The sequence below is a fragment of the Streptomyces sp. NPDC040622 genome (assembly GCF_055593965.1).
Genome location: NZ_JBVIXD010000003.1, coordinates 1 through 57671 on the forward strand (window position 1 = coordinate 1; position 57671 = coordinate 57671).

Annotated in this window: 46 protein-coding genes and 1 pseudogene; 18 read left to right on the top strand and 29 right to left on the bottom strand. The window is 72.4% G+C overall.

Annotation, left to right across the window (positions count from 1 at the left end):
- The first annotated feature begins 528 nt into the window (after positions 1-528).
- Positions 529-1539, top strand: coding sequence for a tryptophan--tRNA ligase (gene trpS, locus ACZ592_RS08405; protein ID WP_471580752.1), 1011 nt, complete (start codon positions 529-531; stop codon positions 1537-1539).
- 198 nt (positions 1540-1737) lie between these two features.
- Here trpS and proC read toward each other — a convergent pair whose 3' ends face one another.
- The 3 genes from proC to ACZ592_RS08420 form a co-directional block, all read right to left on the bottom strand.
- Complete coding sequence (proC, locus tag ACZ592_RS08410; RefSeq protein ID WP_471580753.1) at positions 1738-2562, bottom strand: pyrroline-5-carboxylate reductase; 825 nt, start codon at positions 2560-2562, stop codon at positions 1738-1740.
- Positions 2563-2639: 77 nt separating this feature from the next.
- The gene (locus ACZ592_RS08415) at positions 2640-3377 is read right to left on the bottom strand and encodes an ABC transporter permease (protein ID WP_471580754.1); all 738 of its coding nucleotides are present in this window, start codon (positions 3375-3377) and stop codon (positions 2640-2642) included.
- Positions 3374-4267, bottom strand: coding sequence for an ABC transporter ATP-binding protein (locus ACZ592_RS08420; RefSeq protein ID WP_471581390.1), 894 nt, complete (start codon positions 4265-4267; stop codon positions 3374-3376). Before ACZ592_RS08420 ends, ACZ592_RS08415 begins: the two co-directional genes overlap by 4 nt.
- A 385-nt stretch (positions 4268-4652) precedes the next feature.
- Here ACZ592_RS08420 and ACZ592_RS08425 point away from each other — a divergent pair, with 385 nt between their 5' ends.
- Entirely contained in the window at positions 4653-6164 is a 1512-nt protein-coding gene (locus ACZ592_RS08425; RefSeq protein ID WP_471581391.1) for a SulP family inorganic anion transporter, read from the top strand.
- On the opposite strand, the gene ACZ592_RS08430 is transcribed toward ACZ592_RS08425, so the two are convergent.
- The gene (locus ACZ592_RS08430; RefSeq protein ID WP_471580755.1) at positions 6101-6880 is read right to left on the bottom strand and encodes a class I SAM-dependent methyltransferase; all 780 of its coding nucleotides are present in this window, start codon (positions 6878-6880) and stop codon (positions 6101-6103) included. The two genes, ACZ592_RS08425 and ACZ592_RS08430, sit on opposite strands and share 64 nt — an antisense overlap.
- Before the next feature lie 176 nt (positions 6881-7056).
- Positions 7057-7578 carry an EamA/RhaT family transporter gene (locus ACZ592_RS08435; protein ID WP_471580756.1) on the bottom strand — a complete coding sequence of 174 codons (522 nt, stop codon included), beginning with the start codon at positions 7576-7578 and terminating at the stop codon, positions 7057-7059.
- Between the two features lie 214 nt (positions 7579-7792).
- Between ACZ592_RS08435 and ACZ592_RS08440 the strand changes: the two genes are divergently transcribed.
- Positions 7793-10084, top strand: a complete 2292-nt coding sequence (locus ACZ592_RS08440) for a protein kinase domain-containing protein (RefSeq protein WP_471580757.1) — start codon at positions 7793-7795, stop codon at positions 10082-10084.
- A gap of 195 nt (positions 10085-10279) precedes the next feature.
- Here the strand turns inward: ACZ592_RS08440 and ACZ592_RS08445 are convergent, their stop codons facing one another.
- From ACZ592_RS08445 to ACZ592_RS08465, 5 genes are all read right to left on the bottom strand, one after another.
- Positions 10280-10585, bottom strand: coding sequence for an SH3 domain-containing protein (locus tag ACZ592_RS08445; protein ID WP_471580758.1), 306 nt, complete (start codon positions 10583-10585; stop codon positions 10280-10282).
- Positions 10586-10687: 102 nt separating this feature from the next.
- Positions 10688-12541 (bottom strand): dihydroxy-acid dehydratase, encoded by a 1854-nt coding sequence (gene ilvD, locus ACZ592_RS08450; protein ID WP_471580759.1) that lies wholly within the window; start codon positions 12539-12541, stop codon positions 10688-10690.
- A 189-nt stretch (positions 12542-12730) separates the two neighbouring features.
- Positions 12731-13360, bottom strand: a complete 630-nt coding sequence (locus ACZ592_RS08455; protein ID WP_471580760.1) for a TetR/AcrR family transcriptional regulator — start codon at positions 13358-13360, stop codon at positions 12731-12733.
- Positions 13357-14181, bottom strand: a complete 825-nt coding sequence (locus tag ACZ592_RS08460; RefSeq protein WP_471580761.1) for a sugar phosphate isomerase/epimerase family protein — start codon at positions 14179-14181, stop codon at positions 13357-13359. The genes ACZ592_RS08455 and ACZ592_RS08460 overlap by 4 nt, the downstream gene beginning before the upstream one ends.
- A gap of 126 nt (positions 14182-14307) precedes the next feature.
- Entirely contained in the window at positions 14308-15240 is a 933-nt protein-coding gene (locus ACZ592_RS08465; protein ID WP_471580762.1) for a Ppx/GppA family phosphatase, read from the bottom strand.
- 71 nt (positions 15241-15311) lie between these two features.
- Between ACZ592_RS08465 and ACZ592_RS08470 the strand changes: the two genes are divergently transcribed.
- A complete protein-coding gene (locus ACZ592_RS08470) occupies positions 15312-16205 on the top strand; it encodes a DUF3109 family protein (RefSeq protein ID WP_471580763.1) in 894 nt (297 codons plus the stop codon).
- Between the two features lie 120 nt (positions 16206-16325).
- On the opposite strand, the gene ACZ592_RS08475 is transcribed toward ACZ592_RS08470, so the two are convergent.
- Positions 16326-18161 carry a BACON domain-containing protein gene (locus ACZ592_RS08475; protein WP_471580764.1) on the bottom strand — a complete coding sequence of 612 codons (1836 nt, stop codon included), beginning with the start codon at positions 18159-18161 and terminating at the stop codon, positions 16326-16328.
- 252 nt (positions 18162-18413) lie between these two features.
- On the opposite strand from ACZ592_RS08475, the gene radA reads away from it, so the two are divergent.
- Entirely contained in the window at positions 18414-19823 is a 1410-nt protein-coding gene (radA, locus tag ACZ592_RS08480; protein WP_471580765.1) for a DNA repair protein RadA, read from the top strand.
- A 77-nt stretch (positions 19824-19900) separates the two neighbouring features.
- Positions 19901-21025, top strand: a complete 1125-nt coding sequence (gene disA, locus ACZ592_RS08485) for a DNA integrity scanning diadenylate cyclase DisA (protein WP_384550087.1) — start codon at positions 19901-19903, stop codon at positions 21023-21025.
- A 300-nt stretch (positions 21026-21325) separates the two neighbouring features.
- Here disA and ACZ592_RS08490 read toward each other — a convergent pair whose 3' ends face one another.
- Complete coding sequence (locus ACZ592_RS08490) at positions 21326-22150, bottom strand: hypothetical protein (protein ID WP_471580766.1); 825 nt, start codon at positions 22148-22150, stop codon at positions 21326-21328.
- A 195-nt stretch (positions 22151-22345) separates the two neighbouring features.
- Here ACZ592_RS08490 and ACZ592_RS08495 point away from each other — a divergent pair.
- Positions 22346-22963 (top strand): annotated as a pseudogene (locus ACZ592_RS08495) (phosphatase PAP2 family protein); the annotation flags it as partial.
- 265 nt (positions 22964-23228) lie between these two features.
- On the opposite strand, the gene ACZ592_RS08500 reads toward ACZ592_RS08495, so the two are convergent.
- Complete coding sequence (locus ACZ592_RS08500) at positions 23229-23855, bottom strand: response regulator (protein WP_471581392.1); 627 nt, start codon at positions 23853-23855, stop codon at positions 23229-23231.
- A 300-nt stretch (positions 23856-24155) separates the two neighbouring features.
- The gene (locus ACZ592_RS08505; RefSeq protein ID WP_471580767.1) at positions 24156-25823 is read right to left on the bottom strand and encodes a sensor histidine kinase; all 1668 of its coding nucleotides are present in this window, start codon (positions 25821-25823) and stop codon (positions 24156-24158) included.
- An 899-nt stretch (positions 25824-26722) separates the two neighbouring features.
- Between ACZ592_RS08505 and ACZ592_RS08510 the strand changes: the two genes are divergently transcribed.
- The 5 genes from ACZ592_RS08510 to cseC all read left to right on the top strand — a co-directional run bounded on the left by ACZ592_RS08510 (position 26723) and on the right by cseC (position 31524).
- Positions 26723-27658, top strand: a complete 936-nt coding sequence (locus ACZ592_RS08510) for an HhH-GPD family protein (protein ID WP_471580768.1) — start codon at positions 26723-26725, stop codon at positions 27656-27658.
- 336 nt (positions 27659-27994) lie between these two features.
- A complete protein-coding gene (locus ACZ592_RS08515) occupies positions 27995-28534 on the top strand; it encodes a SigE family RNA polymerase sigma factor (RefSeq protein ID WP_055567865.1) in 540 nt (179 codons plus the stop codon).
- Positions 28535-28575: 41 nt separating this feature from the next.
- Positions 28576-29166, top strand: coding sequence for a hypothetical protein (locus ACZ592_RS08520; RefSeq protein ID WP_471581393.1), 591 nt, complete (start codon positions 28576-28578; stop codon positions 29164-29166).
- A gap of 133 nt (positions 29167-29299) precedes the next feature.
- Positions 29300-30013, top strand: a complete 714-nt coding sequence (gene cseB, locus ACZ592_RS08525) for a two-component system response regulator CseB (protein ID WP_471580769.1) — start codon at positions 29300-29302, stop codon at positions 30011-30013.
- A gap of 137 nt (positions 30014-30150) precedes the next feature.
- Positions 30151-31524, top strand: a complete 1374-nt coding sequence (gene cseC, locus ACZ592_RS08530; RefSeq protein WP_471580770.1) for a two-component system sensor histidine kinase CseC — start codon at positions 30151-30153, stop codon at positions 31522-31524.
- A 133-nt stretch (positions 31525-31657) separates the two neighbouring features.
- On the opposite strand, the gene ACZ592_RS08535 is transcribed toward cseC, so the two are convergent.
- Positions 31658-33349: an MDR family MFS transporter gene (locus ACZ592_RS08535; protein WP_471581394.1), complete on the bottom strand. Its 1692-nt coding sequence runs from the start codon at positions 33347-33349 to the stop codon at positions 31658-31660.
- A 178-nt stretch (positions 33350-33527) separates the two neighbouring features.
- Between ACZ592_RS08535 and ACZ592_RS08540 the strand changes: the two genes are divergently transcribed.
- A complete protein-coding gene (locus ACZ592_RS08540; RefSeq protein ID WP_471580771.1) occupies positions 33528-34121 on the top strand; it encodes a TetR/AcrR family transcriptional regulator in 594 nt (197 codons plus the stop codon).
- Between the two features lie 13 nt (positions 34122-34134).
- Here the strand turns inward: ACZ592_RS08540 and ACZ592_RS08545 are convergent, their stop codons facing one another.
- The gene (locus ACZ592_RS08545; protein WP_471580772.1) at positions 34135-34791 is read right to left on the bottom strand and encodes a M23 family metallopeptidase; all 657 of its coding nucleotides are present in this window, start codon (positions 34789-34791) and stop codon (positions 34135-34137) included.
- A 471-nt stretch (positions 34792-35262) separates the two neighbouring features.
- On the opposite strand from ACZ592_RS08545, the gene ACZ592_RS08550 reads away from it, so the two are divergent.
- From ACZ592_RS08550 to ACZ592_RS08560, 3 genes are all read left to right on the top strand, one after another.
- Positions 35263-38460, top strand: a complete 3198-nt coding sequence (locus ACZ592_RS08550; protein ID WP_471580773.1) for an NACHT domain-containing protein — start codon at positions 35263-35265, stop codon at positions 38458-38460.
- A gap of 70 nt (positions 38461-38530) precedes the next feature.
- On the top strand, positions 38531-41098 hold the full coding sequence (locus tag ACZ592_RS08555) for an NACHT domain-containing protein (protein ID WP_471580774.1): 2568 nt from the start codon (positions 38531-38533) through the stop codon (positions 41096-41098).
- A gap of 51 nt (positions 41099-41149) precedes the next feature.
- The gene (locus ACZ592_RS08560; protein ID WP_471580775.1) at positions 41150-43720 is read left to right on the top strand and encodes an NACHT domain-containing protein; all 2571 of its coding nucleotides are present in this window, start codon (positions 41150-41152) and stop codon (positions 43718-43720) included.
- 200 nt (positions 43721-43920) lie between these two features.
- On the opposite strand, the gene ACZ592_RS08565 is transcribed toward ACZ592_RS08560, so the two are convergent.
- Positions 43921-46449, bottom strand: coding sequence for an ATP-dependent Clp protease ATP-binding subunit (locus ACZ592_RS08565; RefSeq protein WP_471580776.1), 2529 nt, complete (start codon positions 46447-46449; stop codon positions 43921-43923).
- 439 nt (positions 46450-46888) lie between these two features.
- On the opposite strand from ACZ592_RS08565, the gene ACZ592_RS08570 reads away from it, so the two are divergent.
- Positions 46889-47479: an SCO3374 family protein gene (locus ACZ592_RS08570; protein ID WP_471580777.1), complete on the top strand. Its 591-nt coding sequence runs from the start codon at positions 46889-46891 to the stop codon at positions 47477-47479.
- On the opposite strand, the gene ACZ592_RS08575 is transcribed toward ACZ592_RS08570, so the two are convergent.
- The 11 genes from ACZ592_RS08575 to ACZ592_RS08625 all read right to left on the bottom strand — a co-directional run bounded on the left by ACZ592_RS08575 (position 47458) and on the right by ACZ592_RS08625 (position 56018).
- Complete coding sequence (locus ACZ592_RS08575; protein ID WP_471580778.1) at positions 47458-47796, bottom strand: histone-like nucleoid-structuring protein Lsr2; 339 nt, start codon at positions 47794-47796, stop codon at positions 47458-47460. The two genes, ACZ592_RS08570 and ACZ592_RS08575, sit on opposite strands and share 22 nt — an antisense overlap.
- A 225-nt stretch (positions 47797-48021) precedes the next feature.
- A complete protein-coding gene (locus ACZ592_RS08580; RefSeq protein ID WP_471580779.1) occupies positions 48022-48573 on the bottom strand; it encodes an amino-acid N-acetyltransferase in 552 nt (183 codons plus the stop codon).
- A 10-nt stretch (positions 48574-48583) separates the two neighbouring features.
- A complete protein-coding gene (locus ACZ592_RS08585; protein ID WP_471580780.1) occupies positions 48584-48982 on the bottom strand; it encodes a BlaI/MecI/CopY family transcriptional regulator in 399 nt (132 codons plus the stop codon).
- A 179-nt stretch (positions 48983-49161) separates the two neighbouring features.
- Positions 49162-49341, bottom strand: a complete 180-nt coding sequence (locus ACZ592_RS08590) for a hypothetical protein (protein WP_471580781.1) — start codon at positions 49339-49341, stop codon at positions 49162-49164.
- Positions 49342-49355: 14 nt separating this feature from the next.
- Positions 49356-49982, bottom strand: coding sequence for a hypothetical protein (locus tag ACZ592_RS08595; RefSeq protein WP_471581395.1), 627 nt, complete (start codon positions 49980-49982; stop codon positions 49356-49358).
- 147 nt (positions 49983-50129) lie between these two features.
- Positions 50130-50345, bottom strand: a complete 216-nt coding sequence (locus ACZ592_RS08600) for a hypothetical protein (RefSeq protein ID WP_471580782.1) — start codon at positions 50343-50345, stop codon at positions 50130-50132.
- 95 nt (positions 50346-50440) lie between these two features.
- Entirely contained in the window at positions 50441-51247 is an 807-nt protein-coding gene (locus ACZ592_RS08605; RefSeq protein ID WP_361178270.1) for a type III pantothenate kinase, read from the bottom strand.
- The gene (gene nadC / locus ACZ592_RS08610; RefSeq protein WP_471580783.1) at positions 51247-52242 is read right to left on the bottom strand and encodes a carboxylating nicotinate-nucleotide diphosphorylase; all 996 of its coding nucleotides are present in this window, start codon (positions 52240-52242) and stop codon (positions 51247-51249) included. Before nadC ends, ACZ592_RS08605 begins: the two co-directional genes overlap by 1 nt.
- A 2-nt stretch (positions 52243-52244) precedes the next feature.
- Positions 52245-53960 (bottom strand): L-aspartate oxidase, encoded by a 1716-nt coding sequence (locus ACZ592_RS08615; RefSeq protein WP_471580784.1) that lies wholly within the window; start codon positions 53958-53960, stop codon positions 52245-52247.
- A 55-nt stretch (positions 53961-54015) separates the two neighbouring features.
- Positions 54016-55020 carry a pantoate--beta-alanine ligase gene (panC, locus tag ACZ592_RS08620; protein ID WP_471580785.1) on the bottom strand — a complete coding sequence of 335 codons (1005 nt, stop codon included), beginning with the start codon at positions 55018-55020 and terminating at the stop codon, positions 54016-54018.
- On the bottom strand, positions 55017-56018 hold the full coding sequence (locus ACZ592_RS08625) for a Rossmann-like and DUF2520 domain-containing protein (RefSeq protein WP_471580786.1): 1002 nt from the start codon (positions 56016-56018) through the stop codon (positions 55017-55019). The genes panC and ACZ592_RS08625 overlap by 4 nt, the downstream gene beginning before the upstream one ends.
- Positions 56019-56110: 92 nt before the next feature.
- On the opposite strand from ACZ592_RS08625, the gene ACZ592_RS08630 reads away from it, so the two are divergent.
- A complete protein-coding gene (locus tag ACZ592_RS08630; RefSeq protein ID WP_471580787.1) occupies positions 56111-57340 on the top strand; it encodes a threonine aldolase family protein in 1230 nt (409 codons plus the stop codon).
- Here ACZ592_RS08630 and ACZ592_RS08635 read toward each other — a convergent pair.
- A complete protein-coding gene (locus ACZ592_RS08635; RefSeq protein WP_471580788.1) occupies positions 57297-57542 on the bottom strand; it encodes a hypothetical protein in 246 nt (81 codons plus the stop codon). The genes ACZ592_RS08630 and ACZ592_RS08635 overlap by 44 nt on opposite strands.
- Positions 57543-57671 lie beyond the last annotated feature (129 nt).

The following is a 57671-nucleotide window of genomic DNA, read 5'->3' on the forward strand; positions in this document are numbered from 1 at the left end:
TTTCCCTTTCCGGCGAGTCCGACTCTATCAGATCCTTTCGGGCCTGACTCCCAGTCAGCGGGCGTTGTCTTCGCGGCTGTTGGGCCGTTCCGACGAGTGAGACTTTAGCGGAATCCTGGCTCCCGACCTAATCGGGGGCGTCCTTTCGAACGCGGATTCCTCATTTCGCAAATACGCATGAAAACAAACCGAAGGCGAGTGCCTGAGGGCGCACGACGTCGATCGTTTGAATGGTTGTTGCGGAATGGCTGCCCGGGGACCGACCGTGGTCGGCGCTCACGTCGGGCAACTCGGAGAACACTACGGAGCGGGTCCAGGCGTGTCAACTCCAGACGACGAGGCCCTGTCGGGGCTACTCTGGAGGACGTGACTACACGTGCGTACGCCCAGCTGTGGTGGGCCGCCTGACGGCGGCCGTACATACGCATGTACTCAATGGCCGCCGCCTCGGCGGCCGTTCTTGTTTCTCCCCCTGGAGGACCTGGAGCCCGGACGCCGGGCCGGCGGTCCTGACCAGAAGGCGGAGAGATGACGAGGATCTTCAGCGGGGTCAAGCCGACGGGGCATCTGACCCTGGGCAACTACCTGGGGGCCGTCCGGCAGTGGGCCGAGGTCGACCAGTACCGCGCCGACGCCCTGTTCAGCATCGTCGACCTGCACGCCCTGACCGTGGAGCACGATCCCGGGCGGGTGCGCAGGCTCAGTCGGCAGGCGGCGACGCTGCTGCTCGCCTCCGGGATCGATCCCGAGCGGGCCACCGTCTTCGTCCAGAGTCATGTGGACGAGCACGCCCGGCTCTCGTACCTCCTCGAGTGCCTCGCGACGGACGGCGAGATGCGGCGGATGATCCAGTACAAGGAGAAGTCCGTGCTGGAGCGGGCGCGGGGCGGGAGCGTGCGGCTCTCGCTCCTCACCTATCCCGTGCTGATGGCGGCGGACATCCTGGCGTACGACGCCGACGAGGTGCCGGTGGGCGAGGACCAGACCCAGCACGTCGAGCTGACGCGGGACCTGGCAGTGCGGTTCAACCAGCGCTACGGCCAGACGTTCGTGGTGCCGCGGGCCACCCCGCCCAAGGTGGCGGCGCGGGTCATGGACCTGCAGGACCCGACCTCCAAGATGGGCAAGTCCCACGAGGCCGGGGCCGGGATCATCTATCTGCTCGACGAGCCCGACGTGGTGCGCAAGAAGATCATGCGTGCCGTCACGGACAGCGCGGACGAGGTCACCTTCGACCGGGAGTCCAAGCCGGGGGTCTCGAACCTGCTGGAGATCCTCGCGGCTTGCCAAGGTGGGAACCCAGAAGCCTTGAGCGGTGTATACGAGTCGTACGGCGCACTGAAGAAGGACACCGCCGAGGCCGTGGTGGAACTGCTCAGGCCCGTACAAGCACGGCACAAGGAGTTGGTGGCGGACCCCACCTATCTGGAGGAGGTGTTGCGGCGGGGTGCGGAGCAGGCGCGGGGCATGGCCAAACCGACGGTGGACGGTGCGTATCGGGCGATCGGGCTGCTGCCGCCGGTGAACGCGGTGCGATAGGCGCGGGGGCGCGCTGCGTGGGTGGGTGCGGGCCTGCTGTGGCCGTTCGCGCAGTTCCCCGCGCCCCTGAAGAACCACCCGCCGCTGGGGGCCCGGACAGATTGCGGGTGCGGGCCCGCTGCGGCTTGTCGCGCAGTTCCCCGCGCGCCTGGAAGTGGCAGCCGGGCCCGCCCCACAAGACGGACCCGAGGCGGGGTGTCAGGTGTTGTTGCCGGAGGCCAGTTCGCGGCTGCGGTCGCGGGCCGCTTCCAGGGCCGCGATCAGGGCCGCGCGCACTCCGTGGTTCTCCAGTTCGCGGATCGCGTTGATCGTCGTGCCCGCGGGGGACGTGACGTTCTCGCGGAGTTTCACCGGGTGCTCGCCGCTGTCCCTGAGCATCACCGACGCCCCGATCGCCGCCTGGACGATCAGGTCGTGGGCCTTGTCGCGCGGCAGGCCGAGCAGGATGCCCGCGTCGGTCATGGCCTCGACGAGGAAGTAGAAGTACGCGGGGCCCGAGCCGGACAGCGCCGTGCAGGCGTCCTGCTGCGTCTCGGGGACGCGCAGCGTCTTGCCGACCGCGCCGAAGATCGCCTCCGCGTGGGCGAGCGCGTCGGCCGAGGCGTGGCTGCCGGCCGAGATGACGGACATGCCCTCGTCCACGAGGACGGGGGTGTTCGGCATGACGCGGACGACGGGAGTTCTCTCCGCGAGGCGTTCCTCGATGTAGGCCGTCGTGATGCCCGCGGCGGCGCTGATGACCAGGCGGTCGGGCGTGACGTGCGGGGCGAGTTCGTCGAGCAGCTTGGCCATGTCCTGCGGCTTGCAGGCGAGGATCAGGGTGTCGGCCTGCTCGGCGGCGTCGGCGTTGCTGACGGGGGCGACGCCGTAGCGGGTGCGGAGTTCGTCCGCGCGGTCCTGGCGGCGGGTGGTGACCAGCAGGTCGGCCGGCGCCCAGCCACCGCGGATCATGCCGCTGAGCAGCGCTTCACCGATCTTTCCGGTGCCGAGGACTGCGACTTTCTGGCGCGTGTTGCTGCTCATGAACGGTGGCCTCCGGGGTTGCGTCGTCCGGGGACCATCCTCGCATCGGCGCGGGTCGGGCCGTGCGGGGGCGCGGGTCAGGCCGTGCGGCGGCGCAGCGTCGCCGTGCCCAGGCCGAGGACGAGCAGCGCGCAGCCCGCGACGATGACGACGTCGCGTACGAAGTCGCCGGTGACTTCGGGGTGGTGGAGGACTTGGTTCATGCCGTCGACGGCGTACGACATGGGGAGTACGTCGGAGATCCGCTCCAGGACCGGCTGCATGCCGGAGCGCGGCGCGAACAGACCGCAGAGCAGCAGCTGGGGGAAGATCACCACCGGCATGAACTGGACGGCCTGGAACTCGGAGGCCGCGAAGGCCGAGACGAAGAGGCCGAGCGCGGTGCCGAGGAGCGCGTCCAGCAGGGCGATCAGGAGCAGCAGCCAGGCGGATCCGGTGACGTCCAGGCCGAGGGCCCAGAGGGCGAGTCCCGTGGCGAGGGTCGACTGGACGACGGCCAGGGCGCCGAAGGCGAGGGCGTAACCGGCGATGAGGTCGCCCTTGCCGAGGGGCATGGCGAGGAGGCGTTCGAGGGTTCCCGAGGTGCGTTCGCGCAGGGTGGCGATCGACGTCACCAGGAACATCGTGATGAGCGGGAAGATCCCGAGGAGCGAGGCGCCGATGGAGTCGAAGGTCTGCGGGCTGCCGTCGAAGACGTAGCGCAGGAGGAGCAGCATCACGCAGGGGACCAGGATCATCAGCGCGATGGAGCGCACGTCGTGACGGAGCTGGCGCAGGACGCGGGCGGCGCCGGCGAAGGTACGGAAGGTGTTCATCGGCGGGTCCTGGTCGGGGCGGTGTGGTGGGCAGGGGAAGGGGCAAGGGCGGGGGCAGTTGTGTGGGGGGTGTCGGCTCCGGTGCGGGAGCCCGCGTCCGCCTCGTCCACGAGGTGGAGGAACGCCGCTTCGACCGTGTCGGAGCCGGTGCGGACGCGCAGGGCGTCGGGGGTGTCGTCGGCGAGGAGTTCGCCCTCGCGCATGAGGAGCAGACGGTGGCAGCGTTCGGCCTCGTCCATGACGTGGGAGGAGACGAGGATCGTGGCGCCGCGTTCGGCGGCGATGGCGTGGAAGAGGTTCCACAGGTCGCGGCGGAGTACGGGGTCGAGGCCGACGGTCGGCTCGTCGAGCACGAGGAGTTCGGGGGCGCCGAGGAGCGCGACGCCGAGGGAGACGCGGCTGCGCTGGCCGCCGGAGAGGTTGCCGGCGAGGGAGTCGGCGTGCGAGGTGAGGGCGACGTCGTCGAGGGCGCGGGTGACGTCGTGCCGACGGCGTTCGGCGGCGGGGCCGCGGCCCGGGTCGAGGACGGCCGCGAAGTAGTCGAGGTTCTGGCGGACGGTGAGGTCGTCGTAGACGGAAGGGCTCTGGGTGACGTAGCCGATGCGGGAGCGGAGTGCGGGGGCGCCCGCCGGGTGGTCGAGGACCGTGAGGGTGCCGGTGACCTTGGCCTGGGTGCCGACGATCGACCGCATGAGCGTGGACTTGCCGCAGCCGGAAGGGCCGAGGAGACCGGTGATCTGACCTCGGGGGACGGTGAAGCCGATGCCGCGCAGGACGGTGCGGGGGCCTCGGACGACGGTCAGCCCGTCGGCCAGGACGGCCGGGCTCGCGCCGGGAGAAGACGGCCCTTGTGTCGGATGTGTCGGGTGCGTCGGATGTGTCGAGTGCATCGGCTGTGCCTGGTGCATCGGGTGCGTCGGGCTCCTTTTATTCATCATGCGATGAATAATCCTTCCGCCACCGGGCCCCGTCAAGGCGCGGCGCGACGACCACGCAGAGACCGCGCAACGACGCGCGACCGAGGGGAGCGCGGAAGCGGGGGCGGGCAGGGCCGCACGCCCCCGCGCTTCCGGGTTCACGCGGCGGTAACACGGGACCGTCGCGCGGCCAACCCCCTTAAGTGACAATGGAATTCAGCGTCACGGGCCTCCCCCACCCCGACGCGCACCCGCGCATCTCCCGCACGTCATCACCGTCGGAGGTGCCTCCTTGTCCCCCTCACCGGCCCTGTCCCGCAAGAGCCGCAAGAGCCGCACGAGCCGTAAAGACCACGACATCCGCGCCACCCGTACCCGCCGTACCCGCCTCGTCCGTCTCCCCTCCCGCGCCGACCTCGTCGCCTCCCTCGTCGTGTTCCTCGTCGCCCTCCCCCTCTGTCTCGGTGTCGCCGTCGCGTCCGGCGTGCCGGCCGAGCTCGGTCTCGTGACCGGCATCGTCGGCGGGCTGGTCGTCGGTGTGCTGCCGGGGAGCAGCCTGCAGGTCAGCGGGCCCGCCGCCGGTCTGACCGTGCTCGTGTTCGAGGCGGTGCGGGCGTACGGGCCCGCCGCGCTCGGCGTACTCGTGCTCGCCGCGGGGCTGGTGCAGATCGTGGTGGGGGTGCTGCGGCTCGGGCGCTGGTTCCGGGCGGTCTCCGTCTCCGTGGTGCACGGCATGCTCGCGGGCATCGGGCTCGTCCTGATCGCCGGGCAGCTGTACGCGATGGGCGATGTCACCGCACCGGCCGACGCCGCGGGGAAGCTCACCGGCTTCGTGGGGTTCGTGGGTGCCGCCGAGCCCGCCGCGCTCGCCGTCGGCGGGGGCACGGTCCTGGTCCTCGTGGTGTGGCCCCGCCTGCGCGGTGCCGCGCGGATCGTGCCCGCGCCGCTGGTCGCGGTCGGGCTGGCCACCGCCGCGACGGCGCTGCTGCGGCTGCCCGTGCGCAGGATCGAGGTGCGGGGCCTGCTGGACGCCGTACGGCCGCCGGGCGCCGGTGAGTTCGCGCGCCTCACGGAAGTGGGCGTGCTCGGCACGGTGGTCGCGTTCGCGCTGATCGCGTCCGCCGAGTCGCTGTTCAGCGCCGCGGCGGTGGACCGGCTGCACCGGGGACGGCCTACGGACTACGACAAGGAGCTCATCGCGCAGGGCGCGGGCAACGCCGTCTGCGGAGCCCTCGGCGCGCTGCCGATGACCGCGGTGATCGTGCGCAGCGCCGCGAACGTGCGGGCCGGGGCCCGGACCAAGGCCTCCCGGGTCCTGCACGGGGTGTGGCTGCTGCTCTTCGCGGCCGCGCTGCCGGCCGTGCTCGGGCTGATTCCGGTGGCGGCGCTGGCCGGGCTGCTCGTGTACGCGGGGTGCGGGCTCGTGCCCGTACGGGAGGTGCTGCCGTTGTGGCGCGAGCATCGCGGCGAGGTGGTGGTGCTCGGGGTGACGGCCGTGGCGATCGTGGCGACGAACCTCTTCGAGGGGGTGCTCGTCGGGCTCGCGCTGGCCGTCGGCAAGACCGCGTGGGACATCAGCCACGTCCATGTGGAGACGACGGATCTGGGCGCCGGGGGTGTGGTCGTCCACGTCCTCGGAAACGCCACGTTCCTGCGGCTGCCGAAGCTGCTCGACGCGCTGGAGGCGCTGCCGGTGGACCGGCCGGTGCGGCTCGACCTCGCGAGGCTGCGGCACGTCGACCACGCGTGCGCCGCGGCCCTGGAGGGGTGGGCGGAGCGGCGGCGCCCGGGGCCGTCCGGCGGGGATCAGCCGGTGGAGTCCGGGCCTGCGGACGACGGCCGGATCGCGACCAGTAGCTCGACGAAGTAGCTCTCCTCCACGATCCCGTCGGGGAAGGCCTTCAGGAGCTCCGTGCGCTCCTCGGCGAGGAAGGCCGCCGCGCGTTCCTCGCCGAGGACCAGGAACGCGGAGTGTGTGCCGAGGTTGGCGAGGTGCGTGTCGAGCGGGACCCGGCGGCTCCAGCGCAGGCGGTCGTGGCGGAAGTCGAGGTCGGTCGTCAGGTCGTCGGTGCGGGCGGACGCGCTGCGGGTCTCGTCGTCCCGGCCGAGGAAGCGGGCGACGCGCGCGGACTGCTCGTCGAACCACGGGTCCTCGTGGTCCTGGACGTTCCACCACAGGGCGAGGGCGCCGCCGGGCCGCAGCACGCGCAGCACCTCGGGCACGGAGCGTTCCTGGTCCGTCCAGTGCCAGGCCTGGGCGTACGTGATGAGGTCGGCGGAGCCGTCGGCGACCGGCAGGGCGTTGCCGTCGCCGCGTACGAGAGGGACGTCCGGCAGCGTGCGGCGGAACTGGTCCGCCATGCCGTCCCCCGGCTCGACCGCGAGGACCCGCGCGCCCCGCTCGACGAGCAGGGCGGTGGCGATGCCGGTGCCCGCGCCGACGTCCACGACGCGTGCGCCGTCGAGGGGGCGGCCCGCCAGGTGCTCGACGGCGTCGAGGAGGGCGGGCGGGTAGGAGGGGCGGTAGGCCGCGTACCGGGCGGCGGCCGCGTTGAAGGAGTGGGCGCGCGAGGGGGCTGAAGTCATGGGGGCATGGTCGCTCGCGTGGGGCGCGCGATCCAGACCCGCGGCCCGGCCCTGCGCCTGCGCCCCCTGCATGCCACTGCGCCACCAGCCGCCACTCCTCTACGCCTCCGCGCAGCTGCGCCTCTACGCCTCCGCGCGGCTGCGCCACTGCACCTCCGTGCGCGCAGCCGCGCCTCTCAGCGCTTGCGCTTCTTCCTCGACGGGTTGCCCGTCCGGCGCGACGTGCGCTTCTCGTACTGTTCGAGCGCCGTCTCGTACTCCTTGCGGCGCAGCCCCTCGCCCGGGGCCTCCTTCAGGGCACGGAAGAAGTAGGCGAGGAGGCTGCCGACGAAGCCGATCGTCATCAGGCCGCGCGTCGAGGACTGCGACGCCGCGTCGTGGCGGCGGCCGAACCCTTCCCACGAGCGACGGAAGGCGATGGCGCTGCAGATCGCGAACATGACGACGACCAGGAGGTTCACGAACTTCCCGACGTCCGCGATGGCCAGGCCCTCGTAGGCGAAGCGCAGCACGAAGCAGCCGGCCGCCGCCGCGGCCAGCGAGCCGACGGCGACACCCGCGCGGCGCGCGCCGTACCCGCCGTCGTGGGCGACCCAGGTCGTCCCGAAGAAGCGGAGGGGCTCGGGCTGCGGGCCGGGGGCCGTACCGGTGGGCTCTTGGGTGCCGGTGGGCTCTTGGGTGCCGGATTCTTCGCTCACCGTTTGATTATCGCCTGCCGCCGCGGGCGGCCCGCCGGTCGGCAGGGGCGGGCGTGCCGGTCGTCGAGGGCAGCCACGCCCTATTCGTCCCCCGCCTTGCCAGGCCGCACGGTCCGGCAGCTAGTTTGGGCGGCATACGTCGCAGCAGTGAATCGACCGGTGCGGCACACCAGGAAGCACGGGCAGTCGGGAAGCGCGGGGGAGGTCGGTGGGAATGTCGCTCCGTGGAGGAGACCCGGAGGAGATCGGCGGTTATCCGCTGGAGGCGCGCCTCGGTTCGGGCGGCATGGGCACGGTCTTCCTGGCGCGTACGGCGTCGGGGCGCCCCGTCGCGATCAAACTGATCCACCAGCAGTTCGCGGACGACGAGGAGTTCCGGATCCGCTTCCGGCAGGAGGTGGCCGCGGCCCGCCGGGTCAGCGGCGCCTTCACCGCGGCGGTGATCGACGCCGACCCCGAGGCCGGGCATCCCTGGATGGCGACGACGTTCATCGAGGGGCACACGCTCGCACAGCGCATCGCGAAGACGGGGCCCATCGGCGGCACCGAGCTGCGCACCCTGGCCATCGGTCTGACGGAGGCGCTGCGCGACATCCACCGCGCGGGCGTCGTGCACCGGGACCTCAAGCCGTCGAACGTGGTCCTCTCCCCCGAGGGCCCGCGCGTCATCGACTTCGGCATCTCGCGCGCGACGGACCAGCAGACGCTGACGATGACGGGACGGGTGATCGGCACGCCCCCGTTCATGTCGCCGGAGCAGTTGCAGGCGCCGCGCGGCGTCGGGCCGCGCTCGGACGTCTTCTCGCTGGCCACGCTGCTGGTGTACGCGGCGACGGGGCAGGGGCCCTTCGACGCGGACAGCCCGTACATGACGGCGTATCAAGTGGTGCACGAGCCCCCTTCGTTGGGCGAGGTGCCCGGCGAGCTGCGGCAGGTGGTCGAGCCCTGCCTGGCGAAGGACCCCGAGGACCGGCCCTCCGCCGACGAACTTCTCGTACGGCTGCGGGATCTGCCCTGCGACCTGGGCGGCGCGGCGGGCCCCGCGGACGGTCCGCGCAGCACGCGCGAGACGGACACGCAGCACCACCTCTCCCGGGACGACGACACCCCGGCGCCGGTCGCGCCGTCCCCCTCGCCCACCGGCCCGGACGCGAAGTCCGGTGCGCCCGCGCATCAGGGCGCACCGTCCGGTGCCGGACCGGACACGAGGACGTTCATCGGGCGCGGTCTGCGGCGCCGCTGGCGTCCGGTGCTCGCGGCCGCCGTGGCCGTGGCGGCGATCGGCGGCGGGGTCGCCGTGCTGCGGGCCGGCGACTCGGGCGGTCACGGCGGCGCGGACGACAGCCGTGACATCGCGGCGGCCGGGGCGCGACTGCCGGGCGGTTTCCAGCCGTGGCGAAAGACCGCGCCGGGCGGCCGCGAGGACATCCCGGACGAGCTGCGCTGTCTGGCGCGCGGCGACGCGCTGTTCTGCGGGGGCGGCGGGGTCGTCGCGACGCGGCTGCGGCTCTCCGACGGCTCCCGGGTCTGGACGGAGAAGAGCCCTGGCGTACCGGTGCAGGGCATGCACCTGGTGGGCGTCACCGGCGACACGGTGCTCGGCTACCGGTTCGCGGCCGAGGACGCGCCGGGCGGCCCGGCGAGCGAGGTCGTCGCCGTCGACGCGGACAAGGGCAAGGAACTGTGGTCGGTGCCCTCGGGCGCCCAGTCGACGGCTGTGACCGGCCGTACGCAGGACGCCGTGGTGGTCGGTTCGACGGTCGTGACGGTCGACGCGTCGAACACGCGCTTGGAGGCCCGGCGGGCGCACAGCGGGGACGTGGCATGGAAGCGGCCGTTCCCCTCGGGCACGCAGTGCTCCCCCGTCCCCTCGGGCACCCGGCTGTACGCGATGTGCGCGCCGACCGCCGAGGTGGCGGCGAGCGAGGTGCGCCACTCCACGCTGCACGTCGTCGACCTCGGCTCCGGGACGCTCGGCAAGGCCATCGCCCTCAGGGGCCCCGCCCAGCCGGTCGGTACCGCCGACGACCACCTCGTCCTCCTGCACCGGAACGAGAACCGGCTGGCGTCCGTCGGCTACGACGGGGTGACGCGGGTGGACCGGGACTCGGACAAGGTCTCGTACGCGCGGCTCGACAAGACGTACGCGGGGACGCCGGGGATGGCGGCCGGCGCCGTCTCCATCAGCGGGCAGACCGGTCTGGTCACGGCCTTCGACCCGGCCACCGGCCGACGGAAGTGGTCCCGGCAGACGGGCGTGGAGGGCGTCTCCGGCCCGGCGGGCGGGGACGGGGTGCTGTACTTCAGCTCGGCAAGCGGCCGGGTCGTCGCGCTCGACGCGCGCGGGGGCAAGCCGCTGTGGACGACGGATCCACGGGCCGACGGCCTGGCGGGCGAGACGAACGCCAGCTCGCGCGTGACGGTCGCGGGGAGCGTGGTGGCCGTGGCGGCCGCCAAGAACACGGTGTTCGCCTTCGACGCGACGAAGCCCCCGAAGTCGGGCTGACACCGCCGGAGTCGGACTGACGCCCCCGAAGTCGGACTGACGCCCCCGAAGTCGGACCGACGCCCCCGAAGCGGAGCTGACGCCGCCGGAGTCGGGCTGACCTCCCCGGCTCCGACGGCTTCCCTTGACGGCTTGCCTCGACGGCTTGCCTCGACAGCTTTCGCCGGGGGCTCCCCTCCCCCTGAGCGGAAGGCGTCAGCAGCGCGGTGCCACGTACCCGTTGCTGCCCGTGCGGACGTACGTGTCCGAGACGTACCGGCCGCTGCCGATCCGGTCCCATATCTTCGAGGTGCCCGTCGGTCCCGTGACCCGCTCGCCGGGCCTCTGGCAGGAAATGGTGACGCGGGTTCCGGCGCGGAGGCGCCCGACCGTGCCGTACGACGTGCCGGGGCCCGAGCGGACGTTGACGTCCGCGACGATCGGGTAGGACGCGGCGGCCGCCGCCTCGACTGCTTCGCCGGGCTCGTCGGTGGCCTCCGGCACCAGGACGTTCTCGCTCACTGTGCTCTCCCCCCGTAACGGGCGGCGCGGGCCGCCCTCGGCGTGTTTCTCACACCAGGGACGCGCCCGCGCCGCACATAGGTTCCCGGGGCCGGGAGACGCTCAGCCGAGCTTCGAGACGTCCCGGACCGCGCCCTTGTCGGCGCTCGTCGCCATCGCCGCGTAGGCGCGCAGGGCCTGGGAGACCTTGCGCTCGCGCGCCTTCGGCTCGTAGACGCCGCCCAGCGCCTCGCGGCGGGCGGCCAGCTCGGCCTCGGGCACGAGGAGTTCGATCGAGCGGCCGGGGATGTCGATGCGGATGCGGTCGCCGTCCTCGACGAGCGCGATCGTGCCGCCGGACGCCGCCTCGGGCGAGGCGTGGCCGATGGACAGGCCCGACGTGCCGCCGGAGAAGCGGCCGTCGGTGACCAGGGCGCAGGTCTTGCCCAGGCCCCGGCCCTTGAGGAACGAGGTCGGGTAGAGCATCTCCTGCATGCCGGGGCCGCCCTTGGGGCCCTCGTAGCGGATGACGACCACGTCGCCGGCCTTCACACCCTTGTTGAGGATCTTCTCGACGGCCTCTTCCTGCGAGTCGCAGACGACCGCGGGGCCCTCGAAGGTCCAGATCGACTCGTCCACGCCCGCGGTCTTCACCACGCAGCCGTCCACGGCGATGTTGCCCTTGAGGACGCCGAGACCGCCGTCCTTGGAGTAGGCGTGGGCGACGTCGCGGATGCAGCCGTTGGCGGCGTCCGTGTCGAGGGTGGCCCAGCGCTCGGACTGCGAGAAGGCCTCGGCGGAGCGGCGGCAGCCGGGGGCCGCGTGCCACAGGTCGAGGGCTTCCTCGGAGGCGGATCCCGAACGGATGTCCCAGGTGTCCAGCCACTCCTTGATGGAGGGCGAGTGGACGGTGTGCACGTCCTCGTTGAGGAGGCCGCCCCGGTAGAGCTCGCCGAGGAGTGCGGGGATGCCGCCGGCGCGGTGCACGTCCTCCATGTAGTACGTGGTGGTGGGCGCCGCGTTCGGGGCGACCTTGGCCAGGCAGGGGACACGGCGCGAGACGGCGTCGATGTCGGCGAGGTCGTAGTCGACCTCGGCCTCCCTGGCCGCGGCGAGCAGGTGCAGGATCGTGTTGGTGGAGCCGCCCATGGCGATGTCGAGGGCCATGGCGTTCTCGAAGGCGGCGTGGGTGGCGACGTTGCGCGGCAGGACCGAGGCGTCGTCGCCGTCGTAGTACCGCCGGGTGATGTCGACGACCGTCTGGCCCGCCTTCTCGTACAGCGCCTTGCGGGCGGTGTGCGTGGCGAGGACCGAGCCGTTGCCCGGCAGGGAGAGACCGATGGCCTCGGTCAGGCAGTTCATCGAGTTGGCGGTGAACATGCCGGAACAGGAGCCGCAGGTCGGGCAGGCGTTCTCCTCGATACGGAGGATGTCCTCGTCCGAGATGCTCTCGTCGACCGCGTCGCTGATCGCGTTGACCAGGTCGAGCTTGCGGACCGTGCCGTCGACCAGGGTGGCCTTGCCGGCCTCCATCGGGCCGCCGGAGACGAAGACCGTCGGGATGTTGAGGCGCAGGGCGGCCATCAGCATGCCGGGGGTGATCTTGTCGCAGTTCGAGATGCAGATCAGGGCGTCGGCGCAGTGGGCCTCGACCATGTACTCGACCGAGTCGGCGATCAGGTCGCGGGACGGCAGGGAGTACAGCATGCCGCCGTGGCCCATCGCGATGCCGTCGTCCACCGCGATGGTGTTGAACTCGCGGGGGATGCCGCCGGCCTCGCGGATCGCCTCGGAGACGATGCGGCCGACCGGCTGCAGGTGGGTGTGGCCGGGCACGAACTCCGTGAAGGAGTTGGCCACGGCGATGATCGGCTTCCGCCCGATGTCGGCCCCGGGTACACCGGAGGCGCGCATAAGGGCGCGGGCGCCCGCCATGTTGCGGCCGTGGGTGACGGTACGGGACCTCAGCTCGGGCATCGTCGCTCGCTCCTTCAGGGGCCCCGGTCGGGACCTTCGAGGCAGGGTATGACTTGCTGCCGAGCGTACGCCGCCGCTCCACGATCTGGACAGGCTGTCCGGATGCCGGGACGGGCGTCTCGGTGAGCGACCACGTGCCCGTCTGGCCGAGAGGGGCATCGAGGCGGTACCGGGACGGGCGTACGACGGTCAGGGCCCGGTCAGATGCCCCTGCACCACCGGCGCCACCCGCGCCACGATCTGCTCCACGTCCGCGGACGCCAGCGGCTCGACCTTGATCACGTAACGCAGCATGGCGACGCCGACCAGCTGTGCGGCGGCGAGTTCGGCCCGCAGCTCCGCGTCCGGCAGTTCCAGGCGGCCCGCGATGCGGCCGAGGACCTGGGTGGCGATGAGGCGGCGGAAGACGGCGGCGGCGGTCTCGTTGTTCATCGCGGAGCGCACGATGGCGAGCAGCGGGGCGCGCGTCGCGGGGTTCTCCCAGATGCCGAGGATGAACCGCGTCAGGCGCTCGCCGACCCCGTCGAGCGGGCCCTCCTCGATCGCGGCGGGCGCCTCCAGGGCGGGCGCGAAGGTGAGGGTGACGGCCGCCTCGAAGACCTGTTCCTTCGTGCCGAAGTAGTGGTGCACGAGGGCCGGGTCGACGCCCGCGGCCTTGGCGATGCCGCGCACGGAGGCCTTCTCGTAGCCCCGTTCGGAGAACTCCTCGCGGGCCGCCGTCAGGATCCGGTCGCGGGCGGCGGGCCCGTTCTCCGTCTGCGTACGGGAGGGGCGGCCCCGGCGGCGCGGGGCGGCGGCCTGTGCGGCGGCGCGGGTCATGAGCGGGGGACCCGCACGGCGGAGGCGAGGTGCAGCCGCGTGAAGGCGAGCGCCTCTGCGAGGTCGGCCTCCCGTTCGGCGCTGGACATCGCGCGGCGGGTGTTGACCTCGATGACCACGTGTCCGTCGAAGCCGGAGACCGCCAGGCGTTCCAGGAGCTCGGCGCACGGCTGGGTGCCGCGGCCGGGCACGAGGTGCTCGTCCTTGGCGGAGCCCTTGCCGTCGGCGAGGTGGACGTGCCCGAGCCGGTCGCCCATGCGGTCGATCATCTCCATCGCGTCCGCGCGGGCGGTCGCGGTGTGCGAGAGGTCGACGGTGAAGTGGCGGTAGTCGTCCTTGGTGACGTCCCAGTCGGGGGCGTACGCGAGCATCTCGCGGTCGCGGTAGCGCCACGGGTACATGTTCTCGACGGCGAACCGCACATCCGTCTCGTCGGCCATCCGCCAGATGCCGTCGACGAAGTCACGGGCGTACTGCCGCTGCCAGCGGAAGGGCGGGTGGACCACCACGGTGGACGCGCCGAGCTTCTCCGCGGCGGCCTTCGCGCGCTGCAGCTTGACCCACGGGTCGGTGGACCAGACCCGCTGCGTGATCAGGAGACAAGGCGCGTGAACGGCCAGGATCGGGATCTGGTGGTAGTCGCTCAGTCTGCGCAGCGCCTCGATGTCCTGACTGACGGGATCCGTCCAGACCATGACCTCGACGCCGTCGTAGCCGAGGCGCGCGGCGATCTCGAAGGCCGTCGCCGTCGACTCCGGATAGACCGAGGCCGTCGACAGGGCGACCTTCGCATCCGGGATGCGCACCACTGGTTCTGCCACGAGGGACAGCGTACGGGCCCGGTCCGGGCGCCGGGGAGGTGGCCTCGTGCCGCCCTGGTCAGGGGTCGCGGGGCGGCGCCCGGGGTGGTCGTGGCCGGGCTCAGGAGCCATGCCGGTACCGCCCCCTCACGGCGCCGGGAGGTGGTCGAGGCGGCGCAGGATCACGCCCTCGCGCAGCGCCCACGGGCAGATCTCCACGGTCTCGACGCCGAAGAGGTCCATCGCGCCCTCCGCGACGAGCGCCCCCGCGAGCAGCTGGCCGGCCCGGCCCTCGGAGACGCCGGGCAGCTCGGAGCGCTCCTGCGTGGTCATCGCGGCGAGCTGCGGCACCCAGTCCTCCAGGGACCTGCGCTTCAGCTCCCGCTGTACGTAGAGGCCGTCCGCCGAGCGCGCGGCCCCCGCGAGACGGGCCAGCTGCTTGAACGTCTTCGACGTCGCCACGATGTGGTCGGGGGCGCCGAGACGGCTGAACTCCCCCACCGTGCGGGCGATCTGCGCGCGCACGTGCCGCCGCAGCGCCTTCACGTCGGCGGGGTCCGGCGGGTCCGTGGGCAGCCAGCCCGCGGTGAGGCGGCCCGCGCCGAGCGGCAGGCTGGCCGCGGCGTCCGGCTCCTCGTCCAGGCCGTAGGCGATCTCCAGCGAGCCGCCGCCGATGTCGAGGACGAGCAGCTTGCCCGCGGACCAGCCGAACCAGCGCCGGGCGGCCAGGAAGGTCAGCCTGGCCTCCTCCTCGCCGGAGAGGACCTGCAGGTCGACGCCGGTCTCCTCCTTGACGCGGGCGAGCACCTCGTCGGCGTTGCTCGCCTCGCGCACCGCGGAGGTGGCGAACGGCAGCACTTCCTCCACGCCCTTGTCCTCGGCGGCCTCCACCGCCTCGCGCACGACCGTGACGAGGCGGTCGACGCCCTCGGGGCCGATCGCCCCGGCGGGGTCGAGGAGTTGGGCCAGGCGCAGGTCGGCCTTGTGCGAGTGTGCGGGCAGCGGGCGCGCACCGGGGTGGGCGTCGACCACGAGCAGATGCACCGTGTTCGACCCCACGTCGAGGACACCGAGTCTCATATAAGGAACGCTACGCCGCATGGGGCGGTTGTCTGTCTTCGGGCGGTCGGCCGCACGCATACCCTGGAGTCGTGCCAAAGACGAAAAAGGCGAAGACCGACAAATCGAAGTCGGGGAAGCCGTCGACCAAGCAGGCCGCGTCGGAGCAGCCGACGAAGCAGGAAACACCGCAGAAGACGGGAAAGCCGGGCAAGCCGGGTAAGTCCGGCAAGCCGGCGCCGGACGAGAAGGGTCTCGACTTCGCCCGCGCCTGGGTGGAGTTCCCGGATCCCGCGGACGACGAGCAGATCTTCCGCTGCGATCTGACATGGCTGACCTCTCGCTGGAACTGCATCTTCGGAAGCGGCTGCCAGGGCATCCAGGCGGGCCGCGCGGACGACGGCTGCTGCACGCTGGGCGCCCACTTCTCGGACGAGGACGACGAGAAGCGGGTCGCGGAGTCCGTCGAGCGGCTGACGCCCGACATCTGGCAGCACCACGACGTGGGCCGGGAGACCGGCTGGACCGCCACGGACGAGGACGGCGACCGCCAGACCCGCCCGTACAAGGGTTCGTGCATCTTCCAGAACCGCCCCGGATTCGCGGGCGGCGCCGGCTGCTCGCTGCACATCCTGGCGCTCAAGGAGGGCCGCGAGCCGCTGGAGACCAAGCCGGACGTCTGCTGGCAGCTGCCGGTGCGCAGGACGTACGACTGGATCGAGCGGCCCGACGACACCCGCGTCCTGCAGGTGTCGATCGGTGAGTACGACCGGCGGGGCTGGGGCCCCGGCGGCCACGACCTGCACTGGTGGTGCACGTCGGCGACGTCGGCGCACGGCGCGGGCGACCCGGTGTACGTCTCCTACCGCCCGGAGCTGATCGAGCTGATGGGCAAGGAGGGGTACGACCGGCTCGTGGAGCTGTGCGAGGAGCGCCTGGCCTCCCAACTGCCGCTGCTCGCGCCGCATCCGGCGGATCCCAGCTGATCCCAGCCGGTCCGGGAACGCCGCCCCGGCGGGCCCCGCTGGTCCGGGAGTGCCGGGTGCGGGCGTGCCGGGACCGGGCGTGCCGGGACCGGGCGCCCGGCCGGTCCCGGCGCGTGGGGCTCAACTCGGGCTCGGGCTCCCGCTGCCGTCGTCCGGTGGCGGCGACGAGTCGCCCGGGCCGGGGTCCGACGGCGTGGGCGTCGGATCCGTCGGTGTGGGCGTGGGGTCGGTCGGCCCGGGATCGGACGGGCCGGGGTCCGAGGGGCCCGGGTCGGAAGGACCGGGATCAGAAGGGCCCGGGTCGGAGGGTCCGGGGTCCGAGGGGCCGGGATCCGTGGGCCGCGGGCCCGGACCCGGTGAGGTCGGCGGCCGCCCGTCCCCGTACCCGTCGATCAGGATGACCGCGCCCGAGGGCGCGATGGAGACCCGCGCACGCCAGTGCCCCGACGGCTCGCGGCGGTGGTCGACGAAGACCTGGAGGGTGATCGACTGCCCCGGCGCGAGCGTCCCGGAGGAACGGCTGAGGTAGAGCCAGGACGCGCCCTCGCTCGCCGACCAGTGGACCGGTGAACCGCCGGACGCCGTCAGCGTGATGAGCGTCGTGTCGCCGCTAGGCCTGGCCTCCACGGTGAGGCGGCCGGGACCGGTGGTCGAGCGGGACGGGGGTCCGCCGCCGCTGATGACCTCCACGGAGACGTCGGGGGAGCGGCTGCCCGCGGTGAAGCGGGGCTCGGGGCCCTTGCGCGCGTTGCCCGCGTTCTCGTAGTCGTCGCGGCGGTCGCCCGCGCCCGGCCCGCCGTCCTCGCTCGCGCTGACCGAACGCCCGTCGTGGCCCTCGCCGGTGAGCGGGGCGCCCCGGTAGGCGGCCCAGAGCGCGAGCACCGGGGCGGCCACCACGGTGGCGACGACCGTCGTCGTGACGGCACGCGCGCGCAGGCGGTCGCGGCGGGCGGCGTGGTCCTTGGGGTCCATCGGGAAGCCGCGCCCGTCGTAGCGGGGGCCGCCGCCCCGCGCGCGCGGGGCGTGCGCCATCGCCACGTGGAGGGCGGCGCGGGGGGCCTCGACGACGGGGAGCGCGGCGGGGCTGACGGCCGTCCCGGGCCAGGCGCTCGCGCCGGCCCGCTCTGCGGTACGGCGGCAGCGCGGGCAGTCGTCGACGTGCCGGACCAGTTCGGTGCGCAGGGCGGTGCCGAGGAAGAGCTGGTTGTCGCCGGTGAGGCGGGCCACGCTCGGGCAGTTGCCGGTCTCCACGACGGCGAGCGCGGCGCGGGTGCGCTCCACCTCGCAGGCGGCGGAGGCGAGCAGGCCGCGGGTCTTGGTGAGGTCGAGGCCCAGGACGGCGGCGACGTCGGCGGGGGCGAGCTGGTGGCGCACGGCCAGTTCGAGGGCCTCGCGCTGCTCGGGGGTCGTGCCTGCGGCCTCCGGCCAGGCCAGCTGGGCCAGCTCGCGGCGGCGCTGCCGGTCGGTGTCCTCTGCCTGTTCGGGCGCGGCGGGCGCGGCGGGCGCGGCGGGCTGCGGGGGCTTCTGTTCCTGAGCGGACGCCTGGGACTTCTGGGACGCCTGAGGTTTCCGGGACTCCTGGGCGCGGTCGGCGGCGCCCGGTTTGCCGGAGGCGTGCGCGTGCCTCCCCTCGCGGCTGCGCTTGGCCTCGGCCAGCCGGCGCAGACAGACCCAGCGGGCGAGCGCGTAGAGCCAGGGCTTGAACGCGGCGTCGGTCTCCGGGCCGCGGGCGCCGCGGCGCTCGGCGAGGTGGAGCACGTCCCCCAGCGCCGCCGTCGCCGCGTCGTGATCGCAGAGCACGGACAGGCAGTACGTGAACAGGCCGTCCAGACACGGTTCGTAGCGCGCGGGCAGAGTGGTCCGGGGCGCCGGGCGGGTCACCACGCGCTTGCGCGCGTCCCGGTGCGCCCGGTGCGCGCCCGTTGCGTTCGTGGGAGTTTCCGGCCTGCTGCTCATCACCCGTGCGAAGTTAGGCGGATGATGCGGGGCCCTTCCTCCCCCTTGAGCAGATTTAATCCTTACGGGTGAACAGATCCCTCAAAAGGGGACAGGAACGCCCGATTCCGTGGCCTTGACTCTCACGCGGGGCGAGCGCCGGAGGGGTCACGGACCTCTCCCGGACCGCTCCCGGACCTCTCCCGGACGGCTCCCGGACGGCCGGCGGGTGGCCGGGGCCGCGTTGTCAGTGGGCTCGGCTACGGTTCGAGCATGGCTGCCCGTACGAAAACCGCCAAGGACCGGCCGTCCTACCGCTGCACCGAGTGCGGCTGGCAGACGGCCAAGTGGCTCGGCCGCTGCCCCGAGTGCCAGGCCTGGGGGACGGTCGAGGAGTACGGCGCGCCCGCGGTCCGCACCACCGCCCCCGGCCGGGTCACCTCGTCCGCCGTCCCGATCGGCCAGGTCGACGGCCGCCAGGCCACCGCGCGCACCACCGGCGTGCCGGAGCTTGACCGCGTGCTCGGCGGCGGCCTGGTCCCCGGCGCCGTGGTGCTGCTCGCCGGGGAGCCCGGCGTCGGCAAGTCCACGCTGCTCCTGGACGTCGCGGCGAAGGCGGCGACCGAGGAGCACCGCACGCTCTACGTGACCGGCGAGGAGTCGGCGAGCCAGGTCCGGCTGCGCGCCGACCGCATCGGCGCGATCGACGACCAGCTGTATCTGGCGGCCGAGACCGATCTCGCCGCCGTCCTCGGCCACTTGGACGCGGTCAAGCCCTCGCTCCTGATCCTCGACTCCGTCCAGACGGTCGCCTCGCCCGAGATCGACGGCGCGCCGGGCGGCATGGCGCAGGTCCGCGAGGTCGCGGGCGCGCTGATCCGCGCCTCCAAGGAGCGCGGCATGTCCACGCTCCTGGTCGGCCACGTCACCAAGGACGGCGCCATCGCGGGCCCGCGTCTCCTGGAGCATCTCGTCGACGTGGTCCTGCAGTTCGAGGGCGACCGGCACGCGCGCCTGCGCCTGGTCCGGGGCGTCAAGAACCGGTACGGCACGACGGACGAGGTCGGCTGCTTCGAACTGCACGACGAGGGCATCACCGGACTCGCCGACCCGAGCGGCCTCTTCCTCACCCGCCGCGCCGAGCCGGTCCCCGGCACCTGCCTGACCGTCACCCTGGAGGGCCGCCGCCCCCTGGTGGCCGAGGTCCAGGCGCTCACCGTCGACTCTCAGATCCCCAGCCCGCGCAGGACCACCTCGGGCCTGGAGACCTCCCGCGTCTCGATGATGCTGGCCGTCCTGGAGCAGCGCGGCCGGATCACCGCCCTCGGCAAGCGGGACATCTACAGCGCCACGGTCGGCGGCGTGAAGCTCTCCGAGCCCGCCGCGGACCTCGCCGTCGCCCTCGCCCTGGCCAGCGCCGCCAGCGACACCCCGTTGCCGAAGAACCTCGTCGCGATCGGCGAGGTGGGCCTCGCGGGCGAGGTCAGACGGGTCACGGGCGTCCAGCGCAGACTGGCCGAGGCCCACCGTCTCGGCTTCACGCACGCCCTCGTACCGGCCGATCCGGGCAGGATCCCCGCCGGTATGAAGGTCATCGAAGTCGCCGACATGGGGGACGCCCTGCGTGTCCTTCCGAGGTCCCGTCGCCGAGAGGCCCCACGGGAGGACGAAGAGCGCCGGTAGACTTTGCCCTGGTCTCGCCCATCCGTACGAAACCGGTGCCGGCGAAGGCTTGGACAACCTGCGACCGAGGGAGTGCAGTGGCAGCCAACGACCGGGCAGCGAACCCCGGCAAGCCCGGCGGAAGCTCCGGTGCCGATGGGCTGATGCGCGCCTCCCTGAGCGCCGTCGCGCCCGGCCAGGCACTGCGCGACGGCCTCGAACGCATCCTCCGCGGCAACACCGGAGGCCTGATCGTCCTCGGCTGGGACAAGACCGTCGAGTCGATGTGCACGGGCGGCTTCATCCTGGACGTCGAGTTCACGGCGACGCGGCTGCGTGAGCTGTGCAAGCTCGACGGCGGCATCGTCCTCGACAAGGACATCACCAAGATCCTGCGCGCGGGCGTGCAGCTGGTGCCCGACCCGACGATCCCCACGGAGGAGACGGGCACGCGGCACCGCACGGCGGACCGGGTGAGCAAGCAGGTCGGCTTCCCCGTCGTCTCGGTGTCCCAGTCGATGCGGCTGATCGCGCTGTACGTGGACGGGCAGCGCCGGGTCCTGGAGGACTCCGCCGCGATCCTCTCCCGCGCGAACCAGGCGCTCGCGACCCTGGAGCGGTACAAGCTCCGTCTCGACGAGGTCGCCGGCACGCTCTCCGCCCTGGAGATCGAGGACCTGGTGACCGTCCGGGACGTCACCGCGGTCGCCCAGCGCCTGGAGATGGTGCGCCGCATCGCCACGGAGATCGCCGAGTACGTGGTGGAGCTCGGCACGGACGGGCGCCTCCTCGCCCTCCAGCTGGACGAGTTGATCGCCGGCGTCGAGCCCGAGCGGGAACTGGTCGTACGCGACTACGTCCCCGAGCCCACGGCCAAGCGGTCCCGCACGGTCGACGAGGCCCTCGCCGAGCTGGACTCCCTGACGCACGCGGAGCTCCTCGAACTTCCCACCGTGGCGCGGGCCCTGGGGTACACCGGGTCACCCGAGGCGCTGGACTCCGCGGTGTCCCCGCGGGGCTTCCGCCTCCTCGCCAAGGTCCCCCGGCTCCCCGGCGCGATCATCGACCGGCTCGTCGAACACTTCGGCGGCCTGCAGAAACTGCTCGCCGCCAGCGTGGACGACCTCCAGACGGTGGACGGGGTCGGCGAGGCGCGGGCGCGGAGCGTGCGCGAGGGTCTTTCGCGGCTCGCGGAATCCTCGATCCTCGAGCGCTACGTCTAGCCTTCGGCGAGCGGGGGCGGGATGGGCGTCGTGTACGTCCTGCCCGGGGCCGGTGAGCGGTGTACCGGCTGAGCCATGCGCGGCGTCGGGGTGGGGCGGGGTACGGCGGGGCGCTGCCTTCTGGCTTGGCGCTGCGCGGCTCCGGGGGGGGGCGAGTGTGTCCCGCCCACCTGTCTGCCCCGCACCGCGATCGCACCGTAGGGGCCCGCCGCTGCGCGGCGAATCAGCTCCTGCCCGCAGGCTTCGGTGCGGGGCACGTCGACGCCCGCAGGGGGCCGAGGTCGGGCGCCCCGCCCAGTATCAGTCCTTTTCGAGGACGAAGGACGCGCGGGCCGTGCCCAGGCCGGGAGCCTTCGCCTCGACGAGGTACGTACCCGGCGCCGCCGATCCCGCCGAAGGCGTGGCGCACTGCGGCGCGCTGGCCCGCCGGTCCCACTGCACCGCGTGCGTGACCCGGCCCTCGGCCGGCACGCGCAGCAGCAGGCTGCCGCCGCCGCCCGGGCAGTCGTCCGAGGACCAGAACTCGTCGTCACCCTCGGCCTGAGTGATCGTCAGCACGGTTCCCTTGCCACCGAGATCGACCTTGCAGGCCTTGCCGCCGCCGTTCTCGGCGATCAGCTCGAACTTCGGCTTCTCGTCGATCGCGTACGTGTTCCGGATGCTGCGCACCTTCAACTTCACGTCGCCACTGGTGCAGTTGGGCAGCCGCGTACCGGCGGGCAGCCGGTCGCCCCCACCGCCGCCGCCCTTGGCGCCATCGTCGGAACCGCCGCCACCGGAGCCCTCCGAGCCGCCGGAACCGCCCGACCCACCGGAGCCCGATCCGCCCGAACCGCCCGAGCCGCCGGAGCCGCCCGAGCCGGATCCCGAGCCGTCGTCCGACTCGTCCCGCCCGCCCGGGTGTTGGCTGATCGCGGGCCCGGAGCCGGAGGGCCCGGGGGTGATGGACGTGGCGGGTCCGTTGCCGCCGGGCCCGTCGGCGTTGTTGCCGCCGCCTCCGCCACCCATGGTGACGATCCAGACGACGAGCAGCACCAGCAGGCCGAGTACGGACAGCAGAACGGCCCTCCGACGCCAGTAGATGGTGGAGGGAAGCGGCCCGACCGGATTGCGCAGAGATCCCACGCCCAAACCTTACGAGAGATCCGGTGCTTCTCCCGCCCCACCCGCCGCCTTGGGCGACAAAGTTTCCGGATCATCATCTCGGAAGAGGGTTCAAGGCCCCCCGGCCCGTCCGCCGACCCCTGCCGACCGTCAGGGGGAGTGACGGGACGATCGCCGGATGTGACGATTCGGCCGCACTCCATAGTGTCCGCAATCATGGACACCATGACCGACGACCTCTACCGCGACATCACCGACTTCGCCCACGACACGCCGTCGTGGTTCCAGCACCTCGCCGAGGTGTGGACGGAGCTCGGACTGCTGCTCTTCGGCGTGCTCTTCATCGTCGCCTGGTGGCGGGCCAGGCGCGGGGAACCCCGCGCCCTGGCGATCGCGGTGCTCGCTCCCCTCGCCACCGCGGTGGCGTACGTGGGCAGCGAGTTGTTCAAGTCCCTGATCGACGAGGAGCGCCCCTGCCGGGCGGTGTCGGGCGCGCTGACGCCGCTCGTCGAGTGTCCCCCGCACGGCGACTGGTCCTTCCCGAGCAACCACTCCACGATCGCGGGCGCCGCCGCCGTCGGCCTCGCGCTCGCGTGGCCGCGCATCGCGGCGCTGACGGTGCCGATGGCCGTGCTCATGGCCTTCTCGCGGGTCTTCGTCGGCGTGCACTACCCGCACGACGTGGCGGTCGGTCTCGTCTTCGGCGCGGTGGTCGTGTTCGTGCTCGTACGGCTCGCCACGCGTCCGGTGGCACGGATCACGCTGGCGATGCGGGGATCGTCGACCGGGGTCGTGAAGTGGTTCGCGGGTCCCGGCCCCTCCCGCGCGGCCGCCCCCGCCGCGACCGCCCCTGCTTTCCCGGCACCGGCACCGCCGCACGAGCGGTCGGCGTACGCCCAGGGCACGTACGATCCCGCGGCCCACGCCCCCGCGGAGTACGACCCCGCTGCCTACGACCAAGGCGCGTACAACGCCACGGCCCCCGCGGCCTACGACCCCGCCGCGTACGACTCGCCGACCATGTCCATCCGGCGCGACGACACGCAGCGGTACTGACGCCCGCCCCGGCTCCCACCCCGGCTCCCCCTCGGCGCCGGGGTCAGCCCATGTCGGGGACCAGTCCCGCCTCGTACGCGACGATCGCCGCCTGGACGCGGTTCTTGACCGCAAGCCGGTCGAGGACCGCGCTCACGTACGCCTTGACCGTGCCCTCCACGAGACGCAGCCGCGCCGCGATCTCCGGGTTGGACAGGCCCGCGCCGACCAGGCCGAGCACTTCGCGCTCGCGCGGGGTGAGGGCCTCGACGCGGGACCGGGCCTCCGCGCCGCGGCCCAGGCGCCGGGCGCCGAAGCCGTCGATGACGTGCCGGGCGACCTTCGGCGAGAGGAAGGCGGCGCCGCCCGCCACCGCCCGTACACCCGCGATGAGTTCGTACGGATCGCCGGACTTCAGCAGGAAGCCGGTGGCTCCGCCGCTCAGGGCCCGTGCTACGTACGCGTCCTCGGAGAACGTCGTCAGCATCGCGACGGCCGTGCCCGGCAGCGTACGGACGATCTCCTCGCCCGCCGCGAGGCCGTCCACGAGCGGCATGCGGATGTCGAGCAGCGCCACGTCGGGACGGTGGGCGCGCGCCATGGACACCGCCTCGCGGCCGTCACCGGCCTCCGCGACGACCTCGATGCCGCGGCCCGCGGCGAGGATGGCGCGCACGCCCGCACGGATCATGGCCTCGTCGTCGGCCAGCAGGACGCGGATGGCCTTGGCCGCGGGGGCGTCGACGGGGATGCCGGGGGCGGTGGGGGCGACGGGGGCAGCTGGTACGGCTGGGCCGACCGGCATGGCCGGGTTCTTCCCGTGCTTCTCCGGTCCCCTTGATACGTCCGCGCCTCCCCTTGATACGTCCGCATCTCCCCTTGATACGTCCACTGATACGTCCACGCCTTGGCTCCCGATCCGTTCCGTCTTCCGGTCCACGTCCTGGCCCTCTCTCCTGGCCCTCTCCCCCAGCCCTCTGCCAGCCCTCCGCTAGCCATCTGGGGTTTCCCTTCCGTCCCGGTCGCGGGTCTCGGTCTCCCTCGCCGTGGGGATGACGGTCTTGTCCACGAGGCGGTCGCGCCGGGTGCCTTCCGTGCCGAAACAGATCCTGAAGTGCGCCACGGCGACGAAGAGTTCAGTGCTCGCGCGGTAGTACGCGCACTCGGCGTCCACGGGCGGCGGGGTCGGCGCGCGCTCCAGCGGCGGGTCGGCGACGGTCCGGTCCGGCAGCACGCGCCCGGCATCGGCGCGGGTGTCGCCGAGGCGCAGGCGCGCGAAGTCGGCGGGGTCGAGGGCGGCGTGGACGCGTGAGTACGCGTACCAGGCGAAGGTCCCGCCGACGAGCAGCACGCCCGTGGTGACGGCGGCGCCCAGGGCCAGGACGGTGCGGCGTCGGGCGTACGCGAGGCGGTCGCCGGCGGGCGGTGGCCGTACGGGACCGGGACCGGCGGCCGGGAGGCGGGCGGTGACGCGGAAGCCGTGGCCGTGGGGTCCCGCGTCGAGGGTGCCGCCCAGGTCCGTGACCCGGGCGCGCAGGGTGCGCAGGCCCGAGCCGCTGCCGGACGGGAACGGCTGATCGGACGGGCTCGGCCGCGTGGACGAGGACGGCTGCGTGGACGAGGACGGCTGCGTGGGCGGCTCGGAACCCGGCTGTGCCGGGCGGTCGTTGGTGACGGTGACCGTCGTCGCGGAGGCCTCGCGGGTCACCGTGACGGTGACGGGGGCGCCCGGCGCGTGCTTGGCGGCGTTGGTGAGGGCCTCCTGGGCCACGCGGTGGACGGTTCCCTCGGTCAACGCGCGGCGCCCCGCGTCACCCTGCGGTGCGTGACGGCTTTCGTCGTCGGCGTACGTGATGTGCAGGCCCGACTCCGTGGCGCGCGCGACGAGCGCGGCGACGCTCTCGCCCGCCGGGGCCAGCGGGGCCTGCTCGTCGCCCTCCTCGCGGAGCAGGCCGATGATCGCGTGCAGCCGGTCCGTGGCCTGCGAGGCGGCCGCGCGCAGATCGGCGGCGGCCTCGCGGTGCGGGTCCGGCAGATCGGGGGAGACCTGGAGGGCGCCCGCCCGTACGGCGATCAGGCTCAGCTCGTGTCCCAGGGAGTCGTGCATGTCCTGTGCGATACGGGCCCGTTCGCGCAGGCGGGCGCGGTCGGCGACGATGCGCTGCTCGCGCTCCAGCTGGTCGGCGCGGGCCCAGCCCGCGGCGGCGAGTTCCCGGCCCTGGCGCCAGTAGCGGCCCGCGAGCCAGGGGAAGACCGCGCCGAACAGCAGCGTCCCCATGAGGACGAGCCACTCGACGACCGGGTCGACGTCCCGCACGGCGATCTTGGCGCTGCCGACGGCGGCGACGGCGCCGAAGGCGAGGAGGGCGGGGCGGGCGCGGTCCGCGCGGCGGCCGAGGAGCAGCGCGAAGACGGCGAGGGAGGGCCCGTACGCGAGGGTGAGGAGAGAGGCGCCGGTGGCGAGGCCGAGGGCGGCGGGGAGGAGGAAGGAGAGAAGGGGGCGGGAGCGTCCTGCGAGGACGGCGGCGGCGAGGACGGCGAGGCCGATGAACTGCTGGGCGGCGGAACGGGGTTCGTTCAGGCCGAGGTGGGTCACGGTGAGGGCGGGGGTGGACAGGGCGCCCCACAGCAGCGCGTCCCGCGTACGTAGTCTCCCCACTCTCCCGACGCTACTTCCCCCACGCCTCCCGCCGCCCCTGCCGATCGTCAGGGTCCGCCCTTCCTTTTCCGGGTCCGCCCTTCCTTTTCCGGGTCCGCCCTTCCCCTTCCGGGTCCGCCCTTCCCCTTCCGGGTCCGCCCTTCCCCTTCCGGGTCCGCCCTTCCCCTTCCGGGTCCGCCCTTCCCCTTCCGGGTCGGGATGGGGTGCGCTCCGCACCGGGTGGCCTCTGTCACGTGTCACGCCCGCGTGCGCGGCGCCCGGTGCCCGGTGCCGGGGCGGGGGTACTCGCGTGCTCTGCGACAGGTGACCGTCCGTCCCGGCGCCCGGCACCGGGCCTCGGTTTCCCGCCGCTCCGCGGCGGACTTCCCACCCGCCCACCCGTTTGCCCCGCACCGCATCCCCACCGTAGGGACCCACCGGCAACGCCCCGCCGCCCGCCGCCCGCCCGAGGGAGCGGGCGGGAAGGGACCCACGCCACGCCCCAAGCGCCCCCTGATCACCCCAGAGCAACCGAGCCACCGAGCCCCCCCCCGGGGAGGAAGCCCCTACCCCCACCCTTCGCTGCGGGGCAAACGGGTGGGCGGGTGGGGGCAACCCGCGCGGAGCGCGGAAAGAACCACCCACCGGCCCGCGGGGAAGAGGGGAGACCCGCGGCCACCGGGCCCCTACCCGCCCCCGACGGCGCGGGGCAAACGGGTGGGCGGGTGGGAGCAACCCGCGCGGAGCGCGGGAAAAACCACCCACCGGCCCGCGGGGAAGAGGAGAACCGCAACGACCGAAAGCCCAGCAGATAGCCCGGCGCAGGCCCAGCCGGCGCCCCACCCACCCCACGAAACCGCCGAGGCGAACCGCGAGGCTGGCCCGCACCCCGCCGCCCCCGTGGCAGGATCGGAGGTGCCATGACTGCGCCCACGAAGCCCATGCCGAACAGCCCCGTCCCCGGGGACGTCCCCGAGCCCGCCGGCGAGGCCCTGCACAGCCCCGTCATCGCCTGGTTCGACACTCATGCCCGTGACCTGCCGTGGCGTCGTGAGGACGCCGGGCCATGGGGCGTGATGGTCAGTGAGTTCATGCTCCAGCAGACGCCCGTCAGCCGCGTCCTGCCCGTGTACGAGCAGTGGCTGGCCCGCTGGCCCCGCCCGGCCGACCTCGCCAAGGAGGCGCCGGGCGAGGCCGTCCGCGCCTGGGGGCGGCTCGGTTATCCGCGCCGCGCCCTGCGGCTGCACGGCGCCGCCGTCGCCATAACGGAGCGGCACGGCGGCGACGTACCGACTCAGCACGCGCAACTGCTCGCGCTGCCCGGCATCGGGGAGTACACGGCGGCGGCCGTGGCCTCTTTCGCGTACGGGCAACGGCATGCCGTGCTCGACACGAACGTGCGCCGCGTCTTCGCGCGGGCCGTGACCGGCGTGCAGTACCCGCCGAACGCGACGACCGCCGCCGAGCGCAAGCTCGCCCGCGCCCTGCTGCCCGAGGACGAGCGCACCGCGTCGCGCTGGGCCGCCGCCTCCATGGAGCTCGGCGCCCTGATCTGCACGGCCAGGAACGAGAACTGCGCCCAGTGCCCGATCGCCGCGCAGTGCGCCTGGCGTTCGGCGGGGAAGCCCGCGCACGAGGGTCCCGCCCGCCGCGGGCAGACGTACGCGGGGACGGACCGGCAGGTGCGGGGCAAGCTGCTCGCCGTGTTGCGGGAGGCCGTGGCGCCCGTGCCGCAGGCCGTGCTCGACCGGGTGTGGGAGGAGCCCGTGCAGCGGGCCCGCGCTCTGGACGGTCTGGTGTCGGACGGCCTCGTCGAGCCGCTGCCGGACGGCCTGTACCGGCTGCCCCTGACCTGACCTGACCTGCCCCTGACCTGTCCCCGCGACTCCGGGACCCCGGGGTCTGGACCCCCGAACCCCGGGCCCCAGACCCAGACCCCGGACAACTCCACCACCCCCGGACATCTTGGGACAGTGGCTCCGGCGCCTTCGACCCGACGGCAGGGGCGCCGGAGCCCCTGCCGAACGCAGGCGTTTACTCGAGTCCTACTTCTGTTACACAACCTACGTACAGCCGTGCGTCCGCCGCTGGCTGCTCCGCACAACCTCGTGACAAGGCCTCCGTAGCTTCATACCTGTACCGCACAGCAGGGACGGCGGTCGGCAATGGGGACGGAACGGAGGCGGTTTGGTATGGCGCACGGCGAGGTGCTCGAGTTCGAAGAGTACGTCCGCACTCGGCAGGATGCCCTGCTGCGCAGTGCCCGGCGCCTGGTCCCGGACCCCGTGGACGCACAGGACCTGCTGCAGACGGCACTCGTACGGACGTACGGCCGCTGGGACGGCATAGCCGACAAGCGGCTCGCGGACGCCTATCTGCGCCGCGTCATGATCAACACGCGTACGGAGTGGTGGCGGGCCCGCAAGCTCGAAGAGGTGCCCACCGAACAGCTGCCGGACGCGAGCGTGGAAGACTCCACCGAGCAGCACGCGGACCGCGCGCTGCTGATGGACATCATGAAGGTGCTCGCACCCAAGCAGCGCAGTGTCGTCGTGCTGCGACACTGGGAGCAGATGTCCACAGAGGAGACGGCCGCCGCGCTCGGTATGTCGGCCGGAACGGTCAAGAGCACGCTGCACCGGGCGCTGGCACGGCTCCGGCAGGAGCTGGAGAGCCGCGACCTGGACGCCCGCGCGCTCGAACGTGAGGAGCGGGAGAGTTGCGCGGCCTAGGCCCTCGGGTCAGACGAAACGTGCAGGCGGCGACCGCGGCGATGGCCGGGTTCGCCGCCCTCGGCCTTTTGCTCTCCGCCTGTGCGACGGGCGGCTCCGGCGCGCGCGACGAGGGACCGGCGAGCAGCGAGCCCGTGGTGTCCACGGCCCCCTCCCCCCCTGCCTCGTCCCCCGCGCCGGTGAAGAAGGTCGACGCGGTGCGGCTCGTCCAGGAGGACCCGCAGGTCAGCCCGACGATCAAGCGTGATCTGAAGCCGTGCGTGGGGAAGGCGTACCCCGTCGACGTGTCGTACGGGAACCTGACCGGAGGATCCACGTCCGATGTCGTGGTGAATGTTCTGACCTGCGGTGACGCGGTGGGCATCGGAAGCTACGTCTATCGCGCCCAGGGCGATAAGTACGAGAATGTCTTCAAGGCCGAGGAGCCCGCCTCCGTCTACGCCGAGATCGACCGGGGCGGCCTGGTCGTGACGAAGCAGTTGTACGAGAAGGGCGACTCGGTGGCCTACCCGTCCGGTGAGGAAGTGATCACCTACCGCTGGTCATCGAACCGCTTCACCGAGTCGGGGCGTACGCGCAACGACTTCGGCAACGCGGTGGGCGACGAGCCGACCGGCCCGTCGGCGGACTGACCGGCACGCCTCACCGGCACGTCGCGGTACAGACGCACCGCAGCACCGGCACACCGCAGTACAGACGCACCGCAGTACAGACGCACCGACGTACAGACGCACCGACGTACCGAAGAAGGACTGAGAGCATCCGATGGCAGAACAGACCCACGTCCTGTTCGTCGAGGACGACGACGTCATCCGCGAGGCCACCCAGCTCGCCCTGGAGCGCGACGGCTTCGCCGTGACCGCCATGCCGGACGGCCTCGCCGGCCTGGAGGCCTTCCGCGCCGACCGGCCGGACATCGCACTCCTCGACGTGATGGTGCCGGGCCTGGACGGCGTCTCGCTCTGCCGCCGCATCCGCGACGAGTCGACGGTCCCGGTGATCATGCTGTCGGCGCGTGCCGACTCCATCGACGTCGTGCTCGGCCTGGAGGCGGGCGCCGACGACTACGTGACCAAGCCGTTCGACGGTGCCGTCCTGGTCGCCCGCATCCGCGCCGTGCTGCGCCGCTTCGGGCACGCCGGCGGGCCGAACGCGGCGGGCTCCGGCGACCAGGACGGCGACGACGCGGACGGCGGCGTGCTGAACTTCGGCGACCTGGAGATCGACACGGTCGGCATGGAGGTGCACAGGGACGGCGCGCCGGTGGCGCTGACGCCCACCGAGATGCGGCTGCTCCTGGAGTTCTCGTCCGCGCCCGGCACGGTCCTCTCCCGCGACAAGCTCCTGGAGCGGGTCTGGGACTACGGCTGGGGCGGTGACACCCGCGTCGTCGACGTCCATGTGCAGCGGCTGCGCACGAAGGTCGGGCAGGACCGCATCGAGACGGTCCGCGGTTTCGGTTACAAGCTCAAGGCGTGAGCGGTTCACGTGAGCCGCACGCCGGACACGGAACCGGCCACCGCACCCGAGCCGCCCGAACCACGCAAGCCCAGCAAGCCCGGCAAGCCCGGCAAGCCACGCACACCACTCACCAAGTCACGCAGGGGACGACGCATATGAACGGGGGGCGCAGGGCGATCGAGCGCGTCCGCGAGGTGTTCCGGTCCGGCCGGCACCTGCGCACGGGCGTGCGCTGGAAGATCGCCGCGGCGATCGCGCTGGTCGGCGCGCTGGTCGCGATCGCCCTGAGCCTGGTCGTGCACAACGCCGCACGGGTCTCGATGCTCGACAACGCGCGCGACGTGCAGGACGAGCGCATCCAGTTCGCCCTGCGCCTGTACTCCGCCGCGTCCCAGCGCCAGACCCTGCAGTTCGGCACGAAGGTCGACGATCCGGAGCTGCCGCAGGAGCTGCGGCAGAAGGTCCTCAAGGGCCGCCGCGCCACCTTCGTCGAGGAGAAGCCCGACGGCGTGCCCGACATCTGGGCCGCCGTGCCGCTCGCGGACGGGCACGTCCTGTCGCTGCACTCCCGTTTCACCGACCGCAGCGCCACCGTCATGAAGGACCTGGACCAGGCCCTGGTCATCGGCTCCATCACGGTCGTCTTCGGGGGCTGCGCGCTGGGCGTGCTGATCGGCGGGCAGCTGTCGCGGCGCCTGCGCAAGGCGGCGACGGCGGCGGGCGAGGTCGCCCAGGGCCAGACGGACGTGAGCGTCCGCGAGGCGATCGGCGGTGTCGTGCGGGACGAGACCGACGACGTGGCGAGCGCCGTGGACGCCATGGCCGACGCCCTCAAGCAGCGCCTGGAGGCCGAGCGCCGGGTGACCGCGGACATCGCGCACGAGCTGCGCACGCCGGTGACGGGGCTGCTCACGGCGGCCGAGCTGCTGCCGCCCGGCCGCCCGACCGAGCTGGTCAGGGACCGTGCGCAGGCGATGCGTACGCTCGTCGAGGACGTGCTCGAAGTGGCGCGTCTGGACTCCGCCGCCGAGCGGGCCGAGCTGCAGGACATCACGCTCGGCGAGTTCGTCTCCCGGCGGATGGCGATCCTCACCACGGACGTGACGGTGACGGTCGTGCACGAGTCGGAGGTCACCACCGACCCGCGCCGTCTGGAGCGCATCCTCGGCAACCTCGTCGCCAACGCCACCAAGCACGGCAAGCCGCCCATCGAGGTCAGCGTCGAGGGCCGGGTGGTCCGGGTGCGCGACCACGGCCCCGGCTTCCCCGAGGCGCTGCTCGACGAGGGTCCGAGCCGTTTCCGTACGGGCAGCGCGGACCGGGCGGGGCACGGGCACGGCCTCGGCCTGACGATCGCGGCGGGCCAGGCGCGGGTGCTCGGCGCCCGGCTCACCTTCCGCAACGTGCGTCCGCCGGGGGCGGCGCCCGACGAGCCCGCCGAGGGCGCGGTCGCCGTGCTGTGGCTGCCGGAGCACGCGCCGACGAACACCGGCAGCTATCCGGTGCTCAAGCTGCCGGACAACCTCTGACTCCGCCACGTGCGACAGGTACGTGGCAGGCACGTACGACAGGCAGCTACGGCACGCACGCACGTACGACAGGACGACGGCCCCCGGTGCGCGCGCACCGGGGGCCGTCGTCCGCCGAGGCGGGGCGGTGGGGTCAGACGTGTTCCGCCACCGTCTTGCCTGCCGCCCGCGCGGAGTCCCCTTCCGCGTTCCCGGCGGTCCTGTCGCCGTTCCCGGCGCTCTGGTCGCCCGGCACGGTGCCTTCGGCGCTCGCGGCGGGCTCGCCGCCGGCCGGCTTGTCCGCGGGGCCCGAGCCGCGCAGCGGGATCTCCTTGACGAAGAAGGCCGCGAGCAGGGCCACGACGCTGATGGCGGCGCCGAGCAGGAAGGCCGAGTGCGTACCGGCCGACACCGCGTGCTGGTAGGCGTCCCGTACGGGCGCCGCCAGCTTCTCGAGGCTGTCCGCGTCCAGCTGCGCCGACGTCTCGGTGATCTTGCCGCCGAGGGCGCCCGCGCGCTCGTTCATCACGTCGTGGACGCGGTTGTTGAAGAGCGCGCCCATGATCGCGACGCCGAAGGAGGAGCCGAGCGTGCGGAAGAGCGTGGCCGAGGACGAGGCGACGCCCATGTCCTTCATCTCGACGCTGTTCTGCGCGACCAGCATCGTGATCTGCATCAGGAAGCCCATGCCCGCGCCGAGCACGGCCATGTAGAGGCCGGAGGTCAGGCGCGAGGTGCCGGTGTCCATCTGCGCCAGCAGGAAGAAGCCGGTGACCATCAGGATGGTGCCGATGATCGGGAACATCCGGTACTTGCCGGTGGAGGTGGTGACGCGGCCCGCGACCATCGAGACGGCCATCATCGACAGCAGCATCGGGAGCAGCAGCAGACCGGAGTTGGTGGCGGACGCACCCTGCACCGACTGCTGGTAGAGCGGCAGGAAGAGCATCGCGCCGAACATCACGAAGCCGGTGATGAAGCCGATCACGGCCATCAGCGAGAAGTTGAGGTTCTTGAAGATGTGCAGCGGCAGGATCGGTTCGGCGGCCTTCTTCTGTACGAAGAGGAAGCCGATGAGCGAGGCGACGCCGATGCCGATGAGCTCCATGATCACGGCCGAGTCCCAGGCGTACTCCGTACCGCCCCAGGTGGTCACGAGCACGAGCGAGCTGATGCCGATGGTGAGCAGCGCGGCGCCGAGGTAGTCGATGCGGCCCTGCGCCTTCTTCTTGGGCAGGTGCAGGACGCTGGTCACCATGGCGAGGGCGACGGCGCCGAGCGGCAGGTTGATGTAGAAGGCCCAGCGCCAGCCGAGGTGGTCGGTGATGGAGCCGCCGACGAGGGGGCCGCCGATCATCGCGACCGCCATGACGCCGGTCATCATGCCCATGTACTTGCCGCGGTCCCGCGGCGGCACCAGGTCACCGATGATCGCCATGACGCCGACCATCAGTCCGCCCGCGCCCAGTCCCTGGATCGCGCGGAAGCCGATGAGCTGTCCCATGTCCTGCGCCATGCCGCTGAGCGCGGATCCGGCGAGGAAGATGACGATCGCGGTGAGGAAGGCGCCCTTGCGGCCGTACATGTCGCCGAGCTTGCCCCAGATGGGGGTGGAGGCGGCGGTGGCCAGGGTGTAGGCGGTCACGACCCACGACAGGTGTTCCATGCCGCCGAGGTCGCCGACGATGGTCGGCATCGCGGGGCCGACGATCATGTTGTCGAGCATCGCGAGCAGCATCGTGATCATCAGGGCCATCAGGACGACGCGCACGCTGCGCGGCTGTGGCTCGCTCTTGCCGGGTGCGGCGTCGACCGGCTGCGCGGCCGCTCCCCCGGCTTTGTCCATGGATATCTCTGACATGTTCCCCACTCCCCGTACCTTCCGCACCGCCCTGGCTTCCCCAGGACTCCCCGGCACTTACTTGCCGCCCGGCTAGTTGATTACACTGAGGGAAGGTAGACCCCTAACTAGCCGGGCGTCAAGTAAGTTCAGTTGAAGGTCAGTGGAGGCGAGGAGCATCCCGATGGGCACGGGCAGCACGAGCAGGCAACAGCGCCGCGGGAACACTCGTCAGCGCATCCAGGACGTGGCCCTGGAGCTCTTCGCCGAGCAGGGGTACGAGAAGACGTCGCTCCGTGAGATCTCGGAGCGCCTGGAGGTCACGAAGGCGGCGCTGTACTACCACTTCAAGACCAAGGAAGACATCCTGACCAGCATCTTCGACGACCTCACCAGGCCCATCGACGAGCTGATCGCCTGGGGGCACGAGCAGCCCCGGCCGATCTCGCTGGAGGTCAAGCAGAAGGCGCTCACCCGCTACAGCGAGATCCTCGTCGACGCGGCGCCGCTCTTCCGCTTCATGCAGGAGAACCAGGCGACGATGCGGGACCTGAAGACGGGAGAGAGCTTCAAGGACCGCATGCTCGGGCTCTACGACATCCTCAAGGACCCGGACGCGCCGATGCCCGACCAGGTGCGCTGCTTCAGCGCGCTGTTCACCATGCACGGCGGGATGTTCGTCCTCAAGGACGTCGAAGGCGACCCCGAGGAGAAGCGCAAGGCCATCCTCGAGGTCGCCATCGATCTGGTGACGCGGGCGCACACGGGCACCCGGTGAACGCCGGGTCGGATCAGACCTTCACGCCGACCGTGCGCAGGAAGCCGACCGGGTCGACGGCCGAGCCGTAGTTCGGGGTCGTGCGGATCTCGAAGTGCAGGTGCGGGCCGCTGGAGTTGCCGGTGTTGCCGGAGAGCGCGATGTGCTGGCCGGTGCCGACGGTCTGACCCACCCGCACATCGATCCGCGAGAGGTGCGCGTACTGGGAGAACGTGCCGTTGCTGTGCTTCACCACGACGGCGTTGCCGTACGCGGGACCGTCACCGGCGCCGTTGGGGCCGGCCTTGACGACGGTGCCGCCGTGCACGGACTCGACCCCCGTGCCGATCGGCACGGCGAAGTCCTGGCCGGAGTGCTTGTGGGCCCACATGTTGCCGCCGAGCCCGAAGGTCGCGGAGAGCGTGTAGTTGTTGACCGGGTGGACCCAGGCGGCGGCCTTCGCGGCGGCCGCGCGCTGGACGTCCGCGGCCTTCTTCGCCTGGGCCGTGGCCTGCGCCTGGACGGAGTTCACCGCGACGCCGGGCAGCGCGCCGCCGCCCTTGGCGTCCGCCGCGGCGACCGAGACCCCGGCCCCGAGGACCGCCGACGCTCCGACACCCATGGCGACGACGGCCGCACGCGTACGGAACAGGGACGGGACGGGGCGGCGGGACTTGGTTCGCTTCGACATGAGGATGTCCTCCGGAGTGTGACGACTGAGGGGGGCATGCGGGGCACGACGCGACCCGGCGGCCTCACGTGAGTCACGTGGTCGCCGGGTCGGCCATCCCTTGGTAACCCCCACCCCACTCGGCGCCCAAAACGCCCATCTACTACCCAAAGCCGTAGGCGAAGCCCGCCATTTGGTCCGCTTGACACCCTCAAATCCGGACAATTCACCCGAGGTCCGGTACGCGGATTTCCTCCCACCGCGGGGGTTTAACCCCACGTCGGACGCCCCCTCGACGCCCGCCCGCGCCGGGCCACCGCTCGCGGCGGCCGGACGCGACGAAGGTCCCGGAGGTTGCGGGCCGAAGGTCCCGAGCGCGGATCTTCCTCTTTCCACTATTCCGCCTAGTAACGGACAAAAGACCTGTGCGCCATGTCACCGACCCCCGAGATCCACCCCACCCGGAATGTGACGGCCGCTACGCTCGCGGGCATGGATCCCGCGGTCATAGGCACCCGCCTGGCATCGAGCGCCGTCGCCCCGCTGATCAAGAAGCTGTTCGTGCGGGAGGGTCCGGGAGCGGGGCTGGTGGAGAAGCCCGTGCGGCTCTCTTCGCTGGTGTCGTTCAAGGGTGAGAAGCGCGCCCTGTCCCCAGCAGACCTGCGCGGGCTCACCCGGGAGCTGGTCGAGCGCGCGAACCGCCCGACTCCCGCGCCCCCCGGCGATCCGGCGGGCGACATCGAGACCGAAGCCCTCACGGACGCCCTGGAGCTGACGCTCTACGCGCTCGCGGACCTGGACCTCGACGACGTGGCCGCCGTGCGCCTCGGCCCCACCGGGCTCGCCGCCAAGCTGTACGAGCGGGCGGGCGGCCCCCAGCTCGTGCGCTTCCTCGGTCAGGACACCGTCTCCCTCTACTCCCGGCTCCTGGACAGCGCCTGCCTGCACATCCTGCACTTCCTCACCCAGCGCTCCACCTTCGTCGCCCGCTCGCTCGTCGAGCAGAGCCGGCAGCTCGACGAGCTGATCACCCGCACCGACATCCTCATCGGACGCCTGGCGTCCCGGGCCGCGGAGGACGCCGGATTCGAGCAGCGCTACGAGGCATACGTCGCCAAGAAGCACAGCCGTCTCACGATCTACGGCATCGACCTCAACGAGTCCCGCGACTGGCCCCTGGACACCGCCTATCTGAGCCTGCACGCGTCCCGCAACGCCGACCACCAGCCCGTCGCCGACGCCGCCTTCGCGGCCGGCAGCCGCGCGGGGGCTCCGCCGGCCGAACACTGGATCCCGCCGCTCTCCCAGCCCGTGGAAGGGGTGTTCGCGGGCAACGAGCGGGTCCTGCTGCGCGGCGCCGCGGGCTCCGGGAAGACCACGCTCGTGCAGTGGCTCGCGGTCACCACCGCCCGCCAGGACCGCCTCACGGGCGAGCTGGCCCACCTCATCGGGCGCGTGCCGTTCGTCCTGCCGCTGCGCACCCTCACGCGCGGCGGCGCCTGCCTGCCCTCCCCCGGCGACTTCCTGGGCTCGGCGGGCAACCCGCTCGCCAGTGCGCAGCCCGCGGGCTGGGCCGACCGCGTCCTGTCCGCCGGCCGCGGGCTCCTGCTGATCGACGGCATCGACGAGGTGCCCGAGGAGGAGCGCGAACGCACCCGGCGCTGGCTCTGCGACCTCCTCGCCGCCTATCCGGGCAACCTGTGGCTCGTCACCTCGCGCCCCTCGGCCGTACGCGAGGACTGGCTCGGCGGCGAGGACTTCACCGACCTCGCGCTCTCCCGTATGAGCCGGGAGAACATCCGGGTGTTCATCCACCGCTGGCACGAGGCCGCCGGAGCGGACGCCGCCCTGGGCGACGCTCTGCTGAATGCCGTACGCACCAAGCAGGACCTCGGCAGACTCGCCACCAATCCGCTGATGTGCGCGCTGATCTGCGCCCTCCACCGCGAGCGGCGCGGCTTCCTGCCGCGCGGCAGGAAAGGCCTGTACGACGCCGCGCTCTCGATGCTCCTGGAGCGCCGCGACCGCGAACGCGACATGGCGGTGGAACTGGACGAGGAGTCCCAGATCGAGCTGCTGCAGCGGCTCGCGTACTGGCTGATCCGCAACGGCCGCTCCGAGATGGACCGCGCGGACGCCGTGAACCAGCTGGAGCGGCTGCTGCCGTCCATGCCCTACGTCGCCGAGCAGGGCTCGGCCGAGGACATCCTGCGCCACCTCCTGGTCCGCTCCGGCCTGCTGCGCGAACCGGGCGCGGGAGCCGTCGACTTCGTGCACCGCACCTTCCAGGACTACCTGGGCGCGCGGGCCGCGGTGGAGGAACGCGACTTCGACCTGCTGATCCGGCACGCGCACCTGGACCAGTGGGAGGACGTCGTCCGGATGGCCGTCGCGCACGCGCGCCCCGACGAGCGGGTGCGGCTGCTGCGGGGCCTGATGAAGCGGGGCGACCGGCACGCGGAGCTCCGCGTGCGGCTGCACCTGCTGGCGACGGCCTGCCTGGAGCACGCGGCGAAGCTGGACCCTGAAGTACGGGCCAAGGTGGGGCGGCGGGCTGCCGAGCTCATCCCGCCCCAGAGCTACCCGGAGGCCCGCAAGCTCGCGGAGCTCGGCCCCATCGTCCTGGAGCTGCTGCCGGATCCCGACGCCGTGGCGAGCGACATGGAGGCGGCCTACGTCGCGACCACGGCGGCCCTCGTCGGCGGGGACGCGGCGCTGCCGTGCCTGGTGAAGTACCGGGATCGCGCGAGCCCCGTCGTCGATCAGCAACTCGGCTCCCACTGGGACCGGTTCGACACGGAGACCTATGCGCGGGAGATCATCGGACAGTTGCGCGACAAGTCCGGCACGACCGTCGTGGTCCGCTCGGCGGCCGAACTCGCGGCGCTGGGCCGTATGGACGGCCACCGCTCCATCGACTTCTCCGGCGACTTCACGGCGGAGCAGATCGTCGAGGCCTTGGGCGACCGGCAGTTGGTCCGCCTCTCGCTCACCCACAACTCCGTCCTCGACGACCTGGGGTTCATCAGCCGGTTCCGGGACCTGAGGCGCCTCAGCCTGATCTCGTGCCCCGCCATCGACTCGCTCAGGTCGGTGACCGGGCTCCCTGTCACCGACCTGATCCTCCGGGACCTGCCACGACTTCACGACCTGCGGCCGCTGCGGACGCTCCACCGGCTGGGCATGGTCAGCGTGGAATCCGAGCGGCCCCTCCTTGAGCTCCTGCCGGACGACGCGCCGCTGAAGTGCGTTTTCCTGCCCACCAACACGGTCGGCCTCACCGGGCTCGCCACGTTCGTCGACCTGATCCAGGTCGGCCTTGAGCTGGATGCTCCACTCACCGAAGAGGACTGGCGGACTCTGGCCGGCCTGAAGGAGCTGAAGCACCTGAGCCTGAGCCCCGAGGAGCTGTCCGGCCTCGCGGCCAGCGGAGTCCGGCTGCCCGCGTCGGGCCACATCTCCATCATGGCCCGCGGCACCAGGTGCGACCTGCGACAGGCCGTCGCGGCCTTCCCCTCGATGACGGTCCTCCAGGTGTGCGCCCCGGAGGCGGTCGACCTCACGCCGCTGCGGGAGCATGCGGGACTGCAACGCGTCACTGTGCTGCAGTCCTCCGAAACCCCGGACCCCGCCCAACTCCCCGACACCATCAAGCTGTCCGTCGACGGGCGCCCGTCCCCAAGGCCCTGACGCCACCGGCATCCGCACCAACTCCGCGTCCACAGCGCCCAGTTGCCTACCCGTGGCCTACCCTCGACCCATGGTCGACCCCGCCGCTCTGGGAGCCCGCCTGGCCTCCAGTGCCGTCGCGCCCCTCGTGAAGAAGCTCTTCGTGAAGGACCAGCCGGGTGCCGGGCTCGTCGGCAGACCGGTGCGGATATCCGGGCTCGTGTCGTTCAGGGGCGAGAAGCACTCCGTCACCCCGAAGGACGTCGAGAAGATCGCCGACGAGCTCGTCCGCCGGGCCTTGCGGGCCGCGGGCCCCGGCGAGTCCCCCGTCGACGCCGCCGAGGCCCTCGCCGTCAGGAACGCCCTGGCGCGCTCGCTCGCCGCGCTCGGCACCCTCACCATCGACGACTACGAGGCCGTCGCGCTCGGGCCCGAGGAGTTCGCGCGCACCCTCCGCTCGCACTCGGCCGTGACCGTCGCGTCCTTCGCGCTCAGCCGCGACGCCGAGCTGTTCCACGAACGGCTGCTGCACACCGCCTGCCTGCACATCCTGACCTTCTTCACCCAGCGCTCCACCTACATCGCGCGGCAGCAGACCCGGCAGAGCCAACAGCTCGCGCAGCTGGTCGGAGCCGTCGACGTACTGCTGGAGCGGCTGCCCTCGCAGTCGGCCGAGGACGCCGCGTTCGAGGCGCGGTACGCGTCGTACATCACGGCACGGCACGGCACCCTCACCATCTACGGGCTCGACGTCTACGCCGGGACCAGCGAGTGGCCGCTGGACACGGCCTACCTCAGCCTGGAGGCGACCAGGGACCGCCTGGGGGAGGGCGCCACCCGGGTCGCCGCCGAGCAGGTCCTCGCCCAGCACGACCACGTGCTGCTGCGCGGCGTCGCGGGATCCGGCAAGACGACCCTGGTCCAGTGGCTCGCCGTGACGGCGGCCGACCGGACGTACGAGCACGGGCTCACCCACCTCATCGGGCGCGTGCCGTTCGTGCTGCCGATGCGGCGGATCGTCCGGCCCGGCTCCGACCTGCCCGTCCCGGGCGAGTTCCTGACATCCGTCGGCTGCCTCGTCGCCGGGGAGCAGCCCGCGGGCTGGGTGGAGCGCGTGCTGCGGGCGGGGCGCGGCGTGCTCCTCGTGGACGGTCTCGACGAGATCGCCGAAGGCCGGCGCGAGTCCGCCAAGCGGTGGCTGCGCGATCTGACGCGCACCTTCCCCGGCAACCTGTGGCTCATCACCACCCGGCCATCGGCCGTCCCGAGCCGCTGGCTGGACGCCACCGGCTTCACCGAGCTCACGCTCTCGCCGATGGCGCGCGACGACGTCGCCACGTTCGTCCACCGCTGGCACCGGGCCGCGGCGGCCGACGAAGCCCTCGGCACCACCCTCCTGCAGTCCGTGCGGGCCGCGTCCGAGCTGAACCGGCTCGCCACCAACCCGCTGATGTGCGGGATGCTCTGCGCCCTGCACCGGGAGCGGCACGGCTTCCTGCCGCAGGACAGGAAGTCCCTGTACGAGGCCGCTCTGACGATGCTGCTCGAACGCAGGGACGTCGAGCGGGAGGTCGCTCCCCCGCTCTCCTCCGGCGGGCGGCTCTCGTTCGCCATCCAGGTGCAGCTCCTGCAGAAGCTCGCCTGGTGGCTCATCCGCAACAGCCGCTCGGAGATGGACCGTTCGGACGCCGTGCACCTTCTCGGGGAAGCCGCGCCCTCGATGAACCTCGACGGCAGCGGCGAGGACGTGTACAGCTGGCTCCTCCTGAGGTCGGGCCTGCTGCGGGAGCCGGCCCACGGGCGCGTGGACTTCCTCCACCGCACCTTCCAGGACTACCTCGGCGCCCGCCTCGCCGTTCAGGAGCTGGACTTCGACCTGATCCTGAACCACGCGGACCGGGCCGAGTGGGAGGACGTCATCCTGCTGGCCGCCGCGCACGCGCGGCCCAAGGAGGCGGAACAGATGCTGCGACGGCTGGTGGCGGGCGGCACGGCGCGGGGGAAACTGCTCGCCGCGGCGGCGGCCTCGTACGCGGCCGAGCTGGCGCCGGCCGTGCGTCAGCTGGTCCAGGAAGGGGTACGGACGCTGATCCCGCCGCAGACGGACCACCAGGCCGCCAACCTGGCGGAGGCGGGCCGCGACCTGCTGCTCCCCCTGCTGCCCGGCCCGGACGAGGTCGACGACGAGCACGCCCGCCTGGTGGTCCTCGCCGCCGCCAGGGTCGGCAGCCCTCAGGCACTGCACTTCCTGACGCGCTTTCGCGACCACCCCGGCCGCTGGGTCCAGCTGACCCTGGCACAGCAGTGGGGGTTCTTCGACCGGGAGCTCTACGTACGGGAAGTCCTCGCGCACCTGTCCTCGCGGCCCACCGTTCCCGTCCACACCCCCGCGGACCTCCGCGCGCTGCGCTCCGTCGGAGGCTGGCCGGACCTTCATGTCACCGGCGCCTACCGCGTCGAGGACCTCACCGAACTCATCGTGCCCGAGCGGCTCACCCGTCTCACGCTGGACGCTCCCCACCCGGTCGAGGGGCTCGCCTGGCTCTCGGCCTTCCCGTGCCTGGCCGAACTCGTCGTCCACGCGGACGTGAGCGAGACCGAAGCCCAGCAGCTGCCGCCCCACGTTCGCCTCAACAGGCCTCTGTCCCCCGGCAATTGACCTACGGTTGACCCGACGCCAGCCTTCGCGACCCCCAGGGACCCCGATGCCATGGAGCCCGTCGTACGCACCCCCTCGGCCCTCGCAGCACCCCTCGTGCAACGGTTCTTCCGCGTCCCGCCCCGCCCTCCCAACACCCCGGACCTGATCGCCGCCCTCGCCACCTGGCGCGGCCCCGACGCCCCGGCCGACCCGGACGAGGTCCACCGCACCGCGGGCGAATTCATCCAGCTCGCCGCCGAGACGCACACCACCCCGACCGCCGAACTCCCCGCGGTCGCCGACGTGCTGACCCGCACCCTGCTCGCCATCGGCGAACTCGACCTCACCGACGCCGACGCGGTGCGACTTGGCCCGCAGGACTACGCGCGGCGGCTGCGCGGCGCCGTCCAGGGCGCCGACCGGGGCCTGACCCCCGGCGCCGCCTGGTTCCACGACGAGCTGCTCGTCGCCGTCTGCCTGCACGTCCTGCACCACTTCGTACGCCGCTCCCCCTACATCCAGCGCCACATGCCCGAACGCGCCAGCCGCATCCGCCAGCTCGTCGACCTGAACGACGCCGAGGCGTCCGCCCGCAAGCCCGAACCCTCCGTGGAGGACGCCGAGTTCGAGGCCGCGTACGCCCAGGAGGTGGTGCGCCAGCACGGCTGGCTGACCATCGTCGGCGTCGACTTCGCCAACGCGCCCGACCGCTGGCCCCTGGAGGACACCTACCTCAGCCTCCAGGCCGAGGAGAACACCGGCGGGCCGCCCGCCGGGACGGCGGGACACCAGCGCACGGTGCTCCTCGCCGACCGGGCCCTGGAAGGCCACGAGCGGGTCCTGCTGCGCGGCGTCGCGGGCTCCGGCAAGACGACCCTCGTGCAGTGGCTCGCGGTGGCCGCGGCCCGCGACGGCGCCCGCGTGCCCTTCGTCCTGCCCGTACGCCGCTTCGCCCGCGAGGGCTTCCCCGCCCCGGACGACTTCCTGCACGCGGTGCGCCACCCGCTGGCCGACCGGGCGCCCGAGGGCTGGATCGTGCGCACCCTCCTCGCCGGCCGCGCCCTGCTCCTGGTCGACGGCATCGACGAGGCCCCCGAGGAGACCCGCGGCGCCCTGCGTGACCACCTCCGCAGGCTCCTGCGCATCTTCTCCGGCACCGCCTGCCTCGTCACCTCGCGCCCCTCCGCCGTCGAGGACGGCTGGCTCGCCCACGAACGCCTCGCCGAGGAGGGCTTCTCGGAGCTGTCGCTCGCCCCGATGTCCCGCGACCAGGTCACCCGTTTCATCCACGACTGGCACACCGCGGCGATGGGCGACGAACAGTGCGGGGAACAGCGCGACCACGACACCCTCAAGGAGTACGAGCAGCGCCTGCTGCACTCCGTACGCATCTACCGCGAGCTGCGCCAGCTCGCCACCAACCCCCTGATGTGCGGCCTGATATGCGCCCTCAACCGGGACCGCGCGGGCTCCCTGCCCAAGGGCCGCAAGGAGCTCTACGACGCCGCCCTGGAGATGCTCCTGCAGCGCCGCGACCCCGAACGCGACGTGCTGTACGCGGACGACGTGCACCTGCAGCAGGGCGCCCGCGAGCTGCTCCTTCGCAAGCTCGCCCACGCCATGCTGGAGGAGGGCCTCTCGGAGCTGCCGCGCGAGCGGGTCGTCGCCGTCCTGGACCGCGCGCTGCCCGCCATCCCCTCGGCCCGTGCCGCGGGCGACGGCGAGAAGATCTTCCGCCACCTCCTGCACCGCACCGGGCTGCTGCGCGAGCAGGCGGGCGTCTCGGTCGACTTCATCCACCGGACCTTCCAGGACTACCTGGCGGCCAAGGAGATCGTGGCCCGCGGCGACCTGCACACCCTCGTCGACCACGCCCACCAGCCGGAGTGGGAGGAGGTCATCCGCATGTCCGCCGCGCACGCCCGGCCCGACGAGTGCGCCCGCTTCCTCGAGCACCTGCTGGCCGCCGCGCCCGGCCTGCGCAGGCCGCACGTCAACCACCGGCGCCTGATGGCCGCGGCCTGCCTGGAACACGTCAGCGAGCTGGACCCCGCCATGCAGGAGCTCGTGCACCGCCGCACGAAGAACCTCATCCGGCCCACCACCGAGCAGGGCGCCCGCAGCCTCGGCTGGGTCGGCCCCATCGTCCTGGAGCAGCTGCCCTACCCCGAGCAGGTCGACGACGACCAGCGCGCGCTGCTCCTCGCCATCACCGCGACCCGCGTCCAGGACGACGCGGCCATCGACTACCTCGCCCGCCTGCGCACCCGGTCCTCGCTCGCCATCCGCACCGAGCTGGCCCGCCCCTGGCGGTACTTCGACACCGAGCGGTACGGCCGCGAGATCATCGCCCACCTCGATCCGGCGGGCCTGTACTTCCCCGTCTCGGACGCGGCCGAGCTCGCGGCGCTGCGCGACCTCGGCGGGCGGCCCCGCATCCAGGTGGCGGGCGTGATGCGCACCGACGAGCTCCTCGCCGGCCTGGTCCCCGGCCCGCTCACGCACCTCTGGGTCAACGCCGAGCTGCCCGACCCCGACATGGCGTGGCTGGCCCGCTTCCCCGGCCTGCGGGTGCTGCGCGTCAACCCGCGCCTGCCGCGCGTGCGGAACGTGCCGGAGGGCGTCACGATCACGGCCTGACCGCGGACCCCCTCGTAGGACCGGCTCACGCAGCCGACCGGCTCACGCAGCCGACCGGCTCACGCAGCCGACCGGCTCACGCAGCCGACCGGCTCACGCAGCCGACCGGCTCATGCAGCCGCATACGGAAAAGGGGCTGCCCCGGAACCGTACGGAACGGTCCGGGGCAGCCCCTTCAAGCGGTCAGCTCACGGGGAGCGTCACGCCTCCTTGCTCAGGTTCGGGCCCGCGCCGCCACCGGCGGCCGACTCGATCGGCGGCACGTCGGGCAGCGCCGCCTTCTCCTCGCCGCGGAAGGTGAACGTGGCGGTGTCGCCCTCGCCCTCCGTGTCGACGACCACGATGTGGCCGGGACGCAGCTCGCCGAAGAGGATCTTCTCGGAGAGGGTGTCCTCGACCTCGCGCTGGATCGTGCGCCGCAGCGGACGCGCGCCGAGCACCGGGTCGTAGCCCTTCTTCGAGAGGAGCTCCTTCGCGGACTGGGAGAGCTCGATGCCCATGTCCCGGTCCTTCAGGCGCTCGTCCACCTTGGTGATCATCAGGTCGACGATCTGGAGGATGTCGTCCTGGCTGAGCTGCGGGAAGACGACGACGTCGTCCACGCGGTTCAGGAACTCCGGGCGGAAGTGCTGCTTCAGCTCGTCGCTGACCTTGTTCTTCATCCGCTCGTAATTGGACTTCGTGTCGCCCTGGGCCGCGAAGCCCAGGTTGAAGCCCTTCGAGATGTCACGGGTGCCGAGGTTGGTCGTCATGATGATGACCGTGTTCTTGAAGTCGACGACCCGGCCCTGGGAGTCGGTCAGACGACCGTCCTCCAGGATCTGCAGGAGCGAGTTGAAGATGTCCGGGTGGGCCTTCTCCACCTCGTCGAAAAGGACGACGGAGAACGGCTTGCGACGGACCTTCTCGGTCAGCTGGCCGCCCTCTTCGTAGCCCACGTAACCGGGGGGCGAACCGAAGAGACGCGAAACCGTGTGCTTCTCGCTGAACTCCGACATGTCGAGGGAGATCAGCGCGTCCTCGTCGCCGAAGAGGAACTCGGCGAGCGCCTTGGACAGCTCGGTCTTACCGACACCGGACGGGCCCGCGAAGATGAACGAGCCACCGGGACGCTTCGGGTCCTTCAGACCCGCACGCGTACGCCGGATCGCCTTCGAGAGCGCCTTGACGGCGTCCTTCTGGCCGATGACGCGCTTGTGGAGCTCGTCCTCCATGCGCAGCAGGCGGCTCGACTCCTCCTCGGTCAGCTTGAAGACCGGGATGCCGGTGGCGGTCGCGAGGACCTCGGCGATCAGCTCGCCGTCGACCTCGGCGACGACGTCCATGTCGCCGGCCTTCCACTCCTTCTCGCGCTTGGCCTTCGCCGCCAGCAGCTGCTTCTCCTTGTCGCGGAGAGAGGCCGCCTTCTCGAAGTCCTGGGAGTCGATGGCCGACTCCTTGTCGCGACGGACGCCCGCGATCTTCTCGTCGAACTCGCGGAGGTCCGGCGGCGCGGTCATCCGGCGGATGCGCATCCGGGAACCGGCCTCGTCGATCAGGTCGATCGCCTTGTCCGGCAGGAAGCGGTCCGAGATGTACCGGTCGGCCAGCGTCGCGGCCTGGACCAGCGCCTCGTCGGTGATCGACACACGGTGGTGCGCCTCGTACCGGTCGCGCAGGCCCTTGAGGATCTCGATGGTGTGCGGCAGCGACGGCTCCGCGACCTGGATGGGCTGGAAGCGGCGCTCGAGCGCGGCGTCCTTCTCCAGGTGCTTGCGGTACTCGTCGAGCGTGGTCGCACCGATGGTCTGCAGCTCACCGCGGGCCAGCATCGGCTTCAGGATGGAAGCCGCGTCGATCGCGCCCTCGGCGGCACCCGCACCCACCAGGGTGTGGAGCTCGTCGATGAACAGGATGATGTCGCCGCGGGTGCGGATCTCCTTGAGGACCTTCTTCAGGCGCTCCTCGAAGTCACCGCGGTAGCGGGATCCCGCGACCAGCGCGCCGAGGTCCAGGGTGTAGAGGTGCTTGTCCTTGAGGGTCTCGGGCACCTCGCCCTTGACGATGGCCTGGGCGAGACCCTCGACGACGGCGGTCTTGCCGACGCCGGGCTCACCGATGAGGACCGGGTTGTTCTTCGTACGGCGGGACAGCACCTGCATGACCCGCTCGATCTCCTTCTCGCGCCCGATGACCGGGTCGAGCTTGGACTCACGAGCGGCCTGGGTGAGGTTCCGGCCGAACTGGTCGAGGACCAGGGACGTGGAGGGCGTGCCCTCGGCAGGACCGCCGGCGGTGGCGGTCTCCTTGCCCTGGTAGCCGGAGAGCAGCTGGATGACCTGCTGCCGCACCCGGTTGAGATCGGCGCCCAGCTTGACCAGGACCTGGGCGGCGACGCCCTCGCCCTCGCGGATCAGGCCGAGCAGGATGTGCTCCGTGCCGATGTAGTTGTGGCCCAGCTGAAGGGCCTCGCGGAGCGAAAGCTCCAGGACCTTCTTGGCACGGGGGGTGAAGGGAATGTGCCCGGACGGAGCCTGCTGGCCCTGTCCGATGATCTCCTCCACCTGCTGGCGGACCGCCTCGAGCGAAATCCCGAGGCTCTCCAGGGCCTTAGCGGCGACACCCTCGCCCTCGTGGATCAAGCCCAGGAGGATGTGCTCGGTGCCGATGTAGTTGTGGTTGAGCATCCGGGCTTCTTCCTGAGCCAGGACGACAACCCGCCGCGCGCGGTCGGTGAACCTCTCGAACATCGTTAATCGCTCCTCAGAGCGGTCAGGCAGTAAGGGGTCGGTCCCCTCCCTGTCCTTCCGCAGCTTAGTCCCGCAAGCGGGGACCGCTCATTCCAACTGCCGACACCCGGCCCCCTCTCGGAGGAACTCCTGACCCCGAACGCCGACAACTGCTCCAACCCGATGGTGCGAGACGATGTTCCCGCAGGCCAGGCAGTTACCCTCACCATCACTACGCCGATGGCGAACGCACGACGCCGAAGACCGCGTGTCGCCCCTCCCCACTAGGGATGTCTTACCCGCAAGGACGGACACTCCATGCGGCGCGCCCCGGTTCCCTCCGCTACGGGCGAACAGCCTTGCGCCGCCGAACGCTCTCCTACGCCCCCTTTTCGGGCACGTAACGCATTCGACCCGCGACGCTGCGTAACCCGGACGGCCTTCCGGCTGTTGCTCGGACATGGCCCCCACAGTTCCTCAGCCCCGCAGGCCGGCCGAGCACAGTGATCCGGTGCGGCACTGGTACGAGAACGAGCTCGGCTGGGCGACCGCCCCCGAGCCAGGTCCGGTGCGGCTCCTGACGGGGCTGCGCTTCGACGTGCTCGAACTGCCCGCGGAGGCGGGCTTCGCGGCGCTGCGCCATCTCGGGCCGAAGGCTCCGGTGGCCCTGTGCGGGGAGACGATGCGGCTTCTGGTGAGCGCGGGAAGCGCGGACGAGCTGCCGGGGCTGCTCGACTGGCTGGAGTGGGGGGACATTCCCCTCGGCCTCACCGCGGTCGGGGCGGGCGGGCGTATCGACGCGCCCACGCCCCCGGGGTGGTCCGGCTCGCGGGGGGCCGCCGTCTGGCTGCGGCCCCCGGAGCCCGGCTGTGAGGTGGAGCCGACGCTGCCCGCGCTGCCGTCCCTGCCCGCGATGGGAGGGGACGGGACTGCGCCCCACAGCGACCCCGCCGTGGGCTCCGGTCTCGTACGACTCGTGGACACGGCGGCGACACACTGCCACCGGGTCCGGCTGGGGCGGCGCAGCCGTCAGCCGTTGGCCTTCTCGTAGGCCTCGCGAATGGACGCGGGAACACGGCCGCGGTCATTGACCTCGAAACCGTTCTCCTTTGCCCAGGCACGGATGGCGGCGGTGTCCTGGCCGCCGCTCGACGCCGCGGCGCGCGCCTTGCCACGGCCGCTCGAACCACGGCCTCCGGTGCGCCGACCAGCCTTGACGAAGTCCTCCAGCGCGCCACGGAGCTTGTCCGCGTTGCCCGTGGTGAGGTCGATCTCGTAGGACTTGCCGTCCAGCGCAAACGTCACGGTCTCGTCAGCCTCGCCACCGTCGAGGTCATCGACAAGAAGGACCTGAACCTTCTGTGCCACCGGATTTCCTTTCATCGATAACTGTGAGGCCTGCCCGCACGACGCAACCGCCGATTCACCGGCCCCTGTTATATGCAGTACTGCAGTACGTCGGAAAGCAAACCGCTTTTGCCGGAAAAACACAAACCCCTGGGAGAGACCGGTGCCCCCTAGAAGCCTGGAAACGTGCGCGTTTCGGACATAGACGACCGGGGCAGGGTACGGCCAGGAATACCGCCGTGACGATCACAGATGCAGAAGCATCCGGCTGTTGCCCAAGGTGTTCGGTTTCACTCGTTCGAGGCCGAGGAACTCGGCGACGCCCTCGTCATAGGAACGCAGGAGCTCGCTGTAGACATCTCCGTCGACCGGAGTCTCGCCGATCTCCACGAAGCCGTGCTTCGCGAAGAAGTGGACTTCGAAGGTCAGACAGAAAACCTTGCGGACGCCGAGCCACCCGGCGGTCTGCAGCAACTTGCCCAACAGCTGGTGCCCCACTCCGGCGCCCTTGACCTCAGGGTTCACCGCGAGGGTGCGGACTTCCGCGAGGTCTTCCCACATCACGTGCAGAGCGCCGCAGCCGACCAACTCGGCGTTGTCGTCGCGTTCCGCCACCCAGAACTCCTGGATGTCCTCGTAAAGCGTCACGGTGGCTTTGTCCAGGAGGATGCGCTCGCGGACGTAGGAGTCCAGGAGCCGGCGAACGGCCGGCACATCGGAGGTTCGCGCCCTGCGGACGGAGACCGCTTTTGCGCTGAGTTCGCTGAGTTCGCTGCGTTCGGGGACCTCTGCTGGCATGAAGCGGACGCTATCGCTCTGCGCCGCGCTCCGCCGAGGCGGGGTTCTCCGGGCCTTGGACGATACGCATCGCGTCGCTGAGCGCTTCCCGCTGTTCCGCCGACATCATGCCGAAGAAGGCGACGAGAGCCGCGGCGGGGTTGTCGCTCTGCGACCAGGCTTCGTTCATCAGTGCGGCTGCGTAGGCGGCACGAGTGGAGACCGCCTCATATCGATAGGCGCGGCCTTCCGCTTCGCGGCGCACCCAGCCCTTCTGATGAAGATTGTCCAAAACGGTCATCACGGTCGTGTACGCGATGGACCGTTCCTGCTGAAGGTCTTCCAGGACTTCTCGAACGGTCACGGGGCGGTTCCACTTCCACACCCGCGTCATGACTGAGTCTTCGAGTTCTCCCAATGGACGAGGCACAACTGAACAATAGTGGGAGACGTCACTATTGGCGTGATGCGTGAGGGACGTGGCGTACCCCTAATTTCTGCAACAAAAAGGGCGTACGACTCGAATGACGCGTGGGGACGCGTGAGTCGTACGCCGGGGGGGGCGCGGGTGGTGCGGGTGGCCCGCGTGGTGCGGGTGCGGGCCCGTGGTCAGGCGGCGCCGGCCTTCGGGGTCTGCTGGACGGCCTCGGCCCGGGAGATCGCGGCGTCGACCGCCGCGTCTTCCTTGGTCTTGTTGGCGCCGCCCTGGGACTTCACGATCGTCACGATGAGCCACGTGAAGAACACGGCCATCACTACGGGGGGCACGAGCGCGGAAACGTAGTCCATGCCCCCCAGAGTAGCTAGCCCGCGACGAGCTGGTGCGGCGGGTCCGCCGGTGTCTCGGGCCGGCGCTTCGGCGGGAAGACCTCGGCCGGGGTCGGGACCGGGCGCGGGGGCTCCGGCACGGCGGGGCGCTCCCGCTCGGCGGGCGTCTTGGGCCTGGGCGCGCTCCGGTCGCTTTCCGCGGTGGCGTCGAGGCCACCGGGGAGGGCGAGCAGGCGGGTGCGGGTGCGGGAGGCGGGCACGGTGGGCGTGGCGCCGGGGGCGGGGGCCGCCCGGCCTGCCAGGCGGGCGCGTACGGCGCGTTCCGCGAGGGTGCGGCAGCGGTCGAGGAGGGCGGCGGCCGTGGGGTTGCCGCGCAGGGCGCGCAGGGCGGCGAGGTCGTCGGCGCCGGGCTGGTAGCCGGTGGCGAGGACGTCGCCGAGGAGGGCGAGGTAGCCGGACGCGGTGCCGGGCAGGGCGGCGCGGTACCGGGCCAGGTCGGCCACCAGGAAGGCGCGCAGCCGGGCGCCCTCGCGCGCCGCTTCGTCGACCGATTCGGCGAGACGGAGACAGTCCTGGACGTCTTCGTCGCAGACGGGGCTGGGGTGCAGGGCGAGCGCCAGGGCACGACGGAGCACACGCAGCTCCTCCGCGCCGAAGGCCATGCCGCCCCGGGATCCGTATGGCGTGGGCATGGGCCGAAGATACGCCCTATACGGACAAAATCTGCTTAACGCCAACTTTTAGGGCGCGGCGTCCGGTGCCCCGCAGGGGCGAGTGCCTCAGAACCGTCCGGCGCCCAGGGGCCGGCCTCAGTCGGCACGGCGGCGGGCCAAGGCGTAGGCCACCGCTCCTATGCCCAGCGCGGCGACCGCCGCGACCGCGAGCCAGGGAAGGATCCCCGCGCTCGCCCCGGCCATCGCCGGGCCGGACGCCCGGCCCGTGTCGGCACGGGCAACCGGCCCCGCACCCACCGTCATCAGCGCCGCCGCCACAACGGCACAGCTCAGTCGTCTCGTGTGCCTCATCGCCCCGGCCCGCCCCACACCCACTCAGATCCCCGTCCCTGCGCAGACTCTCGCAGAAGGCGGAGGGTTACGCACCCGCGGCCGTCGGCTATCGGTCAGCTGCGGGAGATGTTCCGCTCGTAGACCAGGCGGAGCCCGATCAGCGTCAGCCACGGTTCGTGCTCGTCGATGACCGAGGCCTCGCCGAGCACCATGGGCGCGAGGCCCCCCGTGGCGATCACCGTCACGTCGTCGGGGTCGCCGCCCGCGCCCGCCAGCTCGCGCGCCATGCGGTTCACGACACCGTCGACCTGGCCCGCGAAGCCGTACAGGATGCCCGCCTGCATGGCCTCCACGGTGTTCTTGCCGATGACGCTGCGCGGGCGGGCCAGCTCGATCTTGCGCAGCTGTGCGCCGCGTACGCCGAGGGCCTCGACGGAGATCTCGATGCCGGGGGCGATGACGCCGCCGGCGTACTCCCCGCGCGCGGAGACCGCGTCGAAGGTCGTGGCCGTCCCGAAGTCGACGACGATCGCGGGTCCGCCATAAAGCTCGACGGCCGCGACCGCGTTGATGATGCGGTCGGCGCCGACCTCCTTGGGGTTGTCCATGAGGATCGGGACGCCGGTCTTGATGCCGGGCTCGACCAGGACGGCGGGCACGTCGCCGTAGTAGCGGCGGGTGACCTCGCGCAGCTCGTGCAGGACCGAGGGGACCGTGGAGCAGATCGCGATGCCGTCGATGCCGTCGCCCAGTTCGTCGCCGAGCAGCGGGTGCATGCCCATCAGGCCGTTGAGCAGGACGGCGAGTTCGTCGGCCGTGCGGCGGGCGTCGGTGGAGATGCGCCAGTGCTCGACGATGTCCTCACCGTCGAAGAGGCCGAGGACGGTGTGGGTGTTTCCTACGTCGATCGTCAGCAGCATCAGTCGCGCACCGCTTCCCGCAGGTCGAGGCCGATGTCGAGGATCGGGGAGGAGTGCGTCAGCGCGCCGACCGCGAGGTAGTCGACGCCCGTATCGGCGTACGCGCGGGCGTTCTCCAGGGTGAGGCGTCCGGAGGATTCGAGGAACGCGCGGCCCGCCACGACGGCGACCGCCTCCGCGGTCTCGCCCGGCGTGAAGTTGTCCAGGAGGATCAGGTCGGCGCCCGCCTCGACGACTTCGCGCAGCTGGTGGAGCGTGTCGACCTCGACCTCGATCGCCACGTCGGGGAACTGCTCCCGTACGGCCTTGAAGGCCTGCGCGACGCCGCCCGCCGCGACCACGTGGTTGTCCTTGACCAGGGCCGCGTCGGCGAGCGACATGCGGTGGTTGACGCCGCCGCCCATGCGGACCGCGTACTTCTCCAGGGCGCGGTAGCCCGGCGTCGTCTTGCGGGTGTCGCGGACCTTGGTCTTCGTGCCGTCGAGAGCGTCCGCCCACGCGCGCGTGGCGCTCGCGATGCCGGAGAGGCGGCACAGGATGTTCAGCGCGCTGCGCTCGGCGGTGAGCAGGTCGCGGGTGCGGGTGGTGACGCTCAGGAGAACCTCGCCCGCCTCGACCCGGTCGCCGTCCTCGACGTGCCGCTCGACCTCGAACTCGTCCTCGCACACCACGGAGAGGACCGCTTCGGCGACGCGCAGCCCCGCGACGGTGCCGGCCTCGCGCGCGGCGAAGTCGGCGGTGGCGACGGCGTCCTCGGGGATGGTGGCGGTCGTGGTGACGTCCACGCCGCCCGCCAGGTCCTCCTCGATGGCCATGTGCGCGATGTCCTCGATCTGCATCGGATCGAGGCCTGCCTCGGTCAGGAGCAGTGCGAGCGAGGGGTCGAGGCCGCACTCCAGGGGGTCGAACGCGGTGTCCCCGCAGCCGCAGGCGTCACCGCAGCCACCGCCTGCGGCTGTGGGGGCGGCGAGGGGGAGGTCGTCGGGGGTGCTCACGGTCACTGCTCCTGGGGACTGGGACGGGTCGGAGAGAAGTCGGGGGTGTCTGTGGTGTGCGCCGCCAGCGTCCTGTCCGGATTCAGGCGTACGACGATGTGGCGCCGCCAGGCCGCGTCGTCGCGGTCGGCGTGGTCCTCGCGCCAGTGGCAGCCGCGGGTCTCCTCGCGGCGCTGCGCGGCGGCGACCAGGACCCGGGCGACGCACAGGAGGTTGGTGGTCTCCCAGGTGTCGACGCCGGGCTCGGCCGTCTTGCCGTGCTCGGCGAGCGCGCCCGCCGCCTCGGCGTGGATGCGGGCGAGCCGGGCGGCGGCCTCGGCCAGGGACGCGGCGGAGCGCAGGACTCCGGCGCCCTCGGTCATGACGCGCTGGATGGCGAAGCGGGCCTCGGGCGGCAGCAGGGGGTGCGTCGGCGTCGCGGACCGGGTGACGGGCGCGGGCACGCGCGCGTCGAGGGTGTTCTCCGCGTGCCGTGCCGTGATGTCGGCGGCGATGCGCTCGGCGTAGACCAGGCCTTCGAGCAGGGAGTTCGAGGCCAGCCGGTTGGCGCCGTGGACGCCGGTGCAGGCGACCTCCCCGCACGCGTACAGGCCCGGGACGGTGGTGCGGCCGTGGAGGTCGGTGCGGACGCCTCCGGAGGCGTAGTGCGCGGCCGGGGCGACCGGGATCGGCTCGGTCACCGGGTCGATGCCGTGGGCGCGGCAGGCGGCGAGGATCGTCGGGAAGCGGGTTTCCCACATGTCGGCGCCGAAGTGCCGGGCGTCGAGGTACATGTGCTCGGCGCCCTTCTCCTGCATGCGGCGCGTGATGCCCTTGGCGACGATGTCGCGGGGCGCGAGCTCGGCCAGCTCGTGCTGCCCGGCCATGAAGCGCACGCCGTCGGCGTCCACGAGGTGCGCGCCCTCGCCCCTGACCGCCTCGGAGACCAGCGGCTGCTGGCCCTCCGCGTCGGCGCCGAGGAAGAGCACCGTCGGGTGGAACTGCACGAATTCCAGGTCGGAGACCTCGGCTCCCGCGCGCAGGGCGAGCGCGACGCCGTCGCCCGTGGAGACGGACGGGTTCGTCGTCGCCGAGAAGACCTGGCCCATGCCGCCGGTCGCGAGGACCACCGCGGGGGCGTGCACGGCGCCCACGCCGTCGTGCTGGCCCTCCCCCATGACGTGCAGGGAGACACCGGCGGTGCGGCCTTCGGCATCCGTGAGGAGGTCGAGGACCAGCGCGTTCTCCACGGTGGGGATGCCCTGGGCCCGGACGGCCTCGACGAGGGCGCGGGAGATCTCCGCGCCGGTCGCGTCGCCGCCCGCGTGCGCGATGCGGCGGCGGTGGTGGCCGCCCTCGCGGGTCAGCTCGATGACGCCTTCGGGTCCGGTGTCGAAGTGGGCGCCGGTCTCGATGAGGCGGCGTACCGCGTCGGGGCCCTCGGTGACGAGGGTGCGGACGGCTTCCTCGTCGCACAGGCCGACGCCCGCCACGAGTGTGTCGTCCAGGTGCTGTTCGGGGGTGTCGCCCTCGCCGAGCGCGGCGGCGACGCCGCCCTGGGCCCAGCGCGTGGAGCCGTCGTCCAGGCGGGCCTTGGTCACCACGACCGTCTTCAGGCCCGCGGCGGAGCTGCGCAGGGCCGTGGTGAGGCCGGCCACGCCGGAGCCGACGACCACGAGGTCGGCTTCGAGGGACCAGCCGGGGGCGGGGGCGTGCAGCCGTATTCCGGTGGCGCTCATGCGGGGACTCCGTTCGGACATGTGACGGCTGCGCTCGGGGGCGTGCGGCGCGCGCTCATACGGCGGCTCCGAACGTCAGCGGAAGGTTGTCGATCAGTCGCGTCGAGCCGACCCTGGCGGCCACGGCGAGGACGGCATCGCCCTGGTGCCCGGGGCGGACCTGGGTGAAGTCGGCCGGGTCCACCAGCGCCACGTAGTCCAGCTCCAGCGGGGGGCTCATGCGTGCCGCGTCGTCGAGGACGAGGCGGGCGGCCGCGACGACGGCGGCGGGGCCGCCGGTCGGGGAGGGCTCGGCGGAGTGCGCCACGGCGTGGGCGTCGGCGGCCGCGCGGGACTCGCCGAGCTCGCTCAGGGCGACGGCACGCGCGCGGGTGGCGGGGGCGCTGACGGCACGCGCGCGCAGGGCCTCCTGCGCGGCATGCCGGTCGCGGCCCGCGAAGAGGGCCTGGGAGAGGGCGAGGGCGGTGCGCCGCTCGTGGGGGGAGAGGTAGCGGTTGCGGCTGGAGAGGGCCAGGCCGTCGTCCTCGCGGACGGTGGGGACGCCGACGATCTCCACGGGGAAGTCGAGGTCGCGCACCATGCGGCGGATCAGGGCGAGCTGCTGGGCGTCCTTCTGGCCGAACAGCGCCACGTCGGGGCTCGTGAGGTGCAGCAGCTTGGCGACGACGGTGAGCATGCCGTCGAAGTGGCCGGGGCGCGTCGCGCCTTCGAGGACGGTGCCCATGGGGCCCGCGCCGATACGGACCTGGGGCTCGCCGCCCGGGTAGACCTCGTCCGCGTCGGGGGCGAACACGACGTCGGCGCCCGCCTGGTCGGCGATCTTGATGTCGGCGTCGAGGGTGCGGGGGTAGCGGTCCAGGTCCTCGCCCGCGCCGAACTGCAGGGGGTTCACGAAGACCGTCACGACGACTTCGCCCTCGGGTCCCGCGGTGCGGCGGGCGGCGCGGATCAGCGAGGCGTGCCCGTCGTGCAGGGCGCCCATGGTCATGACGACGGCCCGGCGGCCCGCACGCGCGCGCGTGCGCAGCGATGCGGCGGTGTGCAGCAGGGCGGCGGTCATCGGCTCTCCCCCTGGGCTCCGCCCGTGCCGCCCGTACCGCTCCCGCCGTTGGCGAGCACGCCGAGGAGGTCCTCGGCGAGCTCGGGCTTGAGCAGGCCGTGGGCGAGGGCGCGGTCGGCGGTGGCGCGGGCCATCGCGAGGTAGCCCGCGACGGTCTGCGGGGCGTGCTTGCGCAACTCGGCGACGTGGGCGGCGACGGTGCCCGCGTCGCCGCGCGCGACCGGGCCCGTGAGGGCCGCGTCGCCCGAGCGCAGCGCGTTGTCCAGGGCGGCGCCGAGCAGCGGGCCGAGCATCCGGTCCGGGGCCGCCACGCCCGCGTCGCGCAGCAGCTCCATGGACTCGGCGACCAGGGTGACCAGGTGGTTCGCGCCCAGGGCGAGGGCCGCGTGGTAGAGCGGGCGGTTCTCCTCCTCGATCCATTCGGGCTCGCCGCCCATCTCGATGACCAGGGCCTCGGCGGCGAGTCGCAGCTCCTCGGGGGCGGTCACGCCGAAGGAGCAGCCTGCCAGGCGCTGGACGTCGACGGCGGTGCCGGTGAACGTCATGGCGGGGTGCAGCGCGAGCGGCAGGGCGCCGGCCCGCAGGGCGGGTTCGAGGACCTTGGTGCCGTACCGCCCGGAGGTGTGCACGAGCAGTTGGCCCGGGCGCACGGCGCCGGTCTCCGCGAGGCCCTCGACGAGGCCGGGCAGGGCGTCGTCGGGGACGGTCAGGAGCACCAGGTCGGCGCGGTCGAGGACCTCGGCGGGCGGCACGAGCGGGACGTCGGGCAGCAGGGCGGCGGCGCGTCGTACGGAGCTGTCGGAGACGCCGGACGCGGCCACCGGGCGGTGCCCGGCGAGCTGCAGGGCCGCGGCGAGCGCGGGGCCGACACGGCCCGCTCCCACGACTCCCACGGTGAGTCTCGCGGGGCGGTCCCGCGGGTCTGGCTGATGCGATGCGTTCACGCGGCGGCGCCTTCCGTTCCAGTCCGCTCGGGGTACCGGACGATTTCTCGTCATGCTAACGCGATCGGTTGGCGCCGCGTCTTCCGCTGTCCACAGGCTGTGGTTATTGATGTGACCGGTGGCGGCGGGCGGGCCATGCTCGGAGGATGCCCTCCAATGACGCAGCGCAAGAGCAGTCCCCACCGCGGGATGCGGACACCTACGAAGTACGGGATGCGGACACCGCGGGAGCGCGGGATGCGGACACCGCCGAGGCCCGGGCGGCCCGTCGTCGCGCGGCGGCCTCGGCAGCGGCCAGGACCCTGCACCGTTCCCCTTTGCTGACCCCACTCACCGAGCGCCTTTCGGCCCTGGCGGCCTCGGCCGTCGAGGTCGTCGGGCCTGACGACCCGACCGATATCTACGGGAACGGCGTCGTCGCCACCCTGGAGGACGAGGTCGCGCGTCTGCTCGGCAAGGAGGACGCGGCGTTCTTCCCCACCGGCACCATGGCCCAGCAGGTCGCGTTGCGCTGTTGGGCGGGCCGTACGGGGAACGCGACGGTGGCGCTGCATCCCAAGGCGCACCCCGAACTGCACGAAGGGGACGCGTTCTCCGTGGTGAGCGGGTTGCGCACGGTCTACCCGACGAGCGAACCGCGGCTGCCCACGGCCGACGAGGTGCGCGGCTTCGAGGAGCCCTTCGGGGCGCTGATGCTCGAACTGCCGCTGCGGGACGCCGGTTTCGTCCTGCCGGACTGGGCGGAGCTGGAGGAGGTCGTGGCGGCGGCCCGCGAACGGGACGCGGTCGTGCACTTCGACGGCGCCCGCCTGTGGGAGTGCACGTCACACTTCGACCGCGGTCTCGCGGAGATCGCCGGGCTCGCCGACTCCGTGTACGTGTCGTTCTACAAGTCCCTCGGAGGGCTGAGCGGTGCCGCGCTGGCCGGTCCGCGCACGCTCGTCGAGGAGGCGCGGGTGTGGCGCCACCGCTACGGAGGCCTGCTGTTCCAGCAGTTCCCGACCGCGGTCTCCGCGCTGCTCGGCCTGAAGGACACGCTGCCCCGGCTGCCCGAGTACGTCGCCCACGCGCGCGTGGTCGCCGACGCGCTGCGGGAGGGGTTCGCGGCCGCCGGGGTGCCCTGGTCGCGGGTGCACCCCGGGCGCCCGCACACCCATCAGTTCCAGGTGTGGCTGCCGTACGCGCCGGACGTCCTGGACGAGGCCGGTGTCACGCAGGCCGAGGAGACCGGCACCCTGCTCTTCGGGCGCTGGTTCCCCGACGGCCCGCCGGGCCTCTCGGCCACCGAGGTCACGGTGGCCGACGAGGGCCTGAAGTGGACGGCCGACGACGTCAAGGAAGCGGTCGCGGAGTTCGTGCGGAGGCTCCCGAGCTGACCCGGGCGCCGCGGACGAGCCGGGCGAGGGCTGCGCGGATCCGGCCGTGCGCGGGTCGTTCCGACACGACGGCACGGAAGCGGCCGTACTCGCGGACCTCGCGGACGGCCTGCCAGTCGTGCTCGCCGGGCGCGGGCGGCGTCGGCCCGCCGTGCTGCGCGGCGCGGTAGGCGTCGAGGAGGTACTGCTGGATGACGCTCATGATGGATCACCTCTCGATATAAATGCCGCTTAACGGACACTGGTGAGCTGGTTGTGCCGTTGAGTCGGTCGTCAGGCGTGAAGCCGTCAGGCGTGAAGTCGTCGGACGTGCGGGTGCGGGGGCGGTGGC

Coding starts and splice junctions, on each gene's coding strand:
- trpS (WP_471580752.1), top strand. CDS start 529: ATGACGAGGATCTTCAGCGGGGTCAAGCCGACGGGGCATCTGACCCTG.
- proC (WP_471580753.1), bottom strand. CDS start 2,562: ATGAGCAGCAACACGCGCCAGAAAGTCGCAGTCCTCGGCACCGGAAAG.
- ACZ592_RS08415 (WP_471580754.1), bottom strand. CDS start 3,377: ATGAACACCTTCCGTACCTTCGCCGGCGCCGCCCGCGTCCTGCGCCAG.
- ACZ592_RS08420 (WP_471581390.1), bottom strand. CDS start 4,267: ATGCACTCGACACATCCGACGCACCCGACACATCCGACACAAGGGCCG.
- ACZ592_RS08430 (WP_471580755.1), bottom strand. CDS start 6,880: ATGACTTCAGCCCCCTCGCGCGCCCACTCCTTCAACGCGGCCGCCGCC.
- ACZ592_RS08440 (WP_471580757.1), top strand. CDS start 7,793: ATGTCGCTCCGTGGAGGAGACCCGGAGGAGATCGGCGGTTATCCGCTG.
- ilvD (WP_471580759.1), bottom strand. CDS start 12,541: ATGCCCGAGCTGAGGTCCCGTACCGTCACCCACGGCCGCAACATGGCG.
- ACZ592_RS08455 (WP_471580760.1), bottom strand. CDS start 13,360: ATGACCCGCGCCGCCGCACAGGCCGCCGCCCCGCGCCGCCGGGGCCGC.
- ACZ592_RS08465 (WP_471580762.1), bottom strand. CDS start 15,240: ATGAGACTCGGTGTCCTCGACGTGGGGTCGAACACGGTGCATCTGCTC.
- ACZ592_RS08475 (WP_471580764.1), bottom strand. CDS start 18,161: ATGAGCAGCAGGCCGGAAACTCCCACGAACGCAACGGGCGCGCACCGG.
- radA (WP_471580765.1), top strand. CDS start 18,414: ATGGCTGCCCGTACGAAAACCGCCAAGGACCGGCCGTCCTACCGCTGC.
- ACZ592_RS08500 (WP_471581392.1), bottom strand. CDS start 23,855: ATGATCCGTGCGGGCGTGCGCGCCATCCTCGCCGCGGGCCGCGGCATC.
- ACZ592_RS08510 (WP_471580768.1), top strand. CDS start 26,723: ATGACTGCGCCCACGAAGCCCATGCCGAACAGCCCCGTCCCCGGGGAC.
- ACZ592_RS08515 (WP_055567865.1), top strand. CDS start 27,995: ATGGCGCACGGCGAGGTGCTCGAGTTCGAAGAGTACGTCCGCACTCGG.
- ACZ592_RS08520 (WP_471581393.1), top strand. CDS start 28,576: ATGGCCGGGTTCGCCGCCCTCGGCCTTTTGCTCTCCGCCTGTGCGACG.
- cseB (WP_471580769.1), top strand. CDS start 29,300: ATGGCAGAACAGACCCACGTCCTGTTCGTCGAGGACGACGACGTCATC.
- cseC (WP_471580770.1), top strand. CDS start 30,151: ATGAACGGGGGGCGCAGGGCGATCGAGCGCGTCCGCGAGGTGTTCCGG.
- ACZ592_RS08535 (WP_471581394.1), bottom strand. CDS start 33,349: ATGGACAAAGCCGGGGGAGCGGCCGCGCAGCCGGTCGACGCCGCACCC.
- ACZ592_RS08540 (WP_471580771.1), top strand. CDS start 33,528: ATGGGCACGGGCAGCACGAGCAGGCAACAGCGCCGCGGGAACACTCGT.
- ACZ592_RS08545 (WP_471580772.1), bottom strand. CDS start 34,791: ATGTCGAAGCGAACCAAGTCCCGCCGCCCCGTCCCGTCCCTGTTCCGT.
- ACZ592_RS08550 (WP_471580773.1), top strand. CDS start 35,263: ATGGATCCCGCGGTCATAGGCACCCGCCTGGCATCGAGCGCCGTCGCC.
- ACZ592_RS08555 (WP_471580774.1), top strand. CDS start 38,531: ATGGTCGACCCCGCCGCTCTGGGAGCCCGCCTGGCCTCCAGTGCCGTC.
- ACZ592_RS08560 (WP_471580775.1), top strand. CDS start 41,150: ATGGAGCCCGTCGTACGCACCCCCTCGGCCCTCGCAGCACCCCTCGTG.
- ACZ592_RS08565 (WP_471580776.1), bottom strand. CDS start 46,449: ATGTTCGAGAGGTTCACCGACCGCGCGCGGCGGGTTGTCGTCCTGGCT.
- ACZ592_RS08570 (WP_471580777.1), top strand. CDS start 46,889: ATGGCCCCCACAGTTCCTCAGCCCCGCAGGCCGGCCGAGCACAGTGAT.
- ACZ592_RS08580 (WP_471580779.1), bottom strand. CDS start 48,573: ATGCCAGCAGAGGTCCCCGAACGCAGCGAACTCAGCGAACTCAGCGCA.
- ACZ592_RS08590 (WP_471580781.1), bottom strand. CDS start 49,341: ATGGACTACGTTTCCGCGCTCGTGCCCCCCGTAGTGATGGCCGTGTTC.
- ACZ592_RS08595 (WP_471581395.1), bottom strand. CDS start 49,982: ATGGCCTTCGGCGCGGAGGAGCTGCGTGTGCTCCGTCGTGCCCTGGCG.
- ACZ592_RS08600 (WP_471580782.1), bottom strand. CDS start 50,345: ATGAGGCACACGAGACGACTGAGCTGTGCCGTTGTGGCGGCGGCGCTG.
- ACZ592_RS08605 (WP_361178270.1), bottom strand. CDS start 51,247: ATGCTGCTGACGATCGACGTAGGAAACACCCACACCGTCCTCGGCCTC.
- ACZ592_RS08615 (WP_471580784.1), bottom strand. CDS start 53,960: ATGAGCGCCACCGGAATACGGCTGCACGCCCCCGCCCCCGGCTGGTCC.
- panC (WP_471580785.1), bottom strand. CDS start 55,020: ATGACCGCCGCCCTGCTGCACACCGCCGCATCGCTGCGCACGCGCGCG.
- ACZ592_RS08625 (WP_471580786.1), bottom strand. CDS start 56,018: ATGACGAGAAATCGTCCGGTACCCCGAGCGGACTGGAACGGAAGGCGC.
- ACZ592_RS08630 (WP_471580787.1), top strand. CDS start 56,111: ATGCCCTCCAATGACGCAGCGCAAGAGCAGTCCCCACCGCGGGATGCG.
- ACZ592_RS08635 (WP_471580788.1), bottom strand. CDS start 57,542: ATGAGCGTCATCCAGCAGTACCTCCTCGACGCCTACCGCGCCGCGCAG.